Origin of the sequence: Haloferax sp. AS1, assembly GCF_014530665.1 — an archaeon.
GTDB classification, from domain to species: Archaea; Halobacteriota; Halobacteria; order Halobacteriales; family Haloferacaceae; genus Haloferax; species Haloferax volcanii.
The window spans coordinates 999276-1053722 of the sequence record NZ_SPSA01000001.1 but is presented as its reverse complement, the minus strand read 5'-3'; the positions used below and the strand labels follow the sequence as shown (position 1 = coordinate 1053722).

The 54447-nt window shown below is 69.0% G+C and carries 57 protein-coding genes, 1 tRNA gene and 1 other RNA gene (2 of these 59 running past the window's edge); 33 read left to right on the top strand and 26 right to left on the bottom strand.

The window, feature by feature from the left end; genetic code table 11:
- Both E4P24_RS05655 and mnhG read left to right on the top strand, forming a co-directional pair.
- On the top strand, window positions 1–196 hold the 3' portion of the coding sequence (locus E4P24_RS05655) for a monovalent cation/H+ antiporter complex subunit F (RefSeq protein WP_004063987.1). The gene continues 98 nt to the left of window position 1, outside the view; only the last 196 of its 294 coding nucleotides appear in the window; its start codon lies beyond the left edge, outside the window; the stop codon is at window positions 194–196.
- Window positions 193–612 carry a monovalent cation/H(+) antiporter subunit G gene (mnhG, locus tag E4P24_RS05650; protein WP_004063989.1) on the top strand — a complete coding sequence of 140 codons (420 nt, stop codon included), beginning with the start codon at window positions 193–195 and terminating at the stop codon, window positions 610–612. The genes E4P24_RS05655 and mnhG overlap by 4 nt, the downstream gene beginning before the upstream one ends.
- 15 nt (window positions 613–627) lie before the next feature.
- Here the strand turns inward: mnhG and coaBC are convergent, their stop codons facing one another.
- The 3 genes from coaBC to E4P24_RS05635 form a co-directional block, all read right to left on the bottom strand.
- Window positions 628–1788 carry a bifunctional phosphopantothenoylcysteine decarboxylase/phosphopantothenate--cysteine ligase CoaBC gene (coaBC, locus tag E4P24_RS05645; RefSeq protein ID WP_115802401.1) on the bottom strand — a complete coding sequence of 387 codons (1161 nt, stop codon included), beginning with the start codon at window positions 1786–1788 and terminating at the stop codon, window positions 628–630.
- Window positions 1789–1882: 94 nt separating this feature from the next.
- Window positions 1883–2662: an FAD-dependent oxidoreductase gene (locus E4P24_RS05640; protein ID WP_188148223.1), complete on the bottom strand. Its 780-nt coding sequence runs from the start codon at window positions 2660–2662 to the stop codon at window positions 1883–1885.
- Window positions 2663–2742: 80 nt separating this feature from the next.
- Window positions 2743–3702 carry a hypothetical protein gene (locus E4P24_RS05635; protein ID WP_008609896.1) on the bottom strand — a complete coding sequence of 320 codons (960 nt, stop codon included), beginning with the start codon at window positions 3700–3702 and terminating at the stop codon, window positions 2743–2745.
- Between the two features lie 118 nt (window positions 3703–3820).
- On the opposite strand from E4P24_RS05635, the gene E4P24_RS05630 reads away from it, so the two are divergent.
- From E4P24_RS05630 to E4P24_RS05620, 3 genes are all read left to right on the top strand, one after another.
- Window positions 3821–4363, top strand: a complete 543-nt coding sequence (locus E4P24_RS05630) for a type II toxin-antitoxin system RatA family toxin (protein ID WP_008609897.1) — start codon at window positions 3821–3823, stop codon at window positions 4361–4363.
- Between the two features lie 85 nt (window positions 4364–4448).
- Complete coding sequence (gene trkA / locus E4P24_RS05625; protein WP_188148222.1) at window positions 4449–5786, top strand: Trk system potassium transporter TrkA; 1338 nt, start codon at window positions 4449–4451, stop codon at window positions 5784–5786.
- Between the two features lie 132 nt (window positions 5787–5918).
- Window positions 5919–7523: a TrkH family potassium uptake protein gene (locus E4P24_RS05620; RefSeq protein WP_049896113.1), complete on the top strand. Its 1605-nt coding sequence runs from the start codon at window positions 5919–5921 to the stop codon at window positions 7521–7523.
- 27 nt (window positions 7524–7550) lie between these two features.
- Here the strand turns inward: E4P24_RS05620 and E4P24_RS05615 are convergent, their stop codons facing one another.
- From E4P24_RS05615 to gatC, 4 genes are all read right to left on the bottom strand, one after another.
- The gene (locus E4P24_RS05615) at window positions 7551–9212 is read right to left on the bottom strand and encodes a TrkH family potassium uptake protein (RefSeq protein ID WP_170076477.1); all 1662 of its coding nucleotides are present in this window, start codon (window positions 9210–9212) and stop codon (window positions 7551–7553) included.
- Window positions 9212–9892, bottom strand: coding sequence for a TrkA family potassium uptake protein (locus tag E4P24_RS05610; RefSeq protein WP_008611756.1), 681 nt, complete (start codon window positions 9890–9892; stop codon window positions 9212–9214). Before E4P24_RS05610 ends, E4P24_RS05615 begins: the two co-directional genes overlap by 1 nt.
- A gap of 110 nt (window positions 9893–10002) precedes the next feature.
- On the bottom strand, window positions 10003–11274 hold the full coding sequence (gene gatA / locus E4P24_RS05605; RefSeq protein WP_004064002.1) for an Asp-tRNA(Asn)/Glu-tRNA(Gln) amidotransferase subunit GatA: 1272 nt from the start codon (window positions 11272–11274) through the stop codon (window positions 10003–10005).
- Window positions 11275–11553, bottom strand: coding sequence for an Asp-tRNA(Asn)/Glu-tRNA(Gln) amidotransferase subunit GatC (gene gatC, locus E4P24_RS05600; RefSeq protein WP_004064004.1), 279 nt, complete (start codon window positions 11551–11553; stop codon window positions 11275–11277).
- Window positions 11554–11814: 261 nt separating this feature from the next.
- On the opposite strand from gatC, the gene E4P24_RS05595 reads away from it, so the two are divergent.
- On the top strand, window positions 11815–12771 hold the full coding sequence (locus tag E4P24_RS05595) for a transcription initiation factor IIB family protein (RefSeq protein ID WP_004043889.1): 957 nt from the start codon (window positions 11815–11817) through the stop codon (window positions 12769–12771).
- Between the two features lie 133 nt (window positions 12772–12904).
- The gene (locus tag E4P24_RS05590) at window positions 12905–13387 is read left to right on the top strand and encodes an NUDIX hydrolase (protein WP_004064007.1); all 483 of its coding nucleotides are present in this window, start codon (window positions 12905–12907) and stop codon (window positions 13385–13387) included.
- Between the two features lie 21 nt (window positions 13388–13408).
- Here the strand turns inward: E4P24_RS05590 and E4P24_RS05585 are convergent, their stop codons facing one another.
- Window positions 13409–14500, bottom strand: a complete 1092-nt coding sequence (locus E4P24_RS05585) for an asparagine synthase C-terminal domain-containing protein (protein ID WP_115802396.1) — start codon at window positions 14498–14500, stop codon at window positions 13409–13411.
- Window positions 14500–15183: a PHP domain-containing protein gene (locus tag E4P24_RS05580; protein ID WP_004043892.1), complete on the bottom strand. Its 684-nt coding sequence runs from the start codon at window positions 15181–15183 to the stop codon at window positions 14500–14502. Before E4P24_RS05580 ends, E4P24_RS05585 begins: the two co-directional genes overlap by 1 nt.
- A 242-nt stretch (window positions 15184–15425) precedes the next feature.
- On the opposite strand from E4P24_RS05580, the gene purL reads away from it, so the two are divergent.
- A complete protein-coding gene (purL, locus tag E4P24_RS05575; protein WP_115860137.1) occupies window positions 15426–17540 on the top strand; it encodes a phosphoribosylformylglycinamidine synthase subunit PurL in 2115 nt (704 codons plus the stop codon).
- A gap of 51 nt (window positions 17541–17591) precedes the next feature.
- Here purL and E4P24_RS05570 read toward each other — a convergent pair whose 3' ends face one another.
- The 3 genes from E4P24_RS05570 to E4P24_RS05560 all read right to left on the bottom strand — a co-directional run bounded on the left by E4P24_RS05570 (window position 17592) and on the right by E4P24_RS05560 (window position 19091).
- A complete protein-coding gene (locus E4P24_RS05570; protein ID WP_004064015.1) occupies window positions 17592–18563 on the bottom strand; it encodes an NADPH:quinone oxidoreductase family protein in 972 nt (323 codons plus the stop codon).
- Window positions 18564–18658: 95 nt separating this feature from the next.
- Window positions 18659–18826, bottom strand: a complete 168-nt coding sequence (locus tag E4P24_RS05565; RefSeq protein ID WP_004064017.1) for a hypothetical protein — start codon at window positions 18824–18826, stop codon at window positions 18659–18661.
- A 109-nt stretch (window positions 18827–18935) separates the two neighbouring features.
- Entirely contained in the window at window positions 18936–19091 is a 156-nt protein-coding gene (locus E4P24_RS05560) for a hypothetical protein (RefSeq protein WP_188148221.1), read from the bottom strand.
- Window positions 19092–19266: 175 nt separating this feature from the next.
- Between E4P24_RS05560 and hisF the strand changes: the two genes are divergently transcribed.
- A complete protein-coding gene (gene hisF / locus E4P24_RS05555) occupies window positions 19267–20079 on the top strand; it encodes an imidazole glycerol phosphate synthase subunit HisF (RefSeq protein WP_004064021.1) in 813 nt (270 codons plus the stop codon).
- Window positions 20080–20218: 139 nt separating this feature from the next.
- Window positions 20219–20779 carry a DUF1684 domain-containing protein gene (locus E4P24_RS05550; RefSeq protein WP_188148220.1) on the top strand — a complete coding sequence of 187 codons (561 nt, stop codon included), beginning with the start codon at window positions 20219–20221 and terminating at the stop codon, window positions 20777–20779.
- Window positions 20780–20842: 63 nt separating this feature from the next.
- On the opposite strand, the gene E4P24_RS05545 is transcribed toward E4P24_RS05550, so the two are convergent.
- Entirely contained in the window at window positions 20843–21133 is a 291-nt protein-coding gene (locus E4P24_RS05545) for a DNA-directed RNA polymerase subunit L (protein ID WP_004043899.1), read from the bottom strand.
- 26 nt (window positions 21134–21159) lie between these two features.
- Window positions 21160–22158, bottom strand: a complete 999-nt coding sequence (locus E4P24_RS05540) for an MBL fold metallo-hydrolase (protein ID WP_188148219.1) — start codon at window positions 22156–22158, stop codon at window positions 21160–21162.
- Window positions 22159–22324: 166 nt separating this feature from the next.
- Between E4P24_RS05540 and E4P24_RS05535 the strand changes: the two genes are divergently transcribed.
- On the top strand, window positions 22325–23461 hold the full coding sequence (locus E4P24_RS05535; protein ID WP_115891406.1) for a J domain-containing protein: 1137 nt from the start codon (window positions 22325–22327) through the stop codon (window positions 23459–23461).
- Window positions 23462–23563: 102 nt separating this feature from the next.
- Window positions 23564–24238: an MBL fold metallo-hydrolase gene (locus tag E4P24_RS05530; protein WP_115860141.1), complete on the top strand. Its 675-nt coding sequence runs from the start codon at window positions 23564–23566 to the stop codon at window positions 24236–24238.
- Between the two features lie 403 nt (window positions 24239–24641).
- Here the strand turns inward: E4P24_RS05530 and E4P24_RS05525 are convergent, their stop codons facing one another.
- Window positions 24642–25268, bottom strand: coding sequence for a uracil-DNA glycosylase family protein (locus E4P24_RS05525; protein ID WP_004064030.1), 627 nt, complete (start codon window positions 25266–25268; stop codon window positions 24642–24644).
- Window positions 25269–25397: 129 nt separating this feature from the next.
- Window positions 25398–25871 (bottom strand): DUF5793 family protein, encoded by a 474-nt coding sequence (locus E4P24_RS05520; RefSeq protein WP_004043906.1) that lies wholly within the window; start codon window positions 25869–25871, stop codon window positions 25398–25400.
- Window positions 25872–26012: 141 nt separating this feature from the next.
- On the opposite strand from E4P24_RS05520, the gene E4P24_RS05515 reads away from it, so the two are divergent.
- From E4P24_RS05515 to tatAo, 10 genes are all read left to right on the top strand, one after another.
- A complete protein-coding gene (locus E4P24_RS05515) occupies window positions 26013–26381 on the top strand; it encodes a cupin domain-containing protein (RefSeq protein WP_115860143.1) in 369 nt (122 codons plus the stop codon).
- A gap of 94 nt (window positions 26382–26475) precedes the next feature.
- Window positions 26476–26973, top strand: coding sequence for a hypothetical protein (locus tag E4P24_RS05510; protein WP_115860145.1), 498 nt, complete (start codon window positions 26476–26478; stop codon window positions 26971–26973).
- Window positions 26974–27105: 132 nt separating this feature from the next.
- Window positions 27106–28767: a type II/IV secretion system ATPase subunit gene (locus E4P24_RS05505; RefSeq protein ID WP_188148657.1), complete on the top strand. Its 1662-nt coding sequence runs from the start codon at window positions 27106–27108 to the stop codon at window positions 28765–28767.
- Window position 28768: 1 nt separating this feature from the next.
- Window positions 28769–30892 carry a type II secretion system F family protein gene (locus tag E4P24_RS05500; RefSeq protein WP_188148218.1) on the top strand — a complete coding sequence of 708 codons (2124 nt, stop codon included), beginning with the start codon at window positions 28769–28771 and terminating at the stop codon, window positions 30890–30892.
- Window positions 30893–30976: 84 nt separating this feature from the next.
- On the top strand, window positions 30977–31630 hold the full coding sequence (locus E4P24_RS05495; RefSeq protein WP_004064038.1) for a class I SAM-dependent methyltransferase: 654 nt from the start codon (window positions 30977–30979) through the stop codon (window positions 31628–31630).
- A 119-nt stretch (window positions 31631–31749) separates the two neighbouring features.
- Window positions 31750–32778 (top strand): NAD(P)/FAD-dependent oxidoreductase, encoded by a 1029-nt coding sequence (locus tag E4P24_RS05490; protein WP_004043912.1) that lies wholly within the window; start codon window positions 31750–31752, stop codon window positions 32776–32778.
- 122 nt (window positions 32779–32900) lie between these two features.
- Window positions 32901–34121, top strand: coding sequence for a DUF4382 domain-containing protein (locus E4P24_RS05485; protein ID WP_188148656.1), 1221 nt, complete (start codon window positions 32901–32903; stop codon window positions 34119–34121).
- A 124-nt stretch (window positions 34122–34245) separates the two neighbouring features.
- Window positions 34246–34316: transfer RNA gene (locus E4P24_RS05480), tRNA-Gly, on the top strand.
- A 113-nt stretch (window positions 34317–34429) separates the two neighbouring features.
- Window positions 34430–35200: an SDR family oxidoreductase gene (locus tag E4P24_RS05475; protein ID WP_115802386.1), complete on the top strand. Its 771-nt coding sequence runs from the start codon at window positions 34430–34432 to the stop codon at window positions 35198–35200.
- Between the two features lie 166 nt (window positions 35201–35366).
- Entirely contained in the window at window positions 35367–35639 is a 273-nt protein-coding gene (gene tatAo, locus E4P24_RS05470) for a Sec-independent protein translocase protein TatAo (protein WP_115860151.1), read from the top strand.
- Window positions 35640–35815: 176 nt separating this feature from the next.
- Here the strand turns inward: tatAo and ffs are convergent.
- An RNA gene (gene ffs, locus E4P24_RS05465) (signal recognition particle sRNA) lies at window positions 35816–36127 on the bottom strand.
- 122 nt (window positions 36128–36249) lie between these two features.
- On the bottom strand, window positions 36250–36663 hold the full coding sequence (locus E4P24_RS05460; protein ID WP_004043916.1) for a hypothetical protein: 414 nt from the start codon (window positions 36661–36663) through the stop codon (window positions 36250–36252).
- A 93-nt stretch (window positions 36664–36756) separates the two neighbouring features.
- Between E4P24_RS05460 and E4P24_RS05455 the strand changes: the two genes are divergently transcribed.
- Both E4P24_RS05455 and E4P24_RS05450 read left to right on the top strand, forming a co-directional pair.
- Entirely contained in the window at window positions 36757–37908 is a 1152-nt protein-coding gene (locus tag E4P24_RS05455; protein ID WP_004064046.1) for an acetyl-CoA acyltransferase, read from the top strand.
- Window positions 37908–38285 carry an OB-fold domain-containing protein gene (locus tag E4P24_RS05450; RefSeq protein ID WP_115802384.1) on the top strand — a complete coding sequence of 126 codons (378 nt, stop codon included), beginning with the start codon at window positions 37908–37910 and terminating at the stop codon, window positions 38283–38285. Before E4P24_RS05455 ends, E4P24_RS05450 begins: the two co-directional genes overlap by 1 nt.
- Before the next feature lie 60 nt (window positions 38286–38345).
- On the opposite strand, the gene E4P24_RS05445 is transcribed toward E4P24_RS05450, so the two are convergent.
- The 3 genes from E4P24_RS05445 to E4P24_RS05435 all read right to left on the bottom strand — a co-directional run bounded on the left by E4P24_RS05445 (window position 38346) and on the right by E4P24_RS05435 (window position 41171).
- Window positions 38346–39179: a hypothetical protein gene (locus E4P24_RS05445; protein WP_188148217.1), complete on the bottom strand. Its 834-nt coding sequence runs from the start codon at window positions 39177–39179 to the stop codon at window positions 38346–38348.
- Between the two features lie 75 nt (window positions 39180–39254).
- Complete coding sequence (locus tag E4P24_RS05440) at window positions 39255–40343, bottom strand: NADH:flavin oxidoreductase/NADH oxidase (RefSeq protein WP_004043920.1); 1089 nt, start codon at window positions 40341–40343, stop codon at window positions 39255–39257.
- Between the two features lie 63 nt (window positions 40344–40406).
- The gene (locus tag E4P24_RS05435) at window positions 40407–41171 is read right to left on the bottom strand and encodes a carbon-nitrogen hydrolase family protein (protein ID WP_188148216.1); all 765 of its coding nucleotides are present in this window, start codon (window positions 41169–41171) and stop codon (window positions 40407–40409) included.
- A gap of 118 nt (window positions 41172–41289) precedes the next feature.
- Here E4P24_RS05435 and E4P24_RS05430 point away from each other — a divergent pair, with 118 nt between their 5' ends.
- A complete protein-coding gene (locus E4P24_RS05430; protein WP_188148215.1) occupies window positions 41290–42549 on the top strand; it encodes a HEAT repeat domain-containing protein in 1260 nt (419 codons plus the stop codon).
- 126 nt (window positions 42550–42675) lie between these two features.
- Window positions 42676–44337 (top strand): phosphatidylserine/phosphatidylglycerophosphate/cardiolipin synthase family protein, encoded by a 1662-nt coding sequence (locus E4P24_RS05425; protein WP_115802381.1) that lies wholly within the window; start codon window positions 42676–42678, stop codon window positions 44335–44337.
- A 30-nt stretch (window positions 44338–44367) separates the two neighbouring features.
- Here the strand turns inward: E4P24_RS05425 and E4P24_RS05420 are convergent, their stop codons facing one another.
- Together E4P24_RS05420 and E4P24_RS05415 are read right to left on the bottom strand one after the other, a co-directional pair.
- A complete protein-coding gene (locus E4P24_RS05420; protein ID WP_004064056.1) occupies window positions 44368–46269 on the bottom strand; it encodes a DHH family phosphoesterase in 1902 nt (633 codons plus the stop codon).
- Between the two features lie 106 nt (window positions 46270–46375).
- On the bottom strand, window positions 46376–47230 hold the full coding sequence (locus E4P24_RS05415) for a fructosamine kinase family protein (protein WP_115802379.1): 855 nt from the start codon (window positions 47228–47230) through the stop codon (window positions 46376–46378).
- A 102-nt stretch (window positions 47231–47332) separates the two neighbouring features.
- On the opposite strand from E4P24_RS05415, the gene E4P24_RS05410 reads away from it, so the two are divergent.
- Entirely contained in the window at window positions 47333–47818 is a 486-nt protein-coding gene (locus E4P24_RS05410; protein WP_188148214.1) for a Mov34/MPN/PAD-1 family protein, read from the top strand.
- Window positions 47815–48243, top strand: coding sequence for an adenylyltransferase/cytidyltransferase family protein (locus E4P24_RS05405; RefSeq protein ID WP_004064061.1), 429 nt, complete (start codon window positions 47815–47817; stop codon window positions 48241–48243). Before E4P24_RS05410 ends, E4P24_RS05405 begins: the two co-directional genes overlap by 4 nt.
- A gap of 123 nt (window positions 48244–48366) precedes the next feature.
- On the opposite strand, the gene coxB is transcribed toward E4P24_RS05405, so the two are convergent.
- A complete protein-coding gene (gene coxB, locus E4P24_RS05400; protein ID WP_004064062.1) occupies window positions 48367–49125 on the bottom strand; it encodes a cytochrome c oxidase subunit II in 759 nt (252 codons plus the stop codon).
- Window positions 49126–49287: 162 nt separating this feature from the next.
- Here coxB and E4P24_RS05395 point away from each other — a divergent pair, with 162 nt between their 5' ends.
- The 4 genes from E4P24_RS05395 (at window position 49288) to E4P24_RS05380 (ending at window position 52101) form a co-directional block, all read left to right on the top strand.
- Window positions 49288–50694, top strand: coding sequence for a heme o synthase (locus tag E4P24_RS05395; protein ID WP_006600497.1), 1407 nt, complete (start codon window positions 49288–49290; stop codon window positions 50692–50694).
- A 27-nt stretch (window positions 50695–50721) separates the two neighbouring features.
- Entirely contained in the window at window positions 50722–51378 is a 657-nt protein-coding gene (locus E4P24_RS05390; RefSeq protein ID WP_115802377.1) for a hypothetical protein, read from the top strand.
- A gap of 72 nt (window positions 51379–51450) precedes the next feature.
- Entirely contained in the window at window positions 51451–51684 is a 234-nt protein-coding gene (locus E4P24_RS05385) for a SelT/SelW/SelH family protein (RefSeq protein WP_115802376.1), read from the top strand.
- Window positions 51685–51696: 12 nt separating this feature from the next.
- The gene (locus E4P24_RS05380) at window positions 51697–52101 is read left to right on the top strand and encodes a metal-dependent hydrolase (RefSeq protein ID WP_115802375.1); all 405 of its coding nucleotides are present in this window, start codon (window positions 51697–51699) and stop codon (window positions 52099–52101) included.
- A gap of 64 nt (window positions 52102–52165) precedes the next feature.
- On the opposite strand, the gene E4P24_RS05375 is transcribed toward E4P24_RS05380, so the two are convergent.
- Both E4P24_RS05375 and E4P24_RS05370 read right to left on the bottom strand, forming a co-directional pair.
- Window positions 52166–53188: an aldo/keto reductase gene (locus E4P24_RS05375; protein WP_115802374.1), complete on the bottom strand. Its 1023-nt coding sequence runs from the start codon at window positions 53186–53188 to the stop codon at window positions 52166–52168.
- A gap of 52 nt (window positions 53189–53240) precedes the next feature.
- Complete coding sequence (locus E4P24_RS05370; RefSeq protein WP_188148213.1) at window positions 53241–53462, bottom strand: hypothetical protein; 222 nt, start codon at window positions 53460–53462, stop codon at window positions 53241–53243.
- A gap of 79 nt (window positions 53463–53541) precedes the next feature.
- Between E4P24_RS05370 and E4P24_RS05365 the strand changes: the two genes are divergently transcribed.
- A protein-coding gene (locus E4P24_RS05365; RefSeq protein ID WP_115802372.1) for a Gfo/Idh/MocA family protein crosses the window boundary here: on the top strand, window positions 53542–54447 show its 5' portion. Its footprint extends 93 nt past the window's final position; 906 of the gene's 999 nt are visible here — the first part of the coding sequence; it begins with the start codon at window positions 53542–53544; its stop codon lies beyond the right edge, outside the window.

Sequence of the window (54447 nt, the reverse complement as noted above, 5' to 3'; positions counted from 1 at the left end):
CCGCGGGCCGACGGTGCCCGACCGCGTCGTCGCGCTCGACACCATCGGAACGAACGTCGTCGCCATCGCGGCGCTGTACGCCATCTGGAGCCAACAGGGGTACTTCGTCGGCGTCAGTCTCGTGCTCGCCATCATCGGCTTCATCAGCACGATTACCGTGGCTCGGTACGTCACGGAGGGGGACATCATCGAATGACCGCCGCAGAGACCGCAGCTGCCGCGACGACGGTCGGTCCCGTCCGCGCGGCGCTCGTCATCCTCCTGACGCTCGTGGGGAGTTTCTTCCTCGTCGTCGGGACCATCGGTCTGCTCCGGTTCCCCAACGTCTACAACCGGATGCACGCCACCTCGAAGGCGACCACGCTGGGGGCGGCGTCCATCGCGCTCGCCGCGACGGTGTACTACCTGCCCCACGGCGACGGACTGATGGCGCTCGTCACGGTGTTGTTCCTGTTCCTCACCGCGCCGACGGGCGCGCACATGATTTCGCAGGCCGCCCAGCGCATGGGCGTCCCGTTCCTCGACGGGGTCACGTGGCCCAAGCAGGTCGCGTCGGCCGACGCCGACGGCGCGGACGGCACCGACGCCGACGCCGCAGGCGGCGACGACTGACGACCCGTCGAAGGCCTATTTTTCCAACTCGGTCGCCAGTTCGGCAGCGACGCGAGCGCCCAGTCCGTCTTTCGACCCGACGTACTCGCTCGTCTCGTCGGCACGGACGACGAGCGCGCGGGTCTCCGAGTCGCCCATCACGGAGGCGTCGTTGGCGACGACGAAAGCGAGGCCGACGCGGTCCATGATGCGGCGGGCCTCGCCGGCCATCGCCTCGTCGTCGCCGGTCGTCTCGGCCTTGAAGCCGACGATGGGGAGGTCCGGGTGCGACTCGCGGACGGTGTCGATGAGCTTCGGCGCGGGTTCGAGGTCGAGCGTGCGCGCCTCGCCGGAGCGAATCTTCTGGTCGGCCGCCTCGACGGTGAAATCCGAGATGGCGGCCGCGGAGACGAGCGCGTCGGCGTCGGCGTCGACCGCGGCCTCGACGGCGTCCAGCATCTCGGCGGCCGACTCGACGGCGAGCACGTCGGCGTAGTGCGCGTCGTCGCCGTCGTGGACGAGCGTCACGTCCGCGCCGCGAACCGCGAGCGCGCGGGCGACGGCGCGGCCCGTGCGACCGGAGGCGCGATTCGAGAGCGTGCGGATTGGGTCGATGGACTCGGTCGTCGCGCCGGCGGTGACGACGACGGATGTTCCGGCGAGCGTCTGGTCGGTCGTCGCTTTGGCCACGCCGGTGACGATGGCCTCCTCGGTGGCGATTTTCGCCTTCCCCTCCTCGATGCGCGGGTCGACGAACTCGACGCCCCACGACCGCACCCGCTCGATGGCGTCGAGGACGCCGGGGTGGTCGTACATGGGTTCGTGCATCGCGGGCGCGACGACGACCGGAACGCCCGCCCCGAGGGCGGTGGTCGCGGTGGTCGTCACCGGAGAGTCGTCGATGGCGGCCGCTATCTTGCCGACCGTGTTGGCCGTCGCGGGCGCGACGAGGAACACGTCGGCCCAGCCGTCGCGGCCGCAGAGGTCGACGTGTTCGACGCGGCCGGTAATCTCGGTCACCACGTCGTCGTCGGTGGCGAACTCGACCGCCCACGGGTGGATGATTCCCGTCGCGGCGTCGGTCATCACCGCGCGGACCGACGCGCCCCGGCGGCGGAGTTCGTGCGCCAACTCGACGACTTTCACGGCCGCGATACTCCCCGTCACCCCGAGCGCGACGTTCACACCTTCGAGCATTCACTCGTCTCTGCGCCCGCGACCCGCTAAAAGGATTCGCGTCCGCGGGCGACCGCGGGACCGACGGGCGGTCCGCCCGCGGCGTGAGTGGGTGTTACTCGTCGAGTCGCCCGAGTTCGTCGTCGACGAGGCTCGGGTGGGTGCGCTGGGGCTCGTCGTGCGGCCCGGCGAAGAACTCGCGCATGACCTCGCGGGACTCGCGCTCGCGGCGGGCGCGCTCGTCGGCGTCTATCTCCTCGCAGGCCGGCGGCACCTCGCGGCCGCGGTCGGTGAAGTAGCCGGTCGGCGCGACCCAGTCGTTGTAGAACGCCGTCCCCGAGTCGTGGACCAGCGTGATGGCCGTCTCCGCGGCGTCGCCGGCGGCGACGACCGCCTGATGGTAAATCTCGGTCAGCCGACCCGCGGCGTAGATGCCGGGGACGTCGGTCCGGCCGAGGTCGTCCACGCCGACGTAGGTTTTCGACCCGGCGGCCCGGAGGTCGACGCCCGTGTCTTCGAGGTACGAGGCGTCGGACCACGAGGCCGCGACGACCCGGGACGCCTCGACGGTCTCTTCGCCGTCGTCGGTCTCGACGGTCGCCCGGAACAGCGGGTCCTCGTCGTCACCGAGCACGTCGAGGTCGGTCACGCGGCCGGTCAGTCGGCCCGCGCCGTTACGGTCGGCCTGCTCGGAGAGGAGGTCGGTAAACAGCCGACTGTTGACGCCCGCCGGGAAGCCGGGGACGTTTTCGAGGTGGGCGTTCCGGCGAACGATTGGCTCGCCGTCGTTGACGACGAGGGTGTCGAGGTCGGCGCGCGCGAGGAACGTCGCGGCGGTGAGGCCGGCGACGCCGCCGCCGACGACGAGCGCGTCTCGTGGAGTCGTCCGACTCATGTCGTGCGATAGCTCAGCGGCGAGTAAAACCGTACGGATGTCGCTGAACGCTGCCGATTTCCGCCCGGAGGCGGTTCGGGCTACCGACCCAGCGACGCGCTCGGGTCGTTGAGCCAGCGGTTCTCGATTGCCTCGACGCTGACGAGGCCCGCCGAGCCGGGTGCGTGCCCCGCTCCGTTCTTCGGTGACATTCGGAGCCGGAGCCGCCAGCGCCCGTCAGACAGCGCCTCGCCGTCGAGAAAGCGCACGGTTCGCTCCGGCGTCCGCCGGACGAGAGCCACGGCGAGCGGTAGCGTCGGAATCCGGCCGGTCCGCTCCGCGAGCGCGTAGTCCCCGAAGGTGAGCTCCCACGTCCGGGAGCTGTCGTCGCCGTCGGTCCGTGCGTCGGTTCGGGCGTCGGCACCGGCAGTTCCAGCCGCCTCGGCGTCGGGTATCGGCCGCACCGAGTAGCCCTCGACGAAGCCGACGGCTTCGAGGTGTCGAAGCGCCGCGTCCACGGGGTTCGGCGTCGGGGTCGGACAGAACAGCCCGGCCGCCGTCTCGACGACCGCCCGCTGCTCGTCGGCCGAGAGGCGAACGTCCAGTTCGCTCATCAGGCTCCACACCAGCGTGAGACAGAAGTCGTCGCGGTCGTCGACGACCTCGGCCAGCGTGAGGTACGTCTCCATCGCGGCGGTCTCGGCCTCCCGATAGCCGAGTTCCGACAGCCCCTCGAACAGCGCGCCCGCGGTGTCGTGGCAGAACGCGCTGTATCGGGCGTACTCGTCCGCCGACTCCTCGGCGGCCCGCGGCGGTCCCTCGGCCACCTCGTACACGAGCGGGTCGTCGTACGGGCTGTTCGGGTCGTAGCGCCGGAGCGCCGCCCGGTAGTCCCGCGTCAGTTCCGCGGCCTCGCCGGCGGCGCGCCGGCCCGGAAACCGCTGTCCTGCGGCGGCTCCGGGCGGCGAACCCGTGCGGCCGCACACAACTGCGTAGTCGCCGTCGGAACACGCCAGAGACCGAATCTCGGCTCTGATGTCCCGAAGCGTCCCCCCCACCATCTCGGCTGTATGTCGAGACACCGACCGATTATAGGTTGCGATTGCGAGGGCGTCCGCGCCGCGCGAGCGAGCGACACGGCCCACAAGGCTTTGGTCCCGCCGACTCCATTCGACGCTCGTGGACGAGATAGCCGTCAGCACCGTCGTCTACCTGCCGCCCGAGGAGATATACGAGTTCCTCGTCGACTTCCCGCGGTACGCCGACTACTCGAAGCACCTGCGGGACGTTCGGCAGTCGGGCGACGGGTCGCCGGGCACGCGGTACGCCCTGTACTTTTCGTGGTGGAAGCTCACCTACACCGCCGAGTCGAAGGTGACCGACGTCACCCCGCCGACGCGAATCGACTGGACCATCACCAAGGACGTACACGCCGTCGGCCGCTGGCGAGTCGAGGAACTCGACGACCTGCCCGACGGGGGCGAGGCCCCGCCGGACGCCGACACCGCCTGCCGCGTCTTCTTCGAGGTCGAGTACGACCCCGACAGCGTCTCCGCGGGCGACGTCGACCTCCCGCGGTTCGTCTCGCTCGGGTGGGTCATCGACAAGCTCCGGCCGGTGCTCCAGAAGGAGGCGGAGCGAATCGTCGAGCGCATCGTCGCCGACATCGAGGGGCGACCGCGGCGCGTGGAACTGACGATACACTCGAAACCGGGGTCGTGACCGCCGATGCACGGGGTATTCGCGAAGGGAAATGCACATACGCGCCCGCGGTCCAACACAGGGGTATGACAGGGGCTGGTCTCTGGTGCGCGTGATAATCATCGGTGCCGGACAGGTCGGGTCGTCCATCGCGGCCGACCTCGACGAGACCCACGAGGTCGTCGTCATCGACTGCGACCCAGAGCGCGTCGACGAACTGAACTACTCGCTCGACGTGCTGGCGCTCCACGGCGACGGTACCTCCGTGGACACGCTCGAAGAGGCCGACGTAGACCGCGCCGACATGGTCATCGCCTCGACCGACGACGACGAGACGAACATCGTCGCCTGCGCGACCGCCAAGGCCATCTCGAACGCGTTCACCATCGCCCGCGTCAAGAACACGGAGTACCTCCGGACGTGGCAGCGCTCCGAGAAGGCGTTCGGCATCGACTTCATGGTCTGTACGAACCTACTCGCAGCGGAGTCTATCGTCCGCGTCGTCGGCCTCCCCGCCGCGCGCGACGTGGACCCTTTCGCCGGCGGCCAGGTCCAGATGGCCGAGTTCGAAGTCGATGAGGAGAGCCCCGTCGCCAACCAGACCGTGAGCGAGGCCGACCGCTTCGACTCGCTGACGTTCGCGGCCATCCTCCGCGACGGCGAGGTCACCATCCCCCGCGGCGACTCCGTCATCGGCCCCGGCGACCGCGTCGTCGTCATCGGCAGCCCCAAGAGCGTCCAGGGCTTCGCAAGCTCCGTCTCGCCCGACGAACCGCCGGGAACCGCCGAGGAGGTCGTCATCGTCGGCGGGAGCGAAATCGGCTACCACGTCGCCCGCCTGCTCGAAGAGCGCGGCTTCAAGCCCAGGCTCATCGAGCACGACGCGGAGCGCGCCCGCGAACTCGCGGAGATGCTCCCCGGAACCATCGTCATGGAGAGCGACGCGACCGACGTGGACTTCCTCGAACGCGAGTACATCGGCGACGCCGACCTGCTCGTCTCGGCGCTCGACTCCGACGAGAAGAACCTGCTCGTGTCGCTTCTCGCCGCCCGCCTCGGCGTCGAGCGCACCGTCGCCGTCATCGACACGACGCCGTACGTGGACCTGTTCGAGGCCGTCGGCGTCGACGTGGGCGTCAGCCCCCGCGAGGTCGTCGCAGAGGAGATAACCCGCTTTACCCGCGAGGGCGGCGCGGAGAACGTCGCGCTTATCGAGTCTGACAAGGCCGAAGTGCTCGAAATCGAGGTGGACGCCGAGAGCGTCCTCGCGGGCAAGCCGATTCGGGAGTCGGTGGCGACGCTCCCCGAAGGCGTCGTCATCGGCGCGATAACCCGCCGCCGCGAGTTCATCACCCCCCGCGGCGACACCGTCATCGAACCCGGCGACCACGTCGTCGTCTTCGTCGATAGCTGCGTCATCGACGACGTGACACCCAATCTGTAATCCCGCCCGTCGCCGCCACCCCCGTCGCCGCCGACCCACGGGTGCGCCGAATCCCCACCGCGTCACGGTGTCGCGCCCCCGACTGCGAACCCGAACACGGAAGAACCCGGCGCTCGGTACGTTAGTCCACGGATGAAATTGCGGGTCGATTACAGAGCCAGCCTGCGTCTCGTGGGGACCGTCCTGAAGTATCTCGCGGTCCCTCTTTGTTTCCCGCTCGTGGTCGCGCTGTACTACGGCGAGTCGGTGCTCCCGTTCGTCGTCACGATGGCCGTCACGGTCCTCGTCGGCACGGGGCTCGAACGGCTCGCCGACGACCCCGACATCGGGGCCCGAGAGGGCTTTCTGATGGTCGCGCTGACGTGGCTAGCGGTCACGATAGTCGGCGCGATACCGTTTCTCATCGAGGCCCACGGCATCCCCTTCGTCGCGTCGCCCATCCACCCCGAATCGACCCTCGGCAACCCGGTGAACGCGCTGTTCGAGACGATGAGCGGCTTCACCACGACCGGGGCGACGGTGCTCGGCGACATCTCGTTCGACTCGCACACCCGCGGCATCATGATGTGGCGACAGCTCACCCAGTGGCTCGGCGGGATGGGTATCGTCGTCCTCGCGGTGGCCATCCTTCCCGAACTCTCCGTCGGCGGCGCACAGCTGATGGACGCCGAAGCGCCCGGCCCCGGCATCGAGAAGCTCACGCCGCGCATCGCCGAGACGGCCCGCGCGCTCTGGGGCGCGTACCTCGGTCTCACCGTCCTCGAAATCGTCCTCCTCTACGGGCTCAACGTCACCGGCCACGCCCCGAACATGGGCGTGTACAACGCCATCGCCCACGGGCTGACGACGATGCCGACCGGCGGATTCTCGCCTGAGGCCCGCAGCATCGAGGCGTTTTCGGCGGCCGCGCAGTGGGTCGTTATCCCCTTCATGGTCGCCGCCGGGACCAACTTCGCGCTGTTTTGGCACGTCCTCACGGGCGACCCGAAGCGGCTGTTCCGCGACACCGAGTTCAAGTCCTACCTCGGCGTCATCGGCGTCGTCTCGGCCATCCTCGCGGGAATCCTGTTCCTCGGTGACGGACTGATGTCCGTCGCGCCCGCGGGCGAGACGTACGACCAACTCTACCTCGAAGGCATCCGCACGGCCATCATCGGCAACGTCGAACCCGCGGTTCGCCAGTCGGTGTTTCAGGTCGTCTCCATCGTCACGACGACCGGCTACGCCAGCATCGACTTCAACGCGTGGAGCGCGCCGGCGCAGTACGTCCTGCTGTTCGCGATGTTCATCGGCGGCTCCGGGGGGTCGACCGGCGGCGCGGTGAAAATCGTCCGCTGGTACGTCATCGTGAAATCGCTCCGCCGAGAGCTGTTCACGACGGCTCACCCCGAGGCGGTCCGCCCCGTCAGGCTCGCCGGCCGCGCGGTCGACGAGCGGGCCATCCGCGGCATCTACGCCTTCACGCTCCTGTATCTCGTGCTGTTTTTCGTCTCGACCGGCCTGCTCCACCTCGACGCCGCGCGCATCGGCTTCGACGTGAGCATCCTCGAAACCATGAGCGCCGTCGCCGCGACCCTCGGGAACGTCGGGCCGGGATTCGGCGTCGTCGGCCCGATGGGGAGCTATCTCGACTTCTCCAACGGCTCGAAGCTGTACATGGTGCTTCTCATGTGGGTGGGCCGACTGGAGATTCTGCCCGTGTTAGTCATCTTCACGCCGGAGTACTGGCGTCGGTAACGCCGAAAAAACCGCGTCCGCTTTTGCTCAGGGGTTCAGCCCGTAGATTGCCGACCGGGCGAACACCAACACCGGGATGATTTCGAGGCGGCCGACCCACATGTTAAAGAGGAACATCGTCTCGGCCCACGGGTTCATCGAGGGGCCGGTGATGCCCGTCGAGATACCGACGTTGCCCTGTGCGGACGCGACTTCGAACAGCGCGTCGGCGTAGGTGAACTCCGGTCCGGCGAGGTTCACGAGGAGGACGCTCGACCCGACGAGGAGCAACAGCCAGAGCATCGAGACGATGGCCGCCTCGGAGAACTCGCGGTCCATCTCGGTCCGCGAGAGGCGGCGGCCGTTCATCTCGATGTTGACGACCGCGCTCTCGGGGAGGAAGACGCGGGAGAACTGCCAGCGGATGCCGCGGGAGATGGTGTAGCCGCGGATGATTTTGATGCCGCCGACGGTCGACCCGGCGGCCCCGCCGAGGGTCATCGCCCCCGACAGGAGAATCTTCCCGCCGTCTGACCACGCGCCGAGCGGTGCGGCCTGAAAGCCGGTGCAGGTGAGCGCGCTCACCCAGTGGAACGCGGCGTCGCGGACGGCGTCCGACTCCGGTCCGCCGGCGACGCCGGCGAGTCCGAAGTAGTCCGCGGTCTCGACGAACGCCGAGCCCGCGGTCGCCGGGAGGCTGACGAGGTTCTGGACGGCGAGCGCGACCGCGCCGACCGCGAAGAGAACGAGGAGCCAGCGCGTCTGGAGGTCGCCCCAGAGGCGGTCGATGTCGCGGTGTTTCAGAATGGCGTAGTGGACGGGGAAGGCGATTGCGCCCAGCGCCATGATGGGGAGCAACACCGTCTCGATGAGCGGCGAGTCGTACGTGCCGATGGAGCCGTCGGTGACGGCGAATCCGCCAGTCGAAAGCCCCGTCATCGCGTGATTGAGCGCCTGCCACGCGACCTCCCACAGCGGGAGCGTCGCCCCGTAGTCGCTGGCACGGATGGCGACGAAGAGGACGACCACCGACAGGAGCGTGTAGCCGACGAAAATCTTCCAGACCGTCCGGACCGTCGAGACGACGCTCGGGTGAATCTTCTCCTCTCTGGCCTCGCCGCGGTAGAGCGCGTAGCTCCCGCTTCCGGGCCGCGAGAGGATGGAGACGGTGAGGACGATGACGCCCACGCCGCCGACCCACTGGATGAGCGAGCGCCACCACTGAATCGTCCGGGGAAGCGACGGCTCGTGGATGCCCATCGTCAGCCCGCTTCCGGTCCAGCCGCTCATGCTCTCGAACAGGGCGTGCAACGGGTCGCGGAAGTAGACGAGACTCGACTGGGCGTAGTCGACGCCGGCGGGCACGAGCGCCGTGAAGACGCCCTGCGGGGCGAAGTGCGCCGTGAGGAAGAAGGGAAGCGACCCGAAGGCGGCCGTGGCGAACCAGCCCGCGGCGGCGATTATCATCCCGTGTTTCATCCGGGGGGCGGGGGCGTCCGCGAACGCCTTTCGCGCGCCCAGCCCGACGAACGCCGTCGCGCCCCCGGCGGCGAGGAACGCGAGCGCGGCGTACCACTCGCGGAAGCCGACCGCGACGAGGACCGAGGCGGTCATCAGGGCCGACTCCATGGCGAGGAGCGACCCCACGTCGCGGCCGATGACCGCGAGGTCGGCGGGCCACCCCGAGACGGTTCGTCCGCGACGGGGCATCAGTGGTCCTCGTAGTGGCCGAACACGTCAGTCACCTCGGGCGTCGCGCCCTTCGCGGAGTAGACCGTCAGGAGATCGCCCGCGCCGATGGCGGTGTTCCCGCGGGGCGTCACGGGGTCGTCGTCGCCCTCGCGCTCGACGGCGACGATGAGCGTGTCGCCGTCGAGGAGGTCCTCCTGTGCCGCCTCCTGAATCGTCATCCCGGTTATCGGCGCGTCCTCGTCGACGCGGATTTCGAACACCTCGGCGTGCTCACCGATGCGCATGTAGTCGACGATAGAGGGGCGCTTGACCGCGCGGTAGAGGTACTCCGCGATGAGCCGCTGGGGGTTCTCCATCGTGTTGACGCCGATTTGGCGGTAGAGGCTCATGTGCTCGGGGTTGTGGACGACCGAGACGATGTCGGGGATGTCGAGTTCCTTCGCCAACAGACAGACCATGATGTTTGTCGCGTCCTTGTCGGTCGTCGTGATGATGGCGTCGGCGCGGTCCGCGCCGGCCTCGTCGAGCGTCTGTTTGACCGTGGCGTCGTCGTTGAGGACGAGACAGTCGAACGTCGCGGCGGCCGCCTCGGCCTTCGCCTCGTCGCGCTCGACGACGACGACCTCGTTGCCGCCCTCGGTGGCGATTTCGATGAGCGGCGTGCCGATGTTGCCCGCGCCGACGACGATGATGTACATGACGTTCCGGCGTGGGCGTGGGGCGGTGGAAAAACTATCGGCATGGCGTTCCGTCGCTCCCTCGAACGCGAGAGACCGCGTGAGAACGGAACGAGAGCCGCGCGGCCGACTCAGTTCTCGACCGCGGACGCGGCGCGGACGATGGTCTCCTCGCCGAACTTGGGGCCGATGAGTTGGAGGCCGACCGGGAGGCCGTCGGTCTCGCCCGCCGGAACCGAGATGGCGGGGAGGTTCGCGAGGTTCACCGGCACGGTGTTCGCGTCTGCGAGGTACATCTGGAGCGGGTCGTCGAGGCTCTCGCCGAGTTCGAACGGCGGGACGGGCATCGTCGGCGACGCGACCACGTCGACGTCCTCGAACGCCTCGTCGAAGTCCTGTTTGACCCACGCGCGGGCGTCCTGGGCCTTCGCGTAGTACTTGTCGTGGTAGCCCGCCGAGAGGGCGTACGTACCGAGGAGGATGCGGCGTTTGACCTCGGAGCCGAAGCCGTCCTCGCGGGCGCGGGCGAACGCCTCGTTCCAGTTGCCGTCGTAGCCGCCGGACTTGCCGTAGCGGACGCCGTCGAAGCGAGCGAGGTTCGACGACGCCTCGGACATGGCGATGACGTAGTAGGCGGCGACGGCCTTCTCGACCGAGGGCATACTGACCTCGCGGTACTCAGCGCCCTGGGCTTCGAGTTCGTCGAGCGCGGCCCAAAACGCCTCCTCGACGCCCTCGTCCGCGCCCTCGACGAACTCGGTCGGGACGCCGATGGTGAGGCCCTCGACGTCGCCGTCGGCGGCCGCGGCGTAGTTCGAGTCGGCACCGGCGTCGCGGGTCGTGCCGTCTCGGTCGTCGGGGCCGGCGATGACGTCGAGGAGCGCGGCGGCGTCCTCGACGGTCGGCGCGATTGGGCCGATCTGTTCGAGGGAGTTCGCGTAGGCGACGAGGCCGTAGCGCGAGACGAGGCCGTAGGTGGGCTTGATACCGACGACGCCGCAGAACGCGGCGGGACAGCGGATGGAGCCGCCCGTGTCGGTGCCGAGCGCGAGGTCGGCCTCGCCGGCGGCGACGGCGGCCGCGGAGCCACCGGAGGAGCCGCCGGGGACGCGGGACTCGTCGACGGGGTTCTTGGTCGGGCCGAACGCCGAGGTCTCGGTCGTCGTCCCCATGCCGAACTCGTCCATGTTGGCCTTGCCGACGATGGTCGCGCCGGCGTCCTTCAGGAGTTCGACGACGGTCGCGTCGTACGGCGGGACGTAGTCTTCGAGCATCGCGGAGCCGCAGGTCGTCCGCAGCCCCTCCGTGGAGATGTTGTCCTTGACGGCGACGGACTTGCCCGCGAGCGGGCCGTCGTCGGAGCCGTCGAGCGTCTCTTTCGTGATGAAGGCGTTCAGCGACATCTACGACACCCGCGGGCCCTTGAAGAAGCCGTCTTCGGTCTCTGCGGCGTTCGAGAGCGCCTCCTCTTGGGTGAGGCCGTCGCGGACCTCGTCGGGGCGCATCACGTTCACCAGTTCGTCCTCGCGGTCGACTTCGGGGACCTCGTCGAGGGCGTCGAAGTAGCCGAGGATGTCCGCGAACTGCGCCGCGAACTCCTCGACCTCGTCCTCGTCGAGGTCGACCCGCGCCAACTCGGCGACGTGTCGAACCTCGTCGGCGTCGACGGGCGTATCGCTCATGTATCGGAGGAAACGGAGACCGGGAGTAAGAGTTTCGGTGTGGGTCGTTTCGTCCGGTCCCCGGCGCGAGTCAGCCGGGGCGAGACCACCGGCGAGGCGGCCGGGGCCGACCGTACGGACCCGGGCCATTCCGTCCTCCTGTCGCCGTCAGATATAAGTAACGAGGGTCAATACGAATAGACGGAGAACGACCGTTCCCAGTTGCTTCTCTCGCACACAATGACAGAAAGTGTCCGACGTTTCACGACCGGCAACGCGCGCGTGCGCAATGAGAATACGAAAGATACCGAGCAGACCGACACCGAGCGGGAGCAGACGCCCACGTGCCCCGAATGCGGCTCGGAGAGCCTCGTCTCCGACACCGAACACGGTGAGACGGTCTGCGACGACTGTGGGCTCGTCGTCGAGGAAGACGAGATCGACCACGGCCCCGAGTGGCGCGCGTTCAACTCCTCGGAGAAAGACGAGAAATCCCGCGTCGGCGCGCCCACGACGAACATGATGCACGACAAGGGGCTGTCGACCAACATCGGTTGGCAGAACAAAGACGCCTACGGGCGCTCGCTGTCGTCCCGCCAGCGCGAGAAGATGCAACGGCTTCGCACGTGGAACGAGCGATTCCGCACCCGCGACTCCAAGGAGCGCAACCTCAAGCAGGCGCTCGGCGAAATCGACCGCATGGCCTCGGCGCTCGGCCTTCCGGATAACGTCCGCGAGACCGCCTCGGTCATCTATCGCCGCGCGCTCGACGACGACCTGCTGCCCGGTCGCTCCATCGAGGGCGTCGCCACGTCGGCGCTGTACGCCGCCGCACGGATGGCCGGCACCCCGCGCTCGCTCGACGAGATTACGAGCGTCTCGCGCGTCGAGAAGGACGAAATCGCCCGCACCTACCGCTACGTCGTCCGCGAACTCTCGCTCGAAATCAAGCCCGCCGACCCCGAGCAGTACGTCCCGCGGTTCGCCAGCGACCTCGGCCTCTCCGACGAGTCCGAGCGGCGCGCCCGACAGCTCTTGAAGAACGCCAAAGAACAGGGTGTCCACTCGGGCAAGTCGCCGGTTGGCCTCGCCGCCGCCGCCGTCTACGCGGCCTCGCTTCTCACCAACGAGAAGGTGACGCAAAACGAGGTCTCCGAGGTCGCCAACATCTCCGAGGTCACCATCCGCAACCGCTACCACGAACTCCTCGAAGCCGAAGAGCAGGTCCAACTGCCCTAACTCGGCCGGTCCGTTCGTCCGTTTCGTCCCGCTCGGTTCCGCGGTTCCGTTCCGTTCCGTTCCGTTCCGTCTTGTCTCGTTCCGTCCCGCTTCGTTCCGCAACAGCCATGCCGCTCGCTCCGGAGCCACAGCCATGGAGACGACGCGACATTTCACCTCGACCGTGTACATCGTCAACGACGGCGCGGTGGCGCTCCACCGACACGAGCGCCTCGGCATCCGCATCCCGCCGGGCGGGCACGTCGACCGCGATGAACTCCCTCACGAGGCCGGCCTGCGCGAGGTCCGCGAGGAGACGGGGCTCGACCCGGAACTCGTCGACGACACGCCGTCGGTCCCCGCGCCCGCCGGCCGGGCGCTCCCGCAGCCCCGTCAGCAGATGCTCTACGACATCAACGTCCACGGCGACGGCTCGGTCGGCCACCAGCACATCGACCACGTCTTCTACGCCCGGGTGGACGCCCGCGACATCGACCCCGCGCCGGGCGAGGCAGACCCCGAGGTCTGGGCGTGGTACGACGAGTCCGACCTCCGCGAGAGCGATATCGACCCCGACACGGTGCAGTTCGCGCTGGAGGCTATCGAGGTCGTGCGCGCCGACGAGCGAGAGAGATAGCGGGGACTCCGCGACTTCGACCTACTCCACGAGCGATTCGACGTACTGCTGGACGTGGTTCTCCATCCGCCGCTTGAACCCCGCCTGCCGCGCGAGCCGGTCGAGTTCGCGCGAGGCGTAGGTGCCGTACTGGACCGCCTTCTTGTCCGCTTCCGCGACCGACTCGGGGAGCACGCCGCTCGCGGCCTCCCTGAGCGCGACCTTCCGCCGGTCGCCGTCCACGAGTAACTCTCCGGGGAGCGGGAGCGCAGCCGAGACAACCCGGTCGTGGAGGAGCGGCGCGACGGGGTCGACCCCGGCGGCGCGGAGCACGAGCAGGTCGCGTTCGAGCTGGTCGGGGAGCGTGAGAATCATTTCGCGGGCGGCCCCGCGGACGGTGTCGGCCTCGACGCGCGGGTCGTCGGGGGCTTTCTGGACTTTGGCGTAGCCGCCGAACAGTTCGTCCGCGCCCTGCCCGACCGCGAGGCGGTCGTAACCGTCCGCGGCGACTCGCTCTGCGAGCAGGTACAGGGGCAGAACGATTTGCACGTCCATCGGGTTCGTTCGGCCGAGCGCGGCGACGATTTCCGGGACGGCGCGTTCGAGCGCCTCGTGGGTGAGTTCGACCACGGTGAGGTCGCGGTCCATCGCGGCGGCGGCCTCGCGGGCGGCGGCCACGTCGTGAGAGCCCTCGAAACCGGCGACGTAACAGGGGGCGTCGGGGACGCCGGCCGCGACGACCGCCGAATCGACGCCGCCGGAGAAGGCCACGGCGAGGCCGTCGTCGTCCACCGACCGGACCGATTCGAAGACCGCGTCGCGAACGCGGTCGAGCGCGGCGTCGCGGTCGGTGGCGGCCGGCGGGTCGGGAAGCGACCAGACGCGTTCGTCGTCGCCGGCGGCTTCGCCGGTCGTCCCGCGGGCGCGGCCCGCGGGGACGGCGACCGGGTCGTCGAGGTCGCGGTGGTCGAACGACCACCTCGCGGGGTCGGCGCGCTCGGAGAAGAGCGGCTGGCGACCGAGCACGTCTCGGACGAGTCGGCCGTCGAGTTCGCCCGCGAAGCCCGCAGTTCCGGGAAGCGGGTCGCGCTCGGCGAGGGCGCGCCGGACGAGGTCGGGGGACGCGCCGCGCATCAAAACAGGTCCGTCAGGGCGTGTTTCAGTCGTCGGGTCGCGCCGCCCGCGGCCTGCCGGAACGAGATGCGCCACGGGGTCTTGTTGCCGACGACGCTGGTTCGCCCGTCGGCGACGGCCGAGAGGATGGCGTCGGCGCTTCGGGTGTCGGTGCCGACCTCGGTGACGGCCTGTCCGACCATCTCCGCGATGTGGGCGTCGCTCCCGGCGGTCATCGGGAGGTTCCGGCGCTTGGCGAACCGCTCGGCGCGCTGGTTGGCGATGCCGGTGAGGAGCCGCGAGTTGTAGATTTCGATGGCGTCGGCGCTGGCGAGCTGCGCGCTGGAGATGTGAGGGGCGACGCCGTGGCGCGACTTCTGAAACGGGTGCGGGATGACGGCGATGCCGCCCGCGTCGCGGATGCGGTCGAGCGTCTCGTCGTACGACAGTCCCGCGGGAATCAGCTCCTCGACGCCCAAGGCGAGGACGTGGCCCGCGGCGCAGGTGACCTCCATCCCCGGGATGCCGACCAGCCCGTAGTCGGCCGCGAGCTCCGCGGCTTCGAGGCTGGCGTCTATCTCGTCGTGGTCGGTCACGGCGAGGGCGTCCAAGCCGACCGCGACCGCCTGTTCGAGGAGGTACTCGATTGGGTCCCGCCCGTCGTAGGACAGAGACGAATGCGAGTGCAACTCGACCGATAACACACCGTCTCCTAACGATGGAGGCTAAAAAAGCGCCCCGGTCCCGGTGTGATTGGCGTGTGGACCTCACGCACGGTGGTCGGCGGGCGTTCGGGGCGACCCGAGCCGGTCCGGGACGGTCCGAGTCGCCGCCGTACACGCCCGCCTGAGTCGGATGCGGACGACGACGGCGACTTCGACCATATTTTGGGCACGTTCGTGCACATAGAAAGGGTTTACAATGTGCGTTCTGACCATACCAGTGAATGACGCTTTCCGACGCGGACCGCGACCTCGTCGTCGCCGAGCTCGGTCGAGACCCGACGCCGGCCGAGGAGATACTCTTCGAAAACCTCTGGAGCGAACACTGCGCCTACCGGTCGTCTCGCCCGCTTCTGTCGGCGTTCGACTCGGAGGGCGACCAGGTCGTCATCGGCCCCGGTGACGACGCGGCGGTCGTCGCTCTGGACGACGACACCTACATCACGCTCGGTATCGAGAGCCACAACCACCCCTCCTACGTCGACCCCTACGACGGCGCGGCCACGGGCGTCGGCGGCATCGTCCGCGACACCCTCTCGATGGGCGCGTACCCCATCGCGCTGGCCGATTGCCTCTACTTCGGCGACTTCGACCGCGAGCACTCGCGGTACCTCCTCGACGGCGTCGTCGAGGGCATCGCCGACTACGGCAACGCCATCGGCGTCCCCACGGTAACCGGGTCGACCTCGTTCCACGAGAACTACGAGGGCAACCCGCTCGTCAACGTCGCCTGCGTCGGCCTCCTGTCGGCCGACCGCCTCGTCACGGCCGAAGCCCAGAAGGCGGGCAACAAGCTCGTCCTCGTCGGCAGTTCGACCGGCCGCGACGGGCTCGGCGGCGCGTCCTTCGCCAGCGAGGACCTCGCTGAGGACGCGGAAACCGAAGACCGGCCCGCGGTGCAGGTCGGCGACCCCTACACGGAGAAACTGCTCATCGAGTGCAACGAGGCGCTCATCGACGAGGACCTCGTCGAGTCCGCCCGCGACCTCGGAGCCGCCGGCCTCGGCGGCGCGTCCTCGGAACTCGTCGCCAAGGGGGGCTTCGGCGCGGAAATCGACCTCGAGAAGGTCCACCAGCGCGAGCCGAACATGAACGCCTTCGAGATTCTCCTCTCGGAGTCCCAAGAGCGCATGTGCTACGAGGTGACTCCCGAGAACGTCGAGCGCGTGCAGGAACTCGCCGCGCGCTTCGACCTCGGCAGCGCCGTCATCGGCGAGGTCGCCGAGGGCAACTACGTCTGCACCTTCGACGGCGAACCCGTCGTCGACGTGCCCCCGGAGTTCCTCGCCGAGGGCGCGCCGATGAACGACCTCGACTCGGTCGACCCCGAAGCCGCGGCGCGCGACCTGCCCGCGTTCGACCTCGAAGACGCGTTCGAAGCGGTCGTCTCCGACCCCAACACGGCGTCGAAGCGCTGGGTCTACCGGCAGTACGACCACGAGGTCGGCCTGCGGACCGCCCGCCGCCCCGGCGACGACGCGGCGCTCCTCGACGTGCCCGAGGCCGACACGAAACTCGCGTTCACCGGCGGCGCGGACCCCAACTGGACGACCGCCGCGCCCTACGACGGCGCGCGCGCCGTCGCCTTCGAGAACGCGACCAACCTCGCCGCGAAGGGCGCGTCGCCCCTCGCGACCGTCGACTGTCTCAACGGCGGCAACCCCGAGAAACCCGACGTGTACGGCGGCTTCAAGGGCATCGTCGACGGCCTCGCCGACATGTGCCGGGCGCTTTCGGTCCCGGTCGTCGGCGGCAACGTCTCGCTGTACAACGACTCCGTCTCCGGCCCGATTCCGCCGACGCCGACGCTGGCGATGGTGGGGAAGGCCGACGGCTCCTCGCCCGGCCTCTCGCTTTCGGGCGAGGGCGACCTGTTCCTCGTCGGCCACTCCGGCGGCGCGCTCGGCGGCTCGGCGGTCCTCGACCACCTCGGGGGCTCCGACGCGTTCCCGACGCTCCCCGAGGACGCCGACGCCGCGACCGCGGTCGAGACGATTCGGACGGTCGCGGCCGATGAGTCCACGGTCGCGGTTCACGACGCGAGCCACGGCGGTCTCGCGGTCGCGCTGGCCGAGATGGTCACCGATGAGGTCGGCGCGGACGTGTCCGTCTCCGACTACGTCTCGCTGTTCGAGGAGACGCCCGGCCGTGTCGTCGTCGAGACGACCGACGAGGCCGCACTGCGCGACCTCGCGGGCGACGTGCCCGTCGTCGAACTCGGGACGACGACCGACGACGCGACGCTCTCGCTCGCGGTCGACAGTGACGGCGACGAGGTCGCCTACGGCGCGGCCGACATCGCAGCCCTGCGCGACGTGCTCGCCCGCGAACTCGACTGAACCGAAAACCGGACTGAACGAAAAGCGCGGTCCCGCGTCGCGCGACGCTCGTTACGGTTCGAGGACGACTTTGCCGCTGCTCTTTCTGTCCTCGATGTACTCGTGGGCCGCCGCGGCGTCTTCGAGGTCGAACGTCTCGCCGACGACCACGTCGAGTTCGCCCGCGGCGAGCAGTTCGGACAGCTCCGGCACCGCGCCGAGAATCGATTCGGGGCGCTGCTCCATGGCGCTGCCGAGGTGGAAGCCGATGACGGACTTGTTCTCGAACAGCAGGCGCGTCGGGTCCGCCGCGGCAGAGTCGCCGGAGGCCGCGCCGTAGGTGACGAGTCGGCCGAAGTCGGAGAGGGCGTCCAGACTGCGCTCGAACGTCTCGCCGCCGACGCCGTCGAGGACGAGGTCGACGCCCGCGCCGTCGGTCTCGTCGGCGACGACCTCGCGGAAGTCCTCTTCTGTGTACTGGATGCCGTGGTCGAGACCGAGGTCGGCCGCGAGGTCGAGTTTCGCCTCGGTGCTGGCCGTGCCGAACGTCTCGACGCCGGCGTGGGAAGCGAGTTGGACCGCCGCGGTGCCGACGCCGCCGGCGGCCGCCTGAATCAGCACGCGCTCGTCGCCGTCGAGGTCGCCCCACTCGTGGAGGCAGTTGTAGGCGGTGAGGAACTGGACGGGGAAGCCGGCGGCCTCGGCGAACGACATCGATTCGGGCACGTCGAACAGCGTCGGGGCCGGCGTGGTGACGGACTCGGCGTACGCCCCGCCGCCGGTCATTGCGACGACGCGTTCACCGACCTCGCGGTCGACGCCCTCGCCCACCGCGTCGATGGTCCCCGCGGCCTCCATCCCCGGCGTGTACGGCGGTTCCGGGCCGTCTCGGTAGGTCCCGCGCCGCTGCATGATGTCCGCGAAGTTGATGCCGGCGGCTTCGACGTCGATGCGGACCTCGCCCGGGGCCGGTTCGGGCGTCTCGGTCTCGCGCAGTTCGAGGCTGTCGGTGCTCCCGTACTCGGTGACGACGATAGATTTCACACCGGCCGTAGCCGCGGGGGCTTGAAAAGGGGAGAGAACGCGGAAGTTCGTGCGGGTTGCCGGTTCCACGCGGTTCCGAACGGTTCTGGGCGCGCTTACGCGAGCGCCAGCGGGATGCCGAACGTGACGACGAGGCCGACGACGAAGACGAGGACGCCGGTCGTGACCTGACTCATCGAGAACTCCTGCATCGGGGAGGTGACGCGGCCGTCTTGTTCGCCTTCGTGGTGGTCGTCGTGTCCGTGGTCGTGGTCGTCGCTCATACGCGGGGCGACGGGTTCGCGGTACAAAAACGCACCTAACCGTCGTCCGCGAGCCCAACCACTGCATCGCTTGCGACCGGTCTCGCGGGCGGGCGTCGCCCCGGGCGGTTCAGGACCGATATAGATACAGCACGACCAGGAACACGAGCGCGAGCGGGAGGAACGAAATCGCGGCGTCGAGCGGGACCAACAGCGCCACTATCGCGGCCATCACCACGAACTCGACGACCACGAGCAGGCTGAGGAGTTCGGCTGAATCCGTCATCGTTCGAGTCGGAACCCGTGTCGGGCTTTTCGCGGACGGGTCATCAAGCTGACTCCACACCGGTCCGAGAGGGTCTCCCGGTCATCGGACGACTCGGCCAAGTGGTCGGCGTTCGGCCACCACCTGCCGTAGTCGAAACGGTGAAACGGCTCTTTCGCAAACAATCCGGTAGCGAATGCTCACGAAGCGCATCATCCCCTGTATCGACGTCGACCTCGACGAGGACGGGAACCCCGCGGTCTACACCGGCGTCAACTTCGAGGACCTGAAGTACACCGGCGACCCGGTCGAGATGGCCAAACGGTACAACGAGGCGGGCGCGGACGAGTTCGTCTTCCTCGACATCACCGCCTCCGCCGAGGGGCGGGCGACGATGCTCGACACCGTCTCGAAGGTCGCGGACGAGGTGTTCATCCCGCTGACGGTCGGCGGCGGCATCCGCACCCGCGACGACATCAAAGAGACGCTCCGCGCCGGCGCGGACAAGGTCTCTATCAACACCGCGGCGCTCCAGAACCCCGACCTCATCGAGGAGGGCGCGCGCTCCTTCGGCAGCCAGTGTATCGTCATCTCGGTGGACGCCCGCCGGCGCTTCGACGAGGCGGGCGAGCACTACGCCGAGGTCGACGGCGAGTCCTGCTGGTTCGAGTGCACCGTCAAGGGCGGCCGCGAGGGAACCGGCGTCGACGTGGTCGAGTGGGCCAACGAGGCCGAGTCCCGCGGCGCGGGCGAGCTGTTCATCAACTCCATCGACGCCGACGGCACGAAAGACGGCTACGACATCCCGCTGACGAAGGCCGTCTGCGACAGCGTCTCGACGCCCGTCATCGCCTCCTCCGGCTGCGGCGGCCCCGAGGACATGTACGAGGTGTTCACCGAGGCCGGCGCGGACGCCGGGCTCGCCGCCTCCATCTTCCACTTCGACGAGTACACGATTCGGGACGTCAAGGAGTACCTCGACGAGCGCGACGTGCCGGTTCGACTGTAAGCCCCGCCTCCACAGCCGTTCTTTTCCGCCTCTTTTCGTCTCTCTTTTCGCGTCCCGACCCGACCCGTCCGCCAGTCGTGCGTCCCCCGCGCAGTCGAAACCAATCTTAACCCGCCGCCGCGTCGTATCTCGACCCGAGATGACAGACGACGCGTGGCTCGACGCCCTCCGCACGCACCGCGAACAGAAGGACCGCTATCTCGCTGGGGACCGCAACTCTCCGATTCCGCCGGACCAGCGGGAGGTTTTCGACGGCCTCGACTACTTCGACCCCGACCCCGACCTCCGGTTCGAACTCGAACTCCGGGAATACGACGACCCCGAGCGCATCACCATCGGCACCTCGACCGACGGCGAGCGCGCGTACCTCGCGTGGGGGCGCTTCGAGTTCGAGGTCGACGGCGAGTCGTACGCGCTCGACGCCTACCGCGCCGACGCCGACGAGGACCGCCTGTGGGTTCCGTTCCGCGACGAGACGAACGCCGAGGAGACGTACGGAGCGGGTCGCTACCTCGACCTCGAAGCCGCGGACCGGACCGACGACGGGCGCTGGGTGGTCGACTTCAACTACACGTACAACCCGTTTTGCGCCTACTCGCCGCGCTACGAGTGCCCGCTGGTTCCGATGGAAAACTGGCTCGAAGTCCGCATCGAGGCCGGCGAGAAGGATTACGAGGGGCCGGGCGGCGGCGGCGAGTAACCGAAGCCGAGAACTGAGAGACGCGCCGCTCGCGGCCGGAAGAAACGAGAGAGAACCCGCAGATTACGCGTCGATACCGGCGCGGTAGGCGTCGGTGAAGTCGTCGGCGGTGCGCTGGACGCCGCGGGCGGCCTCCGCGAGCGCGTCGAGGGGGTCGACGCCGGACTCCGTCTTGATGGAGAGGACGGGGTCCGTCTGTCCGCCGGACTGTTCGGGGTTCACGTCGTAGGTCGCGGCCGTGACGGTGTCGGTCTGGAGGAGTTCGCCCTTCAGGACGTTCATGAAGGTGTGGTCCTCGCCGCCGATTTCGATGCGGAGTTCCTCGTCGGTCTTGTCGATGACCCGCAGTTCCATGGCTCTCCGTTCCCTCCAGCGGCGTTTTAACGTTTCGTCTCGGGAACCGCGACCAGTTCGTCGAAGTCCGGGTCCGCGTCGAGGAGTTCGTACCGCCCGCCGTCGTCCGGGGGCGCGACGACGCCCTCGGCGACGAGGTGGTCCAGATGGGCGAACGCCTCGCCGGGGCCGTGGAGGATGTGGATGGCTTCGAGGTCGCCGAACAGGCGCGCGCTCACGGTCCACGCGTCGGCCGGGCCGTGATCGTCGAGGACGGAGACGACGCGCTCGGTGCGCTCGCGGTGGTGCTCCGCGATGATGCGCGCCCGGCCGGCGGGGTCGGAGATGGGGTCGCGGTGGCCGGGCCACGCCCGCTCGAAGTCGAGGGCCGCGAGGCGCGCGAGGCTGTCGAGATAGGTTTCGAGGGGGCGGTCGACCCGCAGGTCAGCGCCGCCGACGTTCGGGGTGTACTTCGGGAGAATCGCGTCGCCGACGAACGCCTGGCGACCCGCGCCGGGCTCGCCGTCGAAGGCGAAAGCGCTCAGGCCGGCGGCGTGGCCGGGGAGGTGGACGACTTCGAGTTCGCCGTCGCCGGCGGCGATGCGGTCGCCGTCCTCGACGGGCGTCACGTCGACGCGGTCGCCCCGGAGGTCGTCGTGGCCGTCGAGGAACGCGGTCACTTCGGCGAGCGGTTCGTCGGGGATACGCCACTCGTCGAAGCGGCGCTCGCGAATCGAGCGCTCGGCCGCGACCGCGTCGGGGTCGCCCGCGACGATGCCCGCGTCGTCGGCGTGGACGTAGACCGGGGCGCCGCTCTCGGCCTGGAGTTCGCCCGCCAGTCCGGCGTGGTCGGCGTGCCAGTGGGTGAGGACGATGGCGTCGAGGTCCGCAACCCCGCACCCGGCCGCGTCGAGTCCCTCGCGGAGGTCGCGGCGGACCGAGTCGGTCGCCACGCCGGCGTCGACCAGCGTCGGTCGGTCGCCGGGGAGGAGATAGGCGTTGTTGAGGCCCTCGAAGACGGTGTTACCGAGCCGTATCCGTTCCATGCGGCCACCTAACCGCCGAGGTGCATGATTATTCCGAATGGTCTCGGGGACGCGGCGTCCCGCGGTTTGTCGCGCGCTCGCCGGCACGCGGTCGGTCACCGGCTCGATTCGCCGGGCGAACGCCCGGTACATTCAAAAGCCGGCGTCGCATCGAATCGCACGTCGAATGCCGGTGGACTTCTACGAACTCCTCGGGGTCGAACGCGACGCCGAGACGGCGGAGATAAAGCAGGCCTTTCGTCAGCGCGCTCGGGAGTACCACCCCGACGTCAACGACGACGAGCGAGCCACGGCGCAGTTCACCGTCGTCCGGAAGGCCTACGAAGTCCTCACCGACGACGCCGAGCGCGCCGACTACGACCGGATGGGCCACGGGACGTACGTCGAAAAGCGCCTCGACGGCCTGACGAAGTTCAGATACCCCGGCAAGGCCGACGAGCAGGCCGGGGCCGGCGGCTCTGGAAGCGCCGACGCCGGCGGGCGGTCAGGTTCGTCGGGGTCCTCGACCGGCCGGTCGTCCTCGTCCACGTCGTCCTCCTCGTCTTCTTCCGGTCGGTCGTCCTCCTCGTCGTCCCGGTCGTCGTCCGGGCGCGCGTCGTCTTCGTCTTCGACCGCGAGTTCGTCGCGGTCGGGTCGGTCGCGCCGCTCGGGGTCGGCTTCCTCGTCGCGCGCCTCCGGGTCGTCGTCGCGGACTACGGGCGCATCGCAGTCGTCGGCCGCGAGCGGGGCGTCGCGCGGCCGCACCCGAAACACGCAGTCCAGTCGAACGGGGACGACCGGCCGGTTCGAACGCGAACGCGACGGCTCCGAGTCGGCGTCCGCGTCAGCGTCCGGGGGGACGAACCCGCTTTGGTACGGCTGGGGCGTCTCGCTCGGCGCGCTGCTGGCGTATCTCGGCGGCTTGGCGTGGCACCTCTCGGGCGACGGCGCGGGGTTCGTGACCGCGCTCGCGTCGCTCGACACCGCCGCGCCCGCCGCGGCGCTTCTCGCGTCGTCGCCGCTGTCGGTGCCGAGCCTCGCCGCTTTGCAGACCGCGGCGGCGACGCCGACGGTGGTCGTCCTCCCGGTCGCGGCGGCGCTCCTCGCGGTTTCGGTCGCCGGAGTCATCGCCCGGTTCGGCCACGCGTGGACAACGTGGGTCTACGCGCTCGCGGCGGCCGTCCCGCTGGCGCTCGTGGTGGCCGGCGCGGTCGGCGTCGGCCGCCCCGTCGCGGTCGACCTCCTCGGCTTCGTCGTCTGCCCGCTTCTCGGGGCCGGCGGGTTCGTCGTCGACGCCGGGTGGTATCTCTTCGCCTCGCGGTAGCTGGCGCGGTGCGGGGCGTCCCGGCAGGCGGCCGCCTCGGAAGTCGCGGCGTGCGGGCCGCCCTCGCCCACGATTTTTGTCGCCCGCGCCCGACGGGCCGGTATGGCCATCCCGACCGACTCGGTCCGGCGGTTCCGACTCCGCGGCGTGAACGCGTACCTCGTCTCCGACGGCTCGGAGACGGTGCTCGTCGACGCCGGGACGCCGTGGGACCGCGACCGACTCCTCCGCGGCCTCGCCCGCTCCGACCTCGACCCCGGCGCTATCGACCGGGTGCTCGTGACCCATTTCGACCTCGACCACGTCGGGTCGCTCGCCTCGCTCAGCCTCCGCGACGACGTGCCGATTCACCTCGCCGAGCCGGACGCCTCGCACCTGACCGGCGCGTCGAAGCCGTCGCCTCGCTCGCTGAAAGGCGTCGCACAGCGCGCGCTCGCGGCGTTCGTCGAGCGCCCGACGAACCCCGTGGAGGTCGTCCGCGACGGCGACGAACTCGGCGGCTTCGTCGCGTACCGGACGCCGGGACACACCCCCGGCCACACCGCGTTCGTCCACGAGGACCACGGCGTCGCGTTCGTCGGCGACATGGTCCGCGAGTCGAACGGGAGCCTCGGGCTGCTGCCGGGATTCATCGCGACCGACGCCGCGGAGAACAGACGGAGCGTCCGCGCGTTCGCGGCGCGCTGCCCGCCGGTCGACGTGGTCGCGGTGGGCCACGGCGAGCCGGTCACTGAGTACGGATACGGCGCGCTCAAGCGACTCGCGGACAAGCTCTAATCGGAGCGCGGTCGCTTTCGGAGCGCGATTCTCCGTGACGAGACGTCGAGCTATCGCTCGTGTCTGAGTTAAGAGCGGGGACCGCGGCCGAGCGCAGGTCCCCGGACTGACCAAGCCACTGTGAGGAGCACCAGTCTCACAGCTGCCTGACGCGCCCGGCGGAAGTGAATCGAACCACGCGCGTCAACACCACGTTGGACACTAGTTGTAAAAAGTCCTTTGTTATCGCCAATTAGAACCACGGCCTCCAGAACGACTGGATAAATATGCTCTTATGTGGTTCATTTAGCCGTATTAACTGGACACCTAGTAACCTTCATGGTTGTTACTGGACGAACGGACGCTAGAATGGTGAAGAATCTATCGAATCCGCGGACGAGAGTCGAACGCGGCCGAAAATACGCTATCTGACCAGATACGGGTCCGCTCCGGGCATGAAGCGGCCGAGGTCGGATTCGCGGCGGAAGTCGGTCGACTGAAGCTCCAGCAGGCCGGCGACGAGTTCGTCGTGGTCGCCGTCGTCCCACTCGGCGGGGTCCTTGATGGGCAACACGAGGAAGCCGCTCCCGCGGAGTTCCTCGCCGTGGAGTGCTTCCATGTCGATGTCCGTCTTCCAGCCGACCGACGTGTAGTTGTTCAGGACGTGCTTCGTCGCCACCGCGCCGACCGGCAGGAGGACGTGGGCGGCGATGGCGCGGAGCTCCGCGTCGAAAAAGCGCTCCATGTCGGTGTAGTCGGCCGCCGACGGCGTGCCGTCCGGCACGCACATGTGCAAATACGAGAAGAACGTGCTGTTCACGGTCGGTTCGTCGCCGGCCTCGGCCAGCAACTCGCCGTCTTCGAGCGCCGGGAACAGCTTCTCGCCTGCGCCCCCCGCGAAGGGGACGCCGGTCTCGATGCCCCCGTGGACGCCGGGGTGGTCGCCGATGACGTGGAAGTCGGCGTTGGCGTCGCCGTAGCCGGGGACGTACCGGTCACACGACGGTCGCATGTCGAACGGGTTTCTCGTGCGGTCGGTTACGTTTCTCACGGTACTCTCTGTGGGAGCGGTCGGTAAAGAAGACGTGGTTCGGCCCGATATCGTACACGAACGAGCGTGAGGAACGCATCGAGAGAAAACGTCGTCCGCGCTGTCGACCGTCGACCGACGGGCTCCGGCTCAGAGTTCGACGCCCGAGGGGATGAGGCTCTGGCTCCGCAGGAGCGTCCCGTCGCCGTCGTAGACGAGGAACGTCGATTTCTCGAAGGTCTCGAAGTGGTCCCCCTCGATGGCCACGTCGACGCGGTAGCGCCCCTCGTCGTCGCCCGCGGCGCGTCCGTACTCGCGGGCCGCCCGAATGAAGTCGAGCACGTCGTCGGCGCGGGCGTTGAGTTCGAGGACGTAGTCGCCGGTCAGTCGGTCCGTCACGCTCACGACGCCGCGGGCGTCGTCGGCGTCGACGGAGTCTTGCAGCCGAAAGGAGACGTCCAGTTCCTCCGCGGCGAGCACGTCGCCGCTGGTCGAGAGGAACCGCGACCGAAGCTCCTCGGCCGGGCCGTAGAAGTCGATAGATACCGTCGGTTGGCGGGGGTCGCCGTCGTCCTCGTACCAATCGACATCGCGGACATCGAGTTCGAAGTAGTCACGCCGCATTCCGTACCGTTGGTTGTACTGCGCCGCCTATTAACGTGACGCCGCCCGAAGCGTGGTTCCGGCGTCGAAACCGGCCGATTACGCCGGTTCGACGCGCGCTCGGCACAACGGTTATCGGCCGCCGCCGCGAGCGAACCGCATATGGAACCCGTCAACCTCGACGAGAGCTTCGCGTCGTTCGACGAGACGTGGGCCCCGCGAATTGCCGCGGAGCTGAACGACTACGCGGTGAAAGTCGCGAAACTCGACGGCGAGTTCGTCTGGCACGCCCACGACGACACCGACGAACTGTTTCTCGTCCGCGACGGACGGCTCCGAATCGAGTTCCGCGACCGCGACGACGCGGACCTCGGCCCGGGCGACCTCCTCGTGGTCCCCCGCGGCGTCGAACACCGCCCCGTGGCGCTCGAACCGACCGAAGCGCTGCTCGTCGAGCCGACCGAGACGCTCAACACCGGCGACGCCGACGAGAGCGACCTGACGCACGGCGACCCCAAACGGCTCTCCTGAGAGTCGACCGAGCGCGTCCTCTCCCGTCCTGCTGCCCCACTGGCGCGCCCCGGACTGTCGGTAGTTTTTACCTGTCAGACCGTGCGATTGTCCTATGGTCTGGGTCCGCTCCGAACACGCGGGTGCGCTGGCCGTCGTCTCGACGTGGCTCTGTGCGCTCCTCCCGTGGAACGTCACGTACACGCCGAACCTCTCGGGCGTGAGCCTGCTTTTCGTCCGGTTCCCCTTCGCGGAGGTGCAGTTCTCGTGGGGCCTGTCCAGCCGTGTCGCAATCAGAAGCCCGCTGTCCGCGCTCTCGCTCCAATCGGGGCAGACCGTCGCCGTCGCCTATCAGGCGTGGGTCGTCGGCGCGGCCGTCCTCGCGCTCGCGGTCCTGTTTTCGCTCGTGTACTACCTGCGCGACGAGCGGGTCGAAGCCGGCCCGGTCGACCCCGTTCGGGTGCTCGGCGGCCTCCTCGGCGTCGTCGGCGTCGTCCTCGCCGCCGCGACGTACCTCCTCGTGACGCGCGGGATTCCGGGGATTCCGCTCCCGCTCGGCGTCGTCATCTCGCTCGTCCTCGCCGGCGTCCTCCTGACCGTCGACCGGACCTGACGGCGAGTCGCGACCGGTCCTGCTCGTCGAATGACAGTCTCCCGCGCGGACCTTTTAAGTCTCGACCCACCATATCCCCGACCAACTGACCGGGTGACGATGGCACGAGATACGACGAGCGAGACGAGGGGAATGCGCGACCCGTCGGTGGAACGAGGGGTGTGGAGACTCCTCGCCAGCGGGGAGTTCGACGCCGCGGCCGCCGAAGCGGAGCGGCTCTTGCGCCGAACCGCCGAGATGCTTCGGGGGTCGGACCTCGACGTGCACCCGCTTTCGCCCGACGACACGCCGCTCGGAACTTACGAGGTCCCCGAGGGCCACGAGGAGGTCGAGCGCTACTGGGTGAACGCCCCCTTCGCCTACGTCGTCGTCACCTACGACACGGACGCGACCGCCCACCAGTACCACACCGTCGAACCCGACCTCGACGAGTTCGAGGCGTCGCTGCTCGAACGCGTCCGCACCGACATCCGCGACCCGCTTTTGTACCGCCGCGAGGCGGACCCGCGGACCGAGACGGCGCTGGTCGAGGAGCTTCAGTCGATTCTCGAACAGTACGGGCTGGAACTCGACATGAACACCTTCTACACGCTGTTGTACTACCTCCGGCGCGACTTCCACGGCTACGGCCCGCTGGACCCGCTGATGAAGGACCCCCACATCGAGGACATCTCGTGTGACGGCTACGACCTGCCGCTTTTCGTCTACCACGACGAGTACACCGACATCGCCACGAACGTCTCGTTCGCCGCCGAGGAACTCGACAACTTCGTCATCCGCCTCGCCCAGCGCTCCGGCCAGCACATCAGCGTCGGTGACCCCGTCCTCGGGACGACGCTCCCGAACGGCGCGCGCGCCGAGTTAGCCCTCGGGGAGGAGGTCACGCCGCGCGGGTCGGCGTTTACCATCCGCCTCTACGCCGAAGAGCCGTTCACCCCAATCGACCTCGTGCGCTACGGCACGTTCTCCATCGAGCAGATGGCCTACCTGTGGCTCTGTATCGAACACAACAAGAGCCTCATCTTCGCGGGCGGGACGGCCTCGGGCAAGACCACCTCGATGAACGCGGTGTCGATGTTCGTCCCGCCGCGGTCGAAGGTGCTGTCCATCGAGGACACCCGCGAACTCGCGCTCTACCACGACAACTGGCTGTCGTCTGTCACCCGCGAGCGACTCCACGAGGGGACCGACATCTCGATGTACGACCTGCTTCGCTCGGCGCTCCGGCACCGCCCCGAGTACATCATCGTCGGCGAGGTTCGCGGCGACGAGGCCGTGACCTTGTTCCAGGCGATGAACACCGGCCACACGACGTTCTCGACGATGCACGCCGACAGCATCGAGACGGTCATCAACCGCCTCGAAAACGAGCCGATCAACGTCCCGCGCGCGATGGTGCAGTCGCTCGACCTGCTGTGCGTCCAGACGCTCACCCGTCACGGCGGCGAGCGCGTCCGCCGCTCGCAGACCATCGGTGAAATCGGCGACATCGACCAGCGGACCGGCGAACTCGACTACTCGTCGGCGTTCGCGTGGGAGCCCGAGACGGACACGTTCAGTCAAAACGACAGCTCGCTGCTCACCGAAATCCAGCGCGAAAACGGCTGGTCGCGGACCGAACTCCGGCGCGAACTCCGGCGGCGCGAGGGGTTCCTCCGATACCTCCTCGACAAGGGCGTCACCGACTACCGGCGCTTTACCGCGCTCATCAACGAGTACTACGCGGACTCGGAAGACGTGATGCGGCGCGTCGAGGCCGACGAGGACATCGTCGACGCCGGCTCGGAGGCCTGAGATGGTCGCACAGTACCTGTATCTGCTCCCGCTCGTGCTCGCCGTCCTCCTCGTCTTGCCCGTCGTCCTGTCGCCGGTGAGCCGCGCGGCCGACCTCCTCGTCTCGCGGGTCGCGCTCTCCGTCTTCGGCTTCTACGTCGCCAACGAGAACCCCCGGCGCAGGGAACAGCGAACGCAGCTGCGGGCGGCGCACGTGAGCGTCACCCACCGCGTGTACGCCTCGCGGACGCTCCTCATGGCGACCGTCTTCGGCGTCGCCGGGAGCGTCTTCGGCGTCTACCTCGCCGCCGTGACGCTCGACACCCTCGCCGTCCAATCCGAGACGATTCGGGAGGTCCTCCCCGGTGCGCTCGGCTTCCTCGGCGGCCTCACGAGCATTCAGGCGCTCCCGCTCCGCGACCTGTTTCTCGCACTGCTGCTTTCGAGCGCGACGCTCGGGGCGCTCCTCGCGCTCGGCGTCTACTGGGGTCGGTGGTACGTCCTCACCGAGCGGGCGCGGACCCGCTCGTCGGAAATCGAGGCGACGCTCCCGCGGACGGTCGCGTTCGTCTTCGCGCTGTCGCGGTCGGGGATGCCGTTCCCACAGGTGCTGGAGACGCTGGCGCGAAACGAGGCCATCTACGGCGAGGCGGCGCGCGAGGTTTCCATCGTCGTCCGCGACATGGACGCCTTCGGCACCGACGTGCTCTCGTCGCTCCAGACGATGGCGACGCGGACGCCGAGTCCGAGCCTCGAGGAGTTCGCAGAGAACCTCGCCAGCGTCCTCGGGAGCGGTCGCAACCTCTCGTCGTTCCTCCAAGAGCAGTACGAGCGGTTTCAGGAGGAAGCCGAAGCCCAACAACAGCAGTACCTCGACTTGCTTTCGACGTTCGCGGAGGTGTACGTCACCGTCCTCGTCGCCGGCCCGCTGTTTTTCATCACCGTGCTCGTCGTCATCGGTCTCGTCCTCGCGGACACGCTGACGGTCATCCGCATCGTCGGCTACGTCGGCATCCCGCTGGCGAGCTTCGGCTTCGTCGTCTACATCGACAGTATCACCGAGTCGCTCCGGGGCGCGGCGGTTGCCGACGACGGCGCTGACACCGCGGCCGAGTCGGCCCGGCGCATCGACGCGACCGGCGGCGTCGGCTCGGCCCCCGCGACCGACGGCGGCGAGACCGATGCCCGAGGCGACCCGTGGCGCGCGAACCGCGAGCGGCTCGCCGCCTACGACCGGCTCCGCGCGCTCCGCAACTGGTTCGAGCGCCCGCTCGACACCCTCGGACGCAAGCCGCTCGTCGCGCTCGCGCTCACCGTCCCGCTGGGGCTCGTCTGGGTCGCGCTGCGGGCCACGATTCCCGCGGACCCCACGATACTCGGCGTCGCCGACGCGGTGGACGAACACGTCGTCGAGGCCGCAATCGGTTCGCTCGTCGTCGTCTCGGCGTTCCACGAGCTGCGAAAGCGCCGAATCCGCGCCATCGAGCGCAGCATGCCCGACTTCCTCGACCGCCTCGCGAGCGTCAACGAAGCCGGGCTGACGGTCGTCCAGAGCCTCCGCCGGGTGTCGGCGTCGGACCTCGGGCCGCTCGGCGACGAGGTCGAGCGCGCCGTCCGCGACATCGACTGGGGGGCTGACGCACAGACCGCGCTCCGGCGGATGGACCGCCGGACGGCCAGCCCGATGGTGTCGCGGTCGGTGACGCTCATCACCAACGCGATGAGCGCCAGCGGCGACCTCGCGCCCGTGCTCCGCATCGCGGCCAACGAGGCCCAAGACAGCCGCCGCCTCGCCCGCGAGCGGAACCAGGAGATGCTCACGTACCTCCTCGTCATCTACATCTCGTTTCTCGTCTTCCTCGGTATCATCGCCGCGCTGACGGTGTCGTTCATCCCGGCGGTCGAGCAGGCCAGCGCCGGAGGCGTCGGCTCCGGCGAGGTCGCCGGCGTCTCCTCGGGCGCGTTCTCGGGCCTGCGCGACGTGGACACCGAGTCGTACACGCTGTTGTTCTTCCACGTCACGGCCATTCAGGGGCTCTGCTCGGGGGTCATCGCCGGACAGCTCGGCGAGGGGCAGATTGCCGACGGCGTCAAACACGCCGCCATCCTGCTCGTCATCACCTACGTGACGTTCCTGTTCATCTGAGCGCGCGCGACTCATCAGGGGAACGACCCCCGACCGACGCCCGCGACCCGTGCGGTCTTTGTCCCGCCGCCCCGACCGACCGGCATGGACGGAGACGAACCCCGAGACGGGGTCCGCGAGACGTACGACCGCATCGCGTCGCACTTCGCGTCCACCCGCGAGTATCCGTGGCCCGAAGTCGAGTCGTTCGTCGCCGACGCGACCGAGTCGGGACCGGCCGCCCGCGCGCTCGACCTCGGCTGCGGTAACGGCCGGCACGTCGACCTCCTCTCCGAGCACGCCGACGAGGTCGTCGGCCTCGACGTGAGCCGCGGCCTGCTCGACGAGGCGGTCGCGCGGGCGGCCGAACGCGGCTTCGACGCCGGACTCGTGCAGGGCGACGCCTCGCGGCTTCCCTTCACCGACGACGCCTTCGACCTCGCGGTGTACGTGGCGACGGTTCACCACCTCGCGCCGCGGGCGGCGCGCGTTGCCAGCCTGAACGAACTCGCGCGCGTGCTCGACGCCGACGGCCGCGCGGTCGTCAGCGCGTGGAGCACCGCCCACGACACGTTCGACCGCGAGGACGGCTTCGACACGACGGTCGACTGGACGCTCCCCGGCGGCGAAACGGTCCCCCGCTTTTACCACATCTACGCGCCCGACGAGTTCGACGCCGACCTCGACGCGAGCGACCTCGCGGTGGTCGAATCGACGGTCTCCAGCGGGAACTGCTACGCCGTCGTCGCCGGCTGCTGAGCGTTGGTCGGGACTGGGGCCTCACGGACGGAATCGTGTTGGTTGCTAACACGTTTCGGGTGGATGCCGGCCGCGCACAGGTGATGTGGGCTTAAGAGCGCCGCGACGAATTCCCGTGTATGACCGAGACCGACGAACCACGGGAGTACGAGGTTGTCGTCGTGGGCGGCGGCCCCGCGGGCCTCCAGACCGCGCTCTACACGACGCGACTGGGCCACGACACCGCGCTCGTGGACCGCGGCGGCGGCCGCGCGGCCATGATGCTCGACACGCACAACGTCATCGGCGTCACCGAGGACACCTCGGGCAACGAGTTCCTCGAAACCGCGCGCGGCCAGCTCGAAGACTACGGGACCGACATCCACCGCGACTTCGTGACCGACGCGGAGCGGTTGGACGACGGCCGGTTCCGCCTCGTCGGCAACGAGGGCGAGTTCGTCGCCGAGCGCGTCGTGCTCGGCGTCGGCTTCAACGACGAGCGCCCCGAGCCGCCGCTGCCCCGCACCGGCAAGGGTCTGCATTACTGCCTCCACTGCGACGCCTACATGTTCGTCGACGAGTCGGTGTACGTGATGGGTCACTCGGACTCGGCAGCCTACGTCGCCATGATAATGCTCAACTTCACCGACGAGGTGGACCTGCTGCTCCGCGGCGACGAGCCGACGTGGTCCGACGAGACGGACGAACTCGTCCGCGCGCACCCCGTCGACATCGTCGAGGAGGAGCTTTCGGGCATGACGAAGCGCGACGACGGCTGGCTGGAGAGCTTCGAGTTCGAAGACGGCACCGTCCGCGAGTACAAGGGTGGCTTCGCCATGTACGGCTCGAACTACAACACGACGCTGTTCGAGGCGCTCGACGTGGACCTCGACGACGACGGGACGGTCCCCGTGGACGACCACGGTCGGACCAGCGTCGACGGCGTGTTCGCGGTCGGTGACATCACCCCCGGCCACAACCAGATTCCGGTGGCGATGGGCAAGGGCGCGAAGGCAGGTATCGCCATCCACATGGAGCTCCGCGAGTTCCCCAAGAGTCTCGACGAGATTCGCGCCGAGGGCGCGGTGAGCGTCGACGACGTGCCCGGTATCTCGCCCGGCCTGCTCGACAAGGCCAAGCAGTTCAACGAGTCGCACGCGGACGATTGAGGCCGTAATTCAGCGAAATTCGGTGAAAACCGAAGTCTACGAACACCCTTCTAAAGTTCTCACGGCCAGTACGGTCTCCCACGATGAAACGTACTGGACTTGCGACTGTCCTGCTCGCGCTCATGGTCGTACTGGCCGGCTGTGCGGGCGGGGCCGGCACGATGACCGAGACGCAGACCGACGGGACCGCCGACGCGACGACGACCGCGTCGTCCGACGGCGACGACGCGGCCCGGACGGGAACCGTGAACTTCTACGTGAGCGACGAGCAGAACGCCATCGCGGACTTCGAACACCTCAACGTCACCATCGAGCGCGTGACGCTCGTCCGCGCGAGCGGTGACGTCGAATCGGAGACCGAAGCCGACACTGACGACGCGGAGGCCGACGATGAGACCGGAACCGAAACTGAATCCGAGGCCGACACCGCGAACGACACCGACGCTGAGGCGAACGCGAGCGTCGAGGTGGAAATCGAAGCTAACGCGACGGCGAACACGACGAACACGTCCGCCTCGACCAACGGGTCGGTCGACGCTGACGCCGACGCCGACGCCGATGCGGACATCGAATCCGCCGACGTAAACGACACCGACGCGGCCGAAGGCGAGTCGAGAGTCGCCTACGAGGTCGACAACGCGACCGTCGACCTGACGGAACTACAAGGCGAAAACGCGAGCCTCGTCGGCGAGTACGGCGTGCCCGAAGGGAACTACACGAAGGTCTTCGTGCACGTGAGCGAGGTGAACGGGACGCTGAAGACCGGCGAACGGGTCAACGTGAAGCTCCCCAGTAACAAGCTCCAGCTCGACACGGACTTCGAAGTCGGCAACGGCGAGTCCGTGGACTTCGTCTTCGACATCACGGCGTTCAAGGCGGGCAACAGCGGGAAGTACATCCTCAAGCCCGTCGTGAGCGAGTCGGGGACGGACGTGCCGATTACGAAGGTCGGCGCGGGAGCGGAAGCCGACACCGAAGCCGGGGCTGAGGTCGACGCGGGCGAAAACGAGACCGACGAGGCCGGTGAGAACGCCGAATCCGACGCCGAAGGCGACCTCTCCGTGAGCTTCGACGGGAACGTCTCCGCCGGCGAGAACGCGACGGTCGTCGTCACGCGGAACGGGACGCCCGTGGAGAACGCGACGGTGACGGTAAACGGCGAGGCCGCCGGTACGACGGACGCCGACGGCGAGCTAGGTGTCGCCATCCCCGACGAGCGAGACGTGACGGTAGTCGCCGTGGACGGCGAGTCCGAGGCTGAGGCGGAGTTCGAGTTCGAAGTCGTCGGGAGCGCCCCCGACAACCCCGACGAGGGCGGCGAATCGACCTCCCTCGCCGCCTGACCGAAAAGGTAACATCCTTATTGGGGCGTCGAGAATGAAGAGATAGACGCGGCGTTCGCGCGCACCGGTGTCTCGGCCGAGCGAAGCGAGGCCGAGGCTCGGTGCGAGCGAGCGAAGCGAGCGAGCACCGGTGGTCTAATGGTAAGACATTGGCCTTCCAAGCCAATTATCTGGGTTCGATTCCCAGCCGGTGCATCTTCTCCGAATCGCTGCTCGCCGCGGAGAGCACTCAGCGGCTCTCACACCGTCGGAATCGGCGGCTATTCTTAACTATCATTCCGCCGATATTCGTGTGAGGTGTATTACAGATGAGTCTGCTCGACGGCCGCGTCGCGGTCGTCACCGGCGGTAGTTCGGGTATCGGACGGGGAATCGCGCTGGCCTACGCCGAGGTGGGCGCGGACGTGGTGGTCTGCGACATCCGCGAAGAGCCGAAGGAGGGCGGTGCGCCCACCCACGAGCAAATCGAGTCGGACACCGACTCGTCGGCGACGTACGTCGAACTCGACGTGACCGACCCGGCCGCGTTCAAGGCGGCGATGGACGCCGCCGAGGCGTTCGGCGGCGTGGACGTCATGGTGAACAACGCCGGTATCTGGCGGCCAGAGGAGTTCCTCGAAGTCACCGAAGCCGAGTTCCAAGGGATGCTGGACATCAACCTGAAGGGCGTGTACTTCGGGGCGCAGGCGGCCGCGAAACGGATGGTCGAGTCCGGCGGCGGAAGCATCATCAACGTCTCCAGCGTCAACGGCATCTTCGGCAACGGCAACTACCCGTCGTACAGCGCGTCGAAGGGGGCCGTTCGGACGCTCTCGTACTCGCTCGCCCACGGTCTCGGCGGCGACGGCGTCCGGGTGAACGCGATTCACCCCGGCGCTATCAGGACGAAAATCGGCCCCGAGGGGGCCGAGGAGACGGGCGAGGAACAGACCGCACAGTTGACCGCCATGATTCCGCTCGGCCGGCAGGGCGAACCGGACGACGTGGCCGGCGTGGCGGTGTTCCTCGCCAGCGACCTCTCGAAGTACGTCACCGGCGAGTCCATCGTCGTCGACGGCGGCTGGACCAGTTGGCGGTGACGCGGGAGCGACGCGGTGTCGGTTCGGTTGCCGACGCGGTCGGCTCCGTCCGCCCGCGTCCTGTCGTGTGAACGCCCACGAGTGCCGAAACACGCGGACTACGGCGACTTCGAGACGCCGACACGGACCGTCTCTCTTATCTTCCCTCCGAACGTAACCGAACGTAATGCTGGATTCCATTCCGCTGTTCCCCGGACTGCCGGGCGGCCCAGAACTGCTCATCGTCCTGCTCATCGTCGTCCTCCTGTTCGGTGCGAACAAACTCCCCCAACTGGCCCGGTCGTCGGGGCAGGCGATGGGCGAGTTCCGTCGCGGCCGCGAGGAAATCGAAGAGGAACTGAAGAAGGGCGCGGAGGGGGGCGACGACGAAGACGAGAAAGAAGACGAGGCCGAGGCGGACGACGCCGACGCGACCGAGACGGAAGCCGAGAGCAGATAGTACTCGTCTCCCCCGGGGAACCGGACCCCTTGTGCGGTCTTTTACGGTCGCGAGTGTCTACTGTTTGCAGTCGCTCACGAGGTCGGTAACGACGCCAGACCGCGGCTTCGAGGGCCGACGGCGAGTCTACGACCGAGAGACCGGACGGTCGGGGAGTAACTGCATGAGGTATGAATGGGTGGACAGCGAGGTTGCCCGGCGTTCCGACGTGGGGAATCCCGGTTGCCTCCTCCACCCCGCGATCCCTCGAGCGACGCACGTCCGATGGTCCGCTGCTCGCTTCCGCGCCTGGCGGGGTACCACCGATGAACCGCGCGAACCCTTCCCTGCGGAAGGGGTACGCGGAACCGCTGTCCCCGAAGGACGAGGTTTCCACGTTGGCTTCCGGGGCCCGCGCCGGTCTGACCGGACGCGCCCGTGTTCGGTCCCCGCTAAAGACCTATTTCGCGGGTGAAGAGCAGGGCCTAACTGCCCGACCTAGTCCACTCCCTCATTATCCACCGACTGTTAAGGGCCTTTCGACTCGGGTGCGGGAAAATCGGGGGACACCGTCGGGGTGGTTCGACGCGTCGGCTCCGCGAGTCGCCGGTTCCGGTCGGTCGCTCCCGGCTCACAACACGCCGCGGGCGTACCACGCGCCGCCGACGAAGGTGACGAACGCGGCGGCCACGACGGACCAGCGGTGGTAGGTGAGCCACGAGTACTGCTGGTCGAAGCTGAACAGGAGCGTCTGGTCGATAGAGAACGACCACAGCGCGGCGATGCCGAGCATCGAAAGCGAGAGGACGAAGGCGAGGCCGGCGGCCGTCGCCGGGTCGGTCCGCTCCTGTCTGCCCGAGAGGAAGACGACGGTTTCGAGGAGCGCGAGCATTCCGACGAACGAGATGCCGACCGGGCCCGCGGCGTAGTAGGCGGCCACCTGTCCGTCCCCGCCCTCGACGGTGACGGCGGGAATCGCGACGGCGATTGCGAGGAGCAGCGCGCCGACGATTCCGACGGTCGGCGCGAGGCGTTCGGCGTCCATGGCCGGTCGTTCGGGCGACCGACTGATAAACGGTTTGAGACGTGCCGGCGAGGGATTACCCGGTTTTAAATCGCGCTGCGACGACGTGCGCGTATGGACCGCGTAGCGATTATCGGTGCATCGATGACCCAGTTCGGGCAGCGAGACGCGTGGATTCGCGAACTGCTCGCGGAGGCGGGACAGGCCGCGCTGGCGGACGCCGACGTCTCGCCCGACGAAATCGAGCACCTCTACGTCTCGAACATGGCGAGCGGCGAGTTCGAGGGCCAGACGGGCGTCCCGAACGCCCTCGCCCACGACCTCGCGGCGATGCCCGCCTACACCGCCCGAATCGACCAGACCTCCTCGTCCGGCGGCGCGGGCGTCTACGCCGCGTGGCAGTCTGTCGCCTCCGGCGCGTCCGACATGACGATGCTCGTCGGCGGCGAGAAGATGACCCACCGCTCGACCGCCGAATCGACGGACGTCATCGCCTCGCTGACGCACCCGGTGGAGTACAAACACGGCGTCACGCTCCCCTCCTTCGCGGGGCTGACCGCCCGGCTCTATCTCGACACCTACGACGCCCCGCGGGAGTCCCTCGGGAAGGTCGCCGTCAAGAACCACAAAAACGGCGTCGACAACCCCCACGCCCAGTTCCGCAAGGAAGTCGACCTCGACACCGTCCTCGACTCGCCGGTCGTCGCCGACCCGCTTCGCCTCTACGACTTCTGTCCCATCACCGACGGCTCGGCGGCGCTCGTCTTCTGCCCCGAGTCGGTCGCCCGCGAGTACACCGACGATTACGCCGTCATCTCCGGCATCGGCGGCGCGACTGACACCCACGTCGTCCACGAGCGCGCCGACCCGACCACGATGGGCGGCGTCGTCAACTCCTCGGAAATCGCCTACGAGATGGCCGACCTCGAACCCGACGACATCGAGGTGGCGGAGCTCCACGATATGTTCACCATCCTCGAATTCCTCCAGTCGGAGGACCTCGGCTTCTTCGAGAAGGGCGAGGGCTGGAAGGCCGTCGAGGAGGGCGTCACCGACCGCGACGGCGACCTCCCAATCAACACGTCCGGCGGCCTGAAGTCGAAGGGGCACCCCCTCGGCGCTTCGGGCGTCGCGCAGGTGTACGAGATTTACAAACAGCTCATCGGTGACGCAGGCGAGCGGCAGGTCGACGCCGACGTGGGCCTCGCGTGTAACGTCGGCGGCTTCGGCAACTGCGTGACCACGACCATCATGGAGTCCCGATAATGTCCGACGACGAACCCGCGATGGAGGCGTACCGCTACCCCGACGGGAGCATCACCTACCCCGGCCACCCGGTCGGTCCGGGCGGCGAGGAGCCGGTCGGCACGGTCGACCTCAGCGACTACACGGCGACGGTGCTGACGTGGACCACCTCGACGGCGACGCCGCCGGGCGTCCGCCAGCCCAACACGCTCGCCATCGTCGAGTTCGACGTGGACGGCGAGCCCGTCCGCGCCATCGGACAGGTCACCGGCGAGGACGACGTCGACATCGGCGACGAGGTCCGCCCGGTCTACTGCGAGGAACTCCGCGAACCCGGCGCGGGCATCCGCGAGCCCGCGAGTCAGGAGTGGGACGGCTACCGCTTCGAGCCGGTCTGAGCGGGCGCGTCGAGAGTCTTTTTTACTCGCGTCTGGGCCGCTGGAGCATGGAGTCGCCGCTCAGCGGTCGCTCGGCTCGTCGCCCGCGCCGGCGTCGGTTCCGTCGTCCCCGTCGTCCCTGTCGTCCCCGTCGTCGCCGTTCACTTCGCGCTTAATCGACTCCAGTTCGGCGTCGACATCGACAGTCGGCTCGTCGCTCCCGCTCCCGTCGTCGCCGCCGTCCGGGCCGGCTTCCTCGGTCACGTCGATGCGGACCGGCCCGGTCCCGACCGGCTCGGCGTCGCGTGAGGCTCGGGTCCCGTCACCGGAGCGCCGGGCGTCGTCGCGCCGTTGCCACTCGGATTCGAACGTGCGTTCGTCCTCGCGCCAGCGACGCTCGCGGGCGGTTCGCTCGCGTTCGGCCTCGCTGAGTCGCGCGTCGAGTTCGTCGGCCAGCGAGCGGGCGCGGTCCATCACGTCGCGCGCCTCGGGGTTCGAGGGCAGGTCGGCCTCCGAGAGCGCGTTTCTGAGTTCGTCGAGGGCGCGGTCGACGCCGGAGACGGCGCTCTTCGGGACGTTTCGCATCCGTGCCTCCGTCTCGGTTCGGGCGTCGTCCATCGCGCGGCCGGGGTCGGAAAGCCGCATGAGGCGGCGGAGCAGTTCGAGGGAGGCGATGGTCGCTTCGAGGACGGCGATGACCGTCGGGATGGTGTACGACTCGGTGAACCGCAGGACCTCACCGAACGTCGGCGGGCGCGGGGGGCGAAATCGGTCGTCGCCGGTGACGCGTCGGTCGCGGCCACGGCCGCGGTTGCGGTCGCGCTCCTCGCGGAGTTCCGCGCCGAGTTCGTCGAGCGTGTCCCCGAGTTCGTCGAGTACGTCGAGGATGTCGTCGTCGCGTCGTCGGTCGCTCATGGCCCACGGTTGGGTCGCCGCGGGGATAAGCGTTCGAGGGGGCGAACGCGAGGTGCGTTTCGGGCACCGCCGTCGCTACCGCCGCGGGACGGCGCGCTGGTACTGCGGCGGCCACTCCGCGTCGGCGTCGAGGTCGTCCGCGGCGTGGAGCGCGAAGTACGGGTCGTACAGATGCTCGCGGCCGACGATGGCGAGGTCGGCCCGCCCGTTTCTGACGACCTCGTCGGCGTGGCGCGCGGTTCGGATGCCGCCGACCGCGCCGACCATCGCGTCGGTCTCCTCGCGGATGACCTCCGCGAAGGGAATCTGATAGCCGGGGCCGGTGTTCGGAATCCGCTGGTCGGGGTGGATGCCGCCGGCGCTCACGTCGACGAGGTCGACGCCGAGGTCGTCGAGGTCGGCCGCGAGGCGAATCGACTGCTCGATGTCCCACGACTCGCGGTCGTCCAGCCAGTCGGTCGCGGAGATGCGGACGAACACGGGCTTGTCGTCGGGCCAGACCCCGCGGACCGCGTCCGTGACCTCGCGGAGGAGTCGCGTCCGGTTTTCGAACGAGCCGCCGTACTCGTCGTCGCGGTGGTTCGTCACCGGCGAGAGGAACTCGTGGAGGAGGTAGCCGTGGGCCGCGTGGACCTCGGCGATTTCGAAGCCCGCGTCGAGCGCGCGCTCGGCCGCCGCGCGGAAGTCGTCGACGACGCCTTCGATACCGTCGGCCGAGAGCTTTCGGGTCGGCGGAGCCTCGCCCTCGTAGGGCCACGGCGCGTCGCTCGGGGCGACGGTCGTCCACCCGCCGTCGTCGGGCGCGACCGGCTCGCTCCCCTCCCACGGACGGGTCTTGCTCGCCTTCCGGCCCGCGTGGGCGAGTTGGATAGCCGGCGTGCTCCCCATCGACGAGACGAACGAGGTTATCTGGCTGAGCTTCTCGACGTGGTCGTCCGACCAGATGCCGAGATCGTTCGGTGTGATGCGCCCCTCGGGGGAGACGGCCGTCGCCTCGGACATCACGATGCCCGCGCCGCCGACGGCGCGGCTGCCGAGGTGGACGAGATGCCAGTCGTCGGCGAACCCGTCGGTCGAGGAGTACTGACACATCGGCGAGACCATGATTCGGTTTCGAACCTCCGTCTCGCGGAGCGAAAGCGGCGTAAAGAGCGAGTCCGTCATCGCCCCCGATTGGGCGCGGTCGGAAAAACCCCCCTCGATTCCGGTGATGCAGTCCGGTTTCGGCTACTCGACCGAGCCGACGAACGCGCGCTGTTCGGCCAAGAGGTCGCGGTCGAGCGTCCACACGAGGTCGCGCTCGCCGCGGTTCAGCGCGGCTGCGACCACGCCGTCGGGCCTGACGACGAGCGAGCGACCCGCGTACTCCGAACCCGCGGTTCCCGAAATCGACCCGCTCCCCGTCCGGTTCGCGCCGACGAGCCAGCGAACCCCGTCGAGGGCGCGGGCGCGACAGAGCAGTCGCCAGTTCGTCGAGTGGGCGGCGGGCCACGCGCCGACGACGAACAGGGCGTCGACTCGCTCGTCGGTCAGCGCGGCGCTGTCGCCGACGAAGTTCAGGTCGTAACAGGTGAGGATTCCCATCCGGCCGGCGGGCGTGTCCGCGACGACGAGTTCGTCGCCCGGCGCGAGGATATCGGCCTCGCCGCCCCAGAGGTGTCGCTTGCGGTAGACGGTCGCCGAGCCGTCGGGTCGGACGTAGGCGGCCGCGTTGTGGAGCGTCTCGCCGTCGCGTTCGAGGTAGCCCGCCAGTACGTCGAAGCCGTTTTCCGCGGCGACGGAGGCGAGGAAGTCGGTCGCGCGCTCCCGAGGTATCGCGCCGCTGAAGGCGCGGCTGTCCGCGACGAAGCCCGTGAGCGCGTACTCGGAGAACAGCGCGATATCGACCGACTCGGGGAGGTCGGCGGCGCGGGCGCGCACGTCCGCCTCGTTTCGCGCCGGGTCGAGGTCGAACGCGGCGCGCTGCGGGACGGCGATAGTGGGACCGATCACACTCGGAGGAACGGACGGGTCGCGAAAAAGTGACCCGAATGGAATCGGCGGTCGGTCCCGGCCCGAGACGCGGAGCGAAGGGAAACGCTCTTTTTACAGTCGAACGGACTTCCGGCATATGAGTGACGGGGACGACGATACGACAGAACTCTCGCCCGAGAGCTTCGACGAGCGCCTGACCGAGGCCGAGGAGGCTTTCGACGCGGCCGAGACCGAAGCCGACCTCGACGAGGTCGAGGCCACGCTCGACGACATCGAGGCCGACGTGGAGGCCGCGGACCTGCCCGAACCGGACGACGAAGACGAAGACGACCCCGCCGAGGAGCTCGAATCGCGCCTGTCCGACCTGCGCGACGACCTCGAATCCCAGCGCGGTCCCTACGCCGACGACGCCGTCGAGACGCTCGAAGAAGCGAAGTCCACGATTACGGACACTCGGTGGACCGAGCAGGGCGACGGCGAAATCGTCGCCGCGGTCGAGACGTTCGCCGACGAGTTCAACGGCGTGCTCGACGCGAGCGTCTCGGTCGACGGTGACGACGAAGACGCGCTCACCGCCGCCATCGACGACGCCGTCTCGGCCGTCGAAGCGGCCGCCCTCGACGCCGACGAGGACGCAGAGACCATCGCGGACCTCATCGAAGTCGCGGACGGCCTCGCGGACGGTCTCGACGACGCCCAGGAGTGGGACGACCTCGAGACCCGCGAGAAGCTCCAAGTGCAGGGCTTCTACGACGTGCTCGGCCACTACAAGGACTTCCCGCCGGAGCTGTCGGCGCTGAAGGAACACGAAAAGCGCGGCAACGTCGAGATGATTGCGCTCGCATTCGAGAGCTTCCAGTCCGACTTCATGCAGGAGTACTGCATCGAGGCGTTCACGCGGATGAACGACGACCGCGCCTACGAGACTATCGAGGGGCAGGCCAAGCGCCGCGACAAGGGCGTCATCAAGGCCATCGGGAAGATGGCCGCCGAGGAGGGCGTCGAGATGCTCGTCGACTACGTCGACACCGACAGCGACCCCGCGCTCCAGAAGGTCGTGTTCAAGGCGCTCGGCGAAATCGGCTCCGAGGAGGCGACCCAACCCATCGCGAACAAGCTCGTCACCGAAAACGACAACGTCCGCTCGGCCGCCGCTCGCGCGCTCGGTCTCATCGGCGACACCCGCGCCGTCGAGCCGCTGTCGGACGTCGTCGCCGACGACGACGAGGACGCCGTCCGCGCCAGCGCCGCGTGGGCGCTCCGGCAGATTGGCACGAACGACGCGCTCGAAGTGGCCGCCGGCTACGCCGACGACCGCTCGTTCCTCGTCCAGCGCGAAGCCGAACTCGCCGCCGAGTTCCTCGGCGACGATGTCGAAGCCGAAGCGACCGTCTGAGACCGCACAACCGACGCGGCAGTCCGGCGGCTCTGCGGTCCCCTTTCGTTCTCTTTCTCTCGCAGTCGCTCGCGCTGAGTCCCCGGTCGCGAACGTTTTTGTAGGGAAACGCGACCACCGCGGGGTGTGTCTCGACGGCCCCCCACCACCGCGTTCGCCGTCTCGCTCGCCGTCCTGCTCGCGGCCGCGGCCGTCGTCCCCGCGCCGATAGCGGCCGCGCCGGGAACGGCGAACGCGACAGAATCAGCGACCGCCGCCGACCCGCCGGTATCGGGCGACCCGCGCATCGTCGCCGCGCTCCCCGACCCGGCGACGCCCGACGACCGCGGCGAGTTCGTCGCCGTCGCCGCGCCCGCGGGAACCGAACTCTCGCTGGCCGACGGCGAGGAGACCGTCTCCTTCGTCGCGCCCGGCGGGGCGGTTGCCGTCGTCACCGACCCGTCCGCGGCGTCGAACCTGACCGACCTCCCAGTGGTCGCGCCCGGTCTCGACCTCGCAAACGGCGGCGAGACGGTCACGCTCCGCGTCGTCGGTGGCGACGGCGACGCGGCCGGCAACGGCGTCGTCGCGGACCGCCTCAGCTACGACCGGAGCCGCGAGGGCGCGCTCCTCGAACGGCGGGACGGCGCGTGGTCGTGGTGGCCGCGGACGCTCCCCCGGCGGAACGTCACGACCCACGGCCCCGCGAACGCGACGCTGTTCGTGCTCCCCGACTCGCCGGGGCGTCCGATAGCGACGCTCCGGGCGGCCGACGAGCGGATTCTGCTCGCCGGCTACGTCGTCTCCTCCGCGCGCGTCGCCGACGAACTCGTCGCCGCTCGCGAGCGCGGCGTGCAGGTCGAGGTACTGGTCGAGGACAGCCCGGTCGGCGGCTTCCCGCGGCGGTCGGCGCGGGTCCTCGACCGCCTCGTCGACGCCGGCGTGTCGGTCCGCGTCGTCGGCGACCCGCACTCGTTTCACCACCCGAAGTACGCCGTCGTCGACGACGCGGCGCTCGTGATGACCGAAAACTGGAAACCCGCCGGAACGGGCGGGAAAAAGAGCCGCGGCTGGGGCGTCGTCGCGCGCTCGCCGGCCGTCGCGGCCGACCTCGCGGCCACGTTCGAAACCGATGCGAGCCTCCCAGAGACCGCTTCGTGGGAGACGTACCGCGTCGGCCGGTCGTTCGTCCGCACCGAATCGGCGAACGGCTCGTATCCGTCGCGCATCGCGCCCGAGGCGCTTCGAGTCGACCGCGTCGCCGTCCTCCGCGCGCCCGACAACGCCGAGTCCGCGGTCGTCGCCCGACTCGATGCCGCCGAGCGCCGAATCGACGTGCTACAACCGACCGTCGAGGCCGACGGCCCGTTCGTCCGCGCGCTCAAGCGCGCCGCCGACCGCGGCGTCCGCGTCCGACTCCTCCTCGGGAGCGCGTGGTACGACGAGGAGGAGAACCGCGCGCTCGCCGAGCGCCTGAACGAGTGGGCCGACCGCACCGGCAGCCCGCTCTCGGTCCGCCTCGCGCGCCCCGGCGACCGGTACGGCGCGATTCACGCGAAGGGCGTCGTCGCCGACGACACCGCGCTCGTCGGCAGTCTCAACTGGAACCGGCACTCGGCCCGCGAGAACCGCGAAGTCGTCCTCGCGCTGTCGGACCCGGCCGCCGCGGCGTACTTCCGCGAGGCGTTCGCGGCCGACTGGCGAGCCAGCGGGCGCGGAGCGGAGCCGAAGCCCGGACTCGTCGCCGCGGCGGCCCTCGCGGTCGTCGTCGGACTCGCGGCGCTCAGACGACTGGAGTTCGAAAAATGAGCGGTCGCAGTCTGAGAGTCGAACGCCGGCTTACGCCGTCGTCGACAGCTCTTCGTCGATGTCGGCTTCGGCCATCTTCTCGACGAGGCTGTCGATGACCTCCTCGCGCATGCCGCTGACGAACTTGATGGAGCCGACGACGAGGTGGCCGCCGCCGGAGACGCCGCCGCCGACGACTTCCTCGTTCAGTTCGGCGACCATCCGCGGGATGTCGAGGCGGACGCCGTCGGAGCGGAGGACGGCGAAGTCGGGACCGTAGCCGATGGTGATGACCGGCTCGCCCGTCTCCTGGACCTTGCGGTCGTGGAGCTTGCCCGTGGTCTTGCCCGGCGCGGGGTAGGTAAAGCGGTGGGCCCACTTGTCGAGGTCGATGCGGTAGAGGTTGGCCCCGCTGTCGAGGCGCTCGTGTTCGAGGTGCGGCTCCGCGGCTTCGAGCTGTCGGTCCACGTCGCGCTCGGCGCGCGTCGAGAGGAACTCGACGAGCTCGCGGTGGCGCTCCTCGTCGTCACAGCCGACGTTGAGCACGTCGTTGACGATGGATGCGCCGTCGTTGTAGCGCAGCCAGTGGGCGGCGTAGTCGAGCGCCTCGCCCACGTCGAGGAGCTGTTCGCGGTCGTAGCCCTCGTCTTCGGCGAGCGCGATGTAGTTGTCCATGACCTCCGCCTTCGAGCGGTCGGACAGCCCGGCGACGGCGGGGACGTGACGCAGTTCGTCGGTCACGTCGGGGTGAATCATCCGCGCGAGTTCGACGCACATCATGCCGGTCGTAATGCGGTAGTCCTCGTCGTGGAGGTACGGGTTGACGTGCGCGTCGAGGAGCGGGTCGACCGCCTCGGGGTCGGGGTGGTGGTGGTCGACGACCGCGATTGGCACGTCGTAGTGCGCGAGGTTCTCGTAGGCGGGCACGTCCTCCTCGGTCGACCCGTTGTCGAGCATGAGCAGGAAGGGGAGCCGCTGGCCGTGGCGGGCGCGACCTTCGAGCGCGAAGTTCAGGTCGCGGGTCACATCCTCCATCTCGTAGAACGGAGCCTTGCTCGGCAGGCGCTTGAACAGGTGACGGGGCGCGTCGGGGTCGTCGTGGACCTCCGTGATGAGCCGTTCGAGGGCCAGTTGGACCGGGACGGACGCGCACATGCCGTCGCCGTCGGCGTGGTGACGGACGCGAATCGGGCGGCCTTCGAGGACCGTCCGTCGGAGCAGGCGCGCCACGTCTTCGAGGTCGTCGCGGAGCTTCTCGAACGCCGACCACTCCACGAGCGGCTCGACCGGCTCCGGCTCGGCGCGCTCGTCGAGCGCGGCGTCGATGCGCTGGCGGGCGTCGGCCGCGGTCTCGTCGTCGAGGACGGTGAGGCCGTCGACTTCGAGCTGACGGGTCCCCTCGTGGTCTTCGACGGTGCCGGCCATGCGGACCACGTCGTCGAGGTCGACTTCGGGGAACGCGCGGACGCCGGCCTCTTCGAAGGCGGCGGCGGCGACGATGCCGGAGTCGTCGGCGATGCGGAAGACGGTCGGGCCGCCGGTCTGCTTAATCTGCGTGACGACGCCTTCGACCGTGACCGACTCGCCGACCGAGAGACTGGAGATAGGCGTGATGGTCGGCTCGTGGTCGACGGTCAGGGTGCGGTAGTCGTCGGGCGTGTCCTCGGCGAACGCGATGTCGCCGTTGTCGCGGACGGATTCGAGGCGGACGACCAGTCGGTCCCCGACCTCGTAGTCGGCCGAGAGGTTGGACTCGTGGATGAGCCCGGAGACGGAGTCGGAGACGTCGACGAAGATGCCGTACTCCACGACGCCGTTGACGACGGCGTGGTAGTACGCGTCGGTCTCGACGTCGTCGGCGGTACAGTTCGGTGCGAGATCATAGACGATAGGTCGCGCGTCCGAATTCGGACCCGAGTCGTCGCCGGAATCCCCGGCGTGCTCGTCGCTCATAGTCCCGCTAGGTCAGGGGGTAGTGTTAAGCTTTACAAAAGCATCTCGCGTGCGCGGCCGGTTCGCACAGACCCGATTCGGCTCGAAACTCGCCTGCGCGGGGGCGTCAGTAGCCGAGTTCGTCCAGCGCGTCTTCGACCGACGGGACGTAGTCGGCCCCGAAGACGCGGACGTGTTCGAGGAGCGGAAACAGCGCGTAGACGGGCGAGCGATGCTCGAAGAAGCCGTCGGCGATGGGTCGGCGTTCGTCGTAGGCGTCGAAGAAGGCGTCGCCCGCGGCGTCGAACCAGTCGATGTAGGCCAGTTCGACCTCGGGGTGGCCGTAGTAACACGCCGGGTCGAGGAAGGCGACGACGCGGTCGTCGCGGACGCGGAGGTTCGCGCCCCACACGTCGCCGTGGACGAGTCGCGGGGCCGCCGGTTCGACGAGGAGGGCGTCGAGGTCGGCGGCGACCGACTCGATTCGCTCGGCCGTCGCGTCTGGGAGTCCCGAACCGAGCGCCGCCTCGGTCCACGGCAGGAGGCGCTGGTCGCGGAAGAACGCGACCCACGAGTCGGTCCACGGGTTCGGCTGTCGGTACGGCCCGGAGAGGGTGTCGTAGGGGAAGCCGAACGCCGGCGCGGTCGTCTCGTGGAGCGCGGCGAGGTGGGTGGCGAGGTCGCGCTCGGCGGCGGAGGTCAACTCGGACGTGCCCTCGACGTAGTCGAGGACGAGCAGGTCGGGGTCGGCGTGGTGGACCGCGGGGACCGGAAGGCCGGCCGCGGCGAGCGAGTCGAGCATCGCGGCCTCCACGTCGAGCGGCGTGTCGCCCACCTTCGCGACGACGGGGTCGCGCCCGTCGAAATCGAGTCGGTAGACGCGGCCGACGTGTCCGCCGTCGAGTTCGGTCGTCGCGGTCGGCGGCGCGTCCGCCGAGAGCGCGTCCGTCACGCGGGCGACGAGGTCGGAGTCGAGCGTCACACCCGAGGTCGGGCGAGCGCCGACCTCAGTATGGCGGTTCCGCTCCGGTGACCGACTCGGCGTTCCGGAACCCTTAGATGGAGCGCCCGCGGACGGTTCGGTATGCGACTCTTCCGGTCGCGGGAGGTCGTCGGCATCGCGGCCGACGCCCTCAACTTCGCGCTCGAAGCCTCTGCGGAGACGCATCCGAACGAGTACATGGGACTCCTCCGCGGCGAGGAGGCCCGACGGGTCGGCGTCGACCGCGACGGCTACGTCGTGACGGACGTGCTCATCATCCCGGGGACGGTCTCGGACCCGTACAGCGCGACCGTCAGGAACGACCTCGTGCCGAACGACTTCCGCGCCGTCGGGTCGATTCACTCGCACCCCAACGGCGTCCTCCGACCGAGCGACGCCGACCTCGACACCTTCGGGAGCGGCCGGGTCCACATCATCATCGGCTCGCCGTACGGTCCCGACGACTGGGAGGCGTTCGACCAGTCCGGCGAGGTCCGCGACCTCGACGTGCTCGACGCAGACCTCCCCGACCCCGAATCGTTCTTCGACTTCACGCAGGACGACATCGACGCGGAGTTGGACCGATGAGACGGGTCATCGCGCAGGGAACCTTCGACATCCTCCACCCCGGCCACGTCCACTACCTCTCGGACGCCGCGTCGCTCGGCGACGAACTCCACGTCATCATCGCCCGCGGCGAGAACGTGACGCACAAGCCGAAACCGATACTCGACGGCCGCCAGCGCCGCGACATGGTCGCCGCGCTCGACGTGGTCGACGAGGCGCATCTCGGCCACGCCGAGGACATCTTCGTCCCCATCGAGGAAATCGACCCCGACGTTATCGTCCTCGGCTACGACCAACACCACGACGAGGACGGAATCAAAGCCGCCCTCGACGCCCGCGGCATCGACTGCGAGGTCACGCGCGCGACGCCCCGGGAGCTCCGCCACGACGACGAACTGCTCTCGACGGGTCGCATCATCGACCGCATCGTCGAGCGACGCTGTTGAGTCGCCGTTCGTCCGGACGATAGCCGACTGCACTGCGGCCCGCGACGAGTTCTCCGACGACCGACCGCGACGAGCGCGAGCGTCGTCACTCGGGTGGAGCGTCGAAACAGAAGGGAGGAAGCGTTACTGCGTGGAGTTCGTCGCGGTAGAGTTCGAGGAGCCGGACGACTCGCTGTTGGCCGACTGCTGTTCGTCGAGCCAGTTCTGGTACTCGTCCTGCGAGACGACATCGACGGTGAAGTACATCTGGGAGTGCGCGACGCCGCAGTACTCGGTACAGTAGCCCTGGTAGGTGCCTTCCTCGTAGGCGACGGTCTTGATGGTGTTCGTCGAACCCGGCATCGCGTCCTGCTTGAGCGCGAGTTCGGGGACGTGGAATCCATGTATCACGTCCGTTGAGGTGACCTGGAAGTAGACCGGGCGGTCCTTGGGGATGACAATCTCGTTGCCGGACGAGAAGTTACCCTCCTCGGGGTAGTACATGTTCCAGCCCCACTGGTAGGCCTCCGCCGTGACGACGACCGGGTCGTCGTCCATGGCGATGTCGTTGCCCTGGTGCGTGACGTTCTCGTTGGCCAGCACGCCGTAGGAGGCGACGCCGACGAAAAGCAGGATAATCGCTGTCGCGATGGTCCACGTGATTTCGAGCCGGCGGTTCTCCTTGGTCGGCAGTGCGCGCTCGCTGTTGCGGAACTTGATGACGGTGTAAAGGAGGATGACCTCCACCAGCACGGTGATCGGGATAGCGACGTACAGCAGCTCCCCGTTCAGCTGGTTGATGAGTTCCGACGTGGCAGACGCCTGCGCGGCGGCGGGGGTGGCAACGAGCGCCATCGCGGCCGTCGCGAGCAGGGACGCGAGCGCGAAACGCGTCTTTCTCATGCTGAGCGAGACTTAGGAACAACCGCATAAATGCGTACCGACTCTCGGCCCGCCGTTTATCAACCCCTCCCCCTCATATCACGGGGAGCGACGCCCGAACGCGAGGCGGAAAAGCGCGGGTCCTAAATACGGGACGGTCCAACACGTCCGTAGGTGAATTTCGTGGCCACGAATCGCGATTCGAACACGTTCCACGGCCTGCTCGCGGCGACCGCGATGGGCGTCTATCTCTTGCTCATCGTCGGCGCGACGACCGCGCTCACGGACGCGACCGCCGCGTGCAGCGCGTGGCCCGCGTGCGGCGACGGCTTTTCGCTCCCCGCGACGCTCGACGGCTGGGTCGCCCTCGGCCACCGCGTCGCGGCCGTCCTCGTCGGCCTCCTCACGGTCGCCACGCTCGTCTCGGCGTGGCGGGCCGACACGTCTCGCCGGGTGCGAGCGACCGTCACTGCGTCGGCCGTGCTCTATCCCGCGCAGGCCGGCCTCGGCGCGGTCGTCGCCACCGTCGGCGTCGGCCCCGCGCTCTCGACGCTCCACTTGGTCCTCGGGATGGTCATCTTCGGCGGCCTCGTCGCCGCCCTCGCGTGGACGCTCGAAGCGGCCACCGGCGACCCCGACGACGCGCCGGTCGGCACCCCGTCGATGAGCCCCCCGGCCGACGACGGCGAGCGGCCGCCCGTCCCGACCGACCCGGTCGCCCGCGCGAAGGCGACGGTCAACGCGTACTTCCGGCTCATGAAGCCGCGGCTGATGTGGCTCCTCTGTCTCGTCGCGTCGGCGGCGATGGCGCTCGCCGGCACCGTCTCGCCCGGCCTCACGCCCGAAGTCATCGCGGCGACCCTCGGCGGCGGCGTCCTCTCTATCGGCGCGTCCGGCACGTTCAACCACGTCCTCGAACGCGATGTGGACCGCCGGATGCAACGGACCAGCGACCGGCCGCTCGCGGTCGACCTCGTGCCCGTCCGCAACGCGGTCGCGTTCGGTCTGCTCCTGACGGTCGCGTCGGTGGCGCTGTTCGCGTCCGTCAACTGGCTCGCGGCCGTCCTCGGCGTCGTCGCCATCGCCTTTTATAGCGTCGTCTACACGCTCATCCTGAAGCCCAACACGGTCCAGAACACCGTCATCGGCGGCGCGGCCGGCGCGCTTCCGGCGCTCATCGGCTGGGTCGCCGTCACCGGCGACGTCGGCCTCGGCGGCGTCGTCCTCGCCGTGGTCATCTTCATGTGGACGCCCGCGCACTTCTACAACCTCGCGCTGGCCTACAAGGACGACTACGCCCGCGGCGGCTTCCCGATGATGCCCGTCGTCCGCGGCGAGACCGAGACGCGAAAGCACATCCTCTGGTGGCTCGGCGCGACGCTCGTCGCCGCCGCCGGCCTCGCGGTCATGGACGCCCTCGGAGTCGTCTACCTCGTGACGAGCATCCTCTTCGGCGGCGCGTTCCTCTACTTCGTCGTGCGCCTGCACTACGAGCGCGACGACACCGCCGCCTTCCGGGCGTTCCACGCCTCGAACGCCTACCTCGGGATGTTGCTGCTCGCCATCGTCGTCGACACGCTCGCCATCTGAGAACCGCCTGCGACACCACCCACACACATGGCAACCGCATCCGCACTTCCCCGCCCCTCGCGGGCCAGTCTGCTCCGCGCCGCCTTCGCCGTGAACACGACGCTGATTCTGGCGTTCGTCTACCTGCTTTTCACCGAGGCGAGCGTCGGCGCGCCACGCTACGCCGTCTACGGCGTCGCGTGGGTCATCGTCGGCCTCTGGGTCCTGTTCGACACCGACGTGGCACCCGCCTCGACCGCGACGAAGCGCAAGGCGGCCGCCGTCGCTGTCGGCTACTTCGCGCTCCTCGCGGTCGCCGGCGGCCTCGTCACCTCGCCCGTGCCCGGCGGCGCGAGCGGCGTCCGCGTCGCCTTCCTCCCGCCGGGATGGGGGCCGGCGCTCGTCTACGGCGGCGACCTGTTCAACCTCGTGCTCATGCCGGCGCGGGTGGTCGGCTACGCGGCGCTCGCGTTCCTCGTCTACGACACGGTCGTCGAGGCGGCGGGCGCGGCCGTCTCCGGCGTCGTCGGCCTGTTCTCCTGCGTCTCGTGTTCGTGGCCCGTCCTCGCGTCGGTCGCCACGAGCGTCTTCGGCAGCGGAACCGCGGTCGCGGCGACCGTGACGACGCTCTCGTACGACCTCTCGACGCTGGTCTTCCTCGTCACCGTGGTGCTCCTCCGGTGGCGCCCCGGCTTCGGGAAGTAGGCGGGGTCGCTCCCGCGGGCACACTCACGACCCGCCCCCTCGCTTTTACCCGCGCGCCGTGAACGTCCGCGTATGACCCAGGTCGAAATCGAATACTGCGTCCCCTGCGGCTTCCTCGACCGCGCCGAGACGCTCCAGCACGCGCTGCTCGAACAGTTCGGCGACCGACTCGACCGCGTGGCGCTCGTCACGGGCGACCACGGCGTCCTCACCGTCATCGTCGACGGCGAGCGCGTCTGGGACAAGTCGGAAGACGAGTTCGACCCGGACCTCGTGCTCCGGCGGGTCCGCCCGCACGTCGGCTGAGCGGGGCGACCCGTGAAGTCACTCGAACACGCCGCCGTCGGCGCGGTCGCCGGGGCGGTCGCCGCGGTCGCCGTGGACCCGCCGGGGAGCCTGCCGCTTCTCGTCGCCGGCGCGGTGTTCGCGAGCGTCTTCGTCGACCTCGACCACTTCGTCATCGCCCGCGTCCAGCGCGGCGACTGGGCGAACCTGCGGCTCGCGGTGACGAACCCGCGGGTCGGCCTCCTCGACCAAGAGCGAGTGTTCGAGGAGTTCGACACCGAGTTCGACCGCAAACGCCTCCTGAGCCACCACCTCGTCGGCGGCGTCGCGGTCGGCGCGCTCGCGCTCTCGGGACTCGACTCGCTCGCGGCGTTCCTCGCGGTCGTGCTCTACGTCCACGTCGTCTGCGACTTCCTCCGAGACCTCGGCATCGCGTGAAAAAAGCCGGAATCGGTCGGTCGCTGACGGTCGCCCGTAATCGCCCGCAATCGCCCGCAGCCGCTCAGTGGCCCCAGCGCCGGCCGTCTTCGTCGTAGCGGGCGTTCATGATGCGCTCCCACTGGTCGGTCGAGATGTCCACGTCGGCCGCGCCGACGTTCTCGTCGAGCTGGTCGGTCGTTCGCGCGCCGACGATGGGGACGACCGTCGCCTCGGGGTAGTCCATCAGCCAGCGGAGCGCGACCTGCGCGGGGCTGGCGTCGACCTCGTCGGCGACGGCGCGAATCTCGTCGAGCACCTTCCAGCCGCGCTCGGAGACGTAGAACCGGTCGAAGCGCTCGTCGAACGAGCCGCGCGCGCCGTCAGGCGCGACGTACTCGGTCGGGTCGTCGGGGTCGGCGCGCTCGTATTTGCCCGTGAGGAAGCCGCCCGCGAGCGGCGAGTACGGACAGACCGCGATGTCCTGGTCGCCGCACACGTCGAGGTAGTCTTTCACGTCCTCGTAGTAGCCGGCGTGGAACAGCGGCTGCGTCACGTCGAACCGGGCGTAGTCGTTGACGTCGGACTTCCACAGCGCCTTCGTGAGTTGCCACGAGGCCATCGTGGACGCGCCGAGGTAGTTGACTTTCCCCTCCTCGACGAGGCCGTTGAGCGTCCGGAGCGTCTCCTCGATGGGCGTCTCCTCGTCCCAGCGGTGGATGTAGTAGAGGTCGAGGTAGTCGGTGTCGAGTCGGTCGAGCGTGCCCTCGATTTGGTTGCGGATGTGGGTCCGCGAGAGGCCGCGCCCGTTGGGGTTGTCCTCGTCGAACGGGAAGTACACCTTCGAGGCGAGCACGTAGTCCTCGCGGTCGCGCTCGGCCAGCCAGTTGCCGATGTACTCTTCGGAGGTCCCGTTCGGATTCCCGTAGACGTTGGCGGTGTCGATGAAGTTCCCGCCGCGCTCCTCGAACGCGTCGAGGAGTTCGTGGGCCTCCTCCTCGTCGGTCTCCAGGACGCCGCTGCTCTTGCGGCCGAATCGCCACGTGCCGAAGCACAGTTCCGAGACGCGGGTGCCGGTCGACCCGAGTCGTCGATAGTCGAGGCTCATGGTCGATGCCACGACGGCCGGCGACTAAAGCGTGTGAGTAGCGGCGAGCGGTTCAGCGTTGTTCGTCGGCGTCGGGCGATTCGGCGGGGGCCACGTCCGCCGCGAGCAGGTCGCGCGCGACCGGTGCGCCGCCGACCGCGACCGCGAGCAACAGAACCGCGAATCCCTCGGTGACGAATCCCTGCGACGGATTCGCGGCGAGGGCCGTAACGTGGAGCGCCACACCGACCAACGCGAGCACGACGGCGAACCGCTGGCGGACTGCGTCGTTCACGGCCGACCCACACGAGCCACCCGGGAACCCCTTGCGACTCGCCCGCACGCTTTTGCGGCTTCCGCGCGACTGATACGCCATGTTCAGAGTCGCAGGTATCGGCCTCGGAAGCCTCGGGATGCTGGAGTGTCGCCTCCTCAACGAACTGGAGGGAGTGCGCGTCGTCGCCGGCGTCGACCCCGACGACGAGGTGCGCGAGCGGTTCGGAGGCGAGTTCGACGTGCCGACCTACGAGACGGCCGCGGAACTGCTGGACGCCGAGTTCCTCGACGCGGTGACCATCGCCTCGCCGCACACCGAGCACTTCGACCAGGCGCTCGCCGCGCTCGACGCCGACCTCCACGTCCACCTCGAAAAACCGATGGTGACCGACCTCGGCGGCGCGCGGGCGCTCATCGACCGCGCCGAGGACCGCGGCCTCACCCTCGCGGTCGGCTACCAGCGCCACTTCGACCCGCGGTTCCACGAACTCCGGCGCGTCGTCGACAGCGGCCGCATCGGCGACCCGCACATGGTGGTCTGCCACCTCGAACAGGAGTGGATTCGCTGGACGAAAGACGAGTGGCGCGGCGACCCGTCGCTGTCGGGCGGCGGCCAACTGTACGACTCGGGATCGCACCTCCTCGACGCGATGCTCTGGGTGACGCGCTCGAAGCCGGTGACGGTCGCCGCGGCGGTCGACCACCGCGGCCACGACGTGGACGTGAACTCGGCGCTCGCGGTCGTCCTCGACCGCGACGGCGACCGCCTCACCGCGAGCGTGGGCGTCTCCGGCGACGGACAGAGCGTCCCCGAGCCGGGCGAGTCGCTCCGCGTCATCGGAACCGAGGGGATGGTCGCCTTCGACGGCGAGACCATCGAGGTGACGGAGAGCGGAACGACCTACACCGCCGCGCCGCCGACGCCCGACTTCGAGGAGCTGACCCGGAAGAAGCTCCGGAACTTCGTGGACGCCGCGCGCGACGAAGCCGACCTCGCCATCCCG

Coding starts and splice junctions, on each gene's coding strand:
- mnhG (WP_004063989.1), top strand. CDS start 193: ATGACCGCCGCAGAGACCGCAGCTGCCGCGACGACGGTCGGTCCCGTC.
- coaBC (WP_115802401.1), bottom strand. CDS start 1,788: ATGCTCGAAGGTGTGAACGTCGCGCTCGGGGTGACGGGGAGTATCGCG.
- E4P24_RS05640 (WP_188148223.1), bottom strand. CDS start 2,662: ATGAGTCGGACGACTCCACGAGACGCGCTCGTCGTCGGCGGCGGCGTC.
- E4P24_RS05635 (WP_008609896.1), bottom strand. CDS start 3,702: ATGGTGGGGGGGACGCTTCGGGACATCAGAGCCGAGATTCGGTCTCTG.
- E4P24_RS05620 (WP_049896113.1), top strand. CDS start 5,919: ATGAAATTGCGGGTCGATTACAGAGCCAGCCTGCGTCTCGTGGGGACC.
- E4P24_RS05615 (WP_170076477.1), bottom strand. CDS start 9,212: ATGCCCCGTCGCGGACGAACCGTCTCGGGGTGGCCCGCCGACCTCGCG.
- E4P24_RS05610 (WP_008611756.1), bottom strand. CDS start 9,892: ATGTACATCATCGTCGTCGGCGCGGGCAACATCGGCACGCCGCTCATC.
- gatA (WP_004064002.1), bottom strand. CDS start 11,274: ATGTCGCTGAACGCCTTCATCACGAAAGAGACGCTCGACGGCTCCGAC.
- gatC (WP_004064004.1), bottom strand. CDS start 11,553: ATGAGCGATACGCCCGTCGACGCCGACGAGGTTCGACACGTCGCCGAG.
- E4P24_RS05590 (WP_004064007.1), top strand. CDS start 12,905: ATGGAGACGACGCGACATTTCACCTCGACCGTGTACATCGTCAACGAC.
- E4P24_RS05585 (WP_115802396.1), bottom strand. CDS start 14,500: ATGCGCGGCGCGTCCCCCGACCTCGTCCGGCGCGCCCTCGCCGAGCGC.
- purL (WP_115860137.1), top strand. CDS start 15,426: ATGACGCTTTCCGACGCGGACCGCGACCTCGTCGTCGCCGAGCTCGGT.
- E4P24_RS05565 (WP_004064017.1), bottom strand. CDS start 18,826: ATGAGCGACGACCACGACCACGGACACGACGACCACCACGAAGGCGAA.
- E4P24_RS05560 (WP_188148221.1), bottom strand. CDS start 19,091: ATGACGGATTCAGCCGAACTCCTCAGCCTGCTCGTGGTCGTCGAGTTC.
- hisF (WP_004064021.1), top strand. CDS start 19,267: ATGCTCACGAAGCGCATCATCCCCTGTATCGACGTCGACCTCGACGAG.
- E4P24_RS05550 (WP_188148220.1), top strand. CDS start 20,219: ATGACAGACGACGCGTGGCTCGACGCCCTCCGCACGCACCGCGAACAG.
- E4P24_RS05545 (WP_004043899.1), bottom strand. CDS start 21,133: ATGGAACTGCGGGTCATCGACAAGACCGACGAGGAACTCCGCATCGAA.
- E4P24_RS05540 (WP_188148219.1), bottom strand. CDS start 22,158: ATGGAACGGATACGGCTCGGTAACACCGTCTTCGAGGGCCTCAACAAC.
- E4P24_RS05535 (WP_115891406.1), top strand. CDS start 22,325: ATGCCGGTGGACTTCTACGAACTCCTCGGGGTCGAACGCGACGCCGAG.
- E4P24_RS05530 (WP_115860141.1), top strand. CDS start 23,564: ATGGCCATCCCGACCGACTCGGTCCGGCGGTTCCGACTCCGCGGCGTG.
- E4P24_RS05520 (WP_004043906.1), bottom strand. CDS start 25,871: ATGCGGCGTGACTACTTCGAACTCGATGTCCGCGATGTCGATTGGTAC.
- E4P24_RS05515 (WP_115860143.1), top strand. CDS start 26,013: ATGGAACCCGTCAACCTCGACGAGAGCTTCGCGTCGTTCGACGAGACG.
- E4P24_RS05510 (WP_115860145.1), top strand. CDS start 26,476: ATGGTCTGGGTCCGCTCCGAACACGCGGGTGCGCTGGCCGTCGTCTCG.
- E4P24_RS05505 (WP_188148657.1), top strand. CDS start 27,106: ATGCGCGACCCGTCGGTGGAACGAGGGGTGTGGAGACTCCTCGCCAGC.
- E4P24_RS05500 (WP_188148218.1), top strand. CDS start 28,769: ATGGTCGCACAGTACCTGTATCTGCTCCCGCTCGTGCTCGCCGTCCTC.
- E4P24_RS05495 (WP_004064038.1), top strand. CDS start 30,977: ATGGACGGAGACGAACCCCGAGACGGGGTCCGCGAGACGTACGACCGC.
- E4P24_RS05490 (WP_004043912.1), top strand. CDS start 31,750: ATGACCGAGACCGACGAACCACGGGAGTACGAGGTTGTCGTCGTGGGC.
- E4P24_RS05485 (WP_188148656.1), top strand. CDS start 32,901: ATGGTCGTACTGGCCGGCTGTGCGGGCGGGGCCGGCACGATGACCGAG.
- E4P24_RS05475 (WP_115802386.1), top strand. CDS start 34,430: ATGAGTCTGCTCGACGGCCGCGTCGCGGTCGTCACCGGCGGTAGTTCG.
- tatAo (WP_115860151.1), top strand. CDS start 35,367: ATGCTGGATTCCATTCCGCTGTTCCCCGGACTGCCGGGCGGCCCAGAA.
- E4P24_RS05460 (WP_004043916.1), bottom strand. CDS start 36,663: ATGGACGCCGAACGCCTCGCGCCGACCGTCGGAATCGTCGGCGCGCTG.
- E4P24_RS05455 (WP_004064046.1), top strand. CDS start 36,757: ATGGACCGCGTAGCGATTATCGGTGCATCGATGACCCAGTTCGGGCAG.
- E4P24_RS05450 (WP_115802384.1), top strand. CDS start 37,908: ATGTCCGACGACGAACCCGCGATGGAGGCGTACCGCTACCCCGACGGG.
- E4P24_RS05445 (WP_188148217.1), bottom strand. CDS start 39,179: ATGAGCGACCGACGACGCGACGACGACATCCTCGACGTACTCGACGAA.
- E4P24_RS05440 (WP_004043920.1), bottom strand. CDS start 40,343: ATGACGGACTCGCTCTTTACGCCGCTTTCGCTCCGCGAGACGGAGGTT.
- E4P24_RS05430 (WP_188148215.1), top strand. CDS start 41,290: ATGAGTGACGGGGACGACGATACGACAGAACTCTCGCCCGAGAGCTTC.
- E4P24_RS05420 (WP_004064056.1), bottom strand. CDS start 46,269: ATGAGCGACGAGCACGCCGGGGATTCCGGCGACGACTCGGGTCCGAAT.
- E4P24_RS05410 (WP_188148214.1), top strand. CDS start 47,333: ATGCGACTCTTCCGGTCGCGGGAGGTCGTCGGCATCGCGGCCGACGCC.
- E4P24_RS05405 (WP_004064061.1), top strand. CDS start 47,815: ATGAGACGGGTCATCGCGCAGGGAACCTTCGACATCCTCCACCCCGGC.
- coxB (WP_004064062.1), bottom strand. CDS start 49,125: ATGAGAAAGACGCGTTTCGCGCTCGCGTCCCTGCTCGCGACGGCCGCG.
- E4P24_RS05390 (WP_115802377.1), top strand. CDS start 50,722: ATGGCAACCGCATCCGCACTTCCCCGCCCCTCGCGGGCCAGTCTGCTC.
- E4P24_RS05385 (WP_115802376.1), top strand. CDS start 51,451: ATGACCCAGGTCGAAATCGAATACTGCGTCCCCTGCGGCTTCCTCGAC.
- E4P24_RS05375 (WP_115802374.1), bottom strand. CDS start 53,188: ATGAGCCTCGACTATCGACGACTCGGGTCGACCGGCACCCGCGTCTCG.